The 57,671-nt window shown below is 65.3% G+C and carries 40 protein-coding genes and 1 tRNA gene; 19 read left to right on the forward strand and 22 right to left on the reverse strand.

The window, feature by feature from the left end:
• Nucleotides 1-1,390, reverse strand: a 1,390-nt coding sequence (locus tag NCG91_RS26915; protein ID WP_251351907.1) for a type VI secretion system Vgr family protein, incomplete at its 3' end; no start/stop codon positions are given.
• Nucleotides 1,387-2,181 (reverse strand): hypothetical protein, encoded by a 795-nt coding sequence (locus NCG91_RS26920; RefSeq protein WP_251351908.1) that lies wholly within the window; start codon nucleotides 2,179-2,181, stop codon nucleotides 1,387-1,389. The genes NCG91_RS26915 and NCG91_RS26920, both read right to left, overlap by 4 nt.
• A gap of 220 nt (nucleotides 2,182-2,401) precedes the next feature.
• Between NCG91_RS26920 and NCG91_RS26925 the strand changes: the two genes are divergently transcribed.
• The 7 genes from NCG91_RS26925 to tssA are packed head-to-tail and all read left to right on the forward strand — an operon-like array spanning nucleotide 2,402 to nucleotide 11,686.
• Nucleotides 2,402-3,244, forward strand: a complete 843-nt coding sequence (locus NCG91_RS26925) for a M15 family metallopeptidase (RefSeq protein WP_251351909.1) — start codon at nucleotides 2,402-2,404, stop codon at nucleotides 3,242-3,244.
• An 11-nt stretch (nucleotides 3,245-3,255) separates the two neighbouring features.
• Nucleotides 3,256-3,525: a PAAR domain-containing protein gene (locus tag NCG91_RS26930; protein ID WP_077402302.1), complete on the forward strand. Its 270-nt coding sequence runs from the start codon at nucleotides 3,256-3,258 to the stop codon at nucleotides 3,523-3,525.
• A 31-nt stretch (nucleotides 3,526-3,556) separates the two neighbouring features.
• Nucleotides 3,557-4,987: a hypothetical protein gene (locus tag NCG91_RS26935; protein ID WP_251351910.1), complete on the forward strand. Its 1,431-nt coding sequence runs from the start codon at nucleotides 3,557-3,559 to the stop codon at nucleotides 4,985-4,987.
• A 53-nt stretch (nucleotides 4,988-5,040) separates the two neighbouring features.
• Nucleotides 5,041-8,805, forward strand: coding sequence for a type VI secretion system membrane subunit TssM (gene tssM, locus NCG91_RS26940; protein ID WP_251351911.1), 3,765 nt, complete (start codon nucleotides 5,041-5,043; stop codon nucleotides 8,803-8,805).
• Nucleotides 8,802-9,785, forward strand: coding sequence for a type VI secretion system-associated protein TagF (gene tagF, locus NCG91_RS26945; protein ID WP_251351912.1), 984 nt, complete (start codon nucleotides 8,802-8,804; stop codon nucleotides 9,783-9,785). Before tssM ends, tagF begins: the two co-directional genes overlap by 4 nt.
• Nucleotides 9,786-9,787: 2 nt before the next feature.
• Nucleotides 9,788-10,600: an OmpA family protein gene (locus tag NCG91_RS26950; protein ID WP_251351913.1), complete on the forward strand. Its 813-nt coding sequence runs from the start codon at nucleotides 9,788-9,790 to the stop codon at nucleotides 10,598-10,600.
• Between the two features lie 48 nt (nucleotides 10,601-10,648).
• Nucleotides 10,649-11,686 (forward strand): type VI secretion system protein TssA, encoded by a 1,038-nt coding sequence (gene tssA, locus NCG91_RS26955; RefSeq protein WP_251351914.1) that lies wholly within the window; start codon nucleotides 10,649-10,651, stop codon nucleotides 11,684-11,686.
• Between the two features lie 13 nt (nucleotides 11,687-11,699).
• On the opposite strand, the gene tssH is transcribed toward tssA, so the two are convergent.
• From tssH to NCG91_RS26995, 8 genes are all read right to left on the reverse strand, one after another.
• Nucleotides 11,700-14,357, reverse strand: coding sequence for a type VI secretion system ATPase TssH (gene tssH, locus NCG91_RS26960; protein ID WP_251351915.1), 2,658 nt, complete (start codon nucleotides 14,355-14,357; stop codon nucleotides 11,700-11,702).
• Between the two features lie 53 nt (nucleotides 14,358-14,410).
• On the reverse strand, nucleotides 14,411-15,496 hold the full coding sequence (gene tssG, locus NCG91_RS26965) for a type VI secretion system baseplate subunit TssG (RefSeq protein ID WP_251351916.1): 1,086 nt from the start codon (nucleotides 15,494-15,496) through the stop codon (nucleotides 14,411-14,413).
• Nucleotides 15,460-17,304, reverse strand: coding sequence for a type VI secretion system baseplate subunit TssF (gene tssF, locus NCG91_RS26970; RefSeq protein ID WP_251351917.1), 1,845 nt, complete (start codon nucleotides 17,302-17,304; stop codon nucleotides 15,460-15,462). Before tssF ends, tssG begins: the two co-directional genes overlap by 37 nt.
• A 2-nt stretch (nucleotides 17,305-17,306) precedes the next feature.
• Nucleotides 17,307-17,798, reverse strand: coding sequence for a type VI secretion system baseplate subunit TssE (gene tssE, locus NCG91_RS26975; protein WP_035817453.1), 492 nt, complete (start codon nucleotides 17,796-17,798; stop codon nucleotides 17,307-17,309).
• A gap of 95 nt (nucleotides 17,799-17,893) precedes the next feature.
• The gene (locus NCG91_RS26980) at nucleotides 17,894-18,385 is read right to left on the reverse strand and encodes an Hcp family type VI secretion system effector (protein WP_035817450.1); all 492 of its coding nucleotides are present in this window, start codon (nucleotides 18,383-18,385) and stop codon (nucleotides 17,894-17,896) included.
• Between the two features lie 33 nt (nucleotides 18,386-18,418).
• Nucleotides 18,419-19,903 (reverse strand): type VI secretion system contractile sheath large subunit, encoded by a 1,485-nt coding sequence (gene tssC / locus NCG91_RS26985; protein WP_099664664.1) that lies wholly within the window; start codon nucleotides 19,901-19,903, stop codon nucleotides 18,419-18,421.
• Nucleotide 19,904: 1 nt separating this feature from the next.
• Nucleotides 19,905-20,414 carry a type VI secretion system contractile sheath small subunit gene (gene tssB, locus NCG91_RS26990; RefSeq protein WP_077402277.1) on the reverse strand — a complete coding sequence of 170 codons (510 nt, stop codon included), beginning with the start codon at nucleotides 20,412-20,414 and terminating at the stop codon, nucleotides 19,905-19,907.
• Nucleotides 20,415-20,487: 73 nt separating this feature from the next.
• The gene (locus NCG91_RS26995; RefSeq protein ID WP_251351918.1) at nucleotides 20,488-21,060 is read right to left on the reverse strand and encodes a hypothetical protein; all 573 of its coding nucleotides are present in this window, start codon (nucleotides 21,058-21,060) and stop codon (nucleotides 20,488-20,490) included.
• Between the two features lie 289 nt (nucleotides 21,061-21,349).
• Here NCG91_RS26995 and tssK point away from each other — a divergent pair, with 289 nt between their 5' ends.
• From tssK to NCG91_RS27015, 4 genes are read left to right on the forward strand one after another with little or no spacing between them, the layout of a single operon-like run.
• Nucleotides 21,350-22,696, forward strand: a complete 1,347-nt coding sequence (gene tssK, locus NCG91_RS27000; RefSeq protein ID WP_099664665.1) for a type VI secretion system baseplate subunit TssK — start codon at nucleotides 21,350-21,352, stop codon at nucleotides 22,694-22,696.
• A gap of 9 nt (nucleotides 22,697-22,705) precedes the next feature.
• Nucleotides 22,706-23,488, forward strand: a complete 783-nt coding sequence (gene icmH / locus NCG91_RS27005; RefSeq protein ID WP_099664666.1) for a type IVB secretion system protein IcmH/DotU — start codon at nucleotides 22,706-22,708, stop codon at nucleotides 23,486-23,488.
• The gene (locus NCG91_RS27010; RefSeq protein WP_251351919.1) at nucleotides 23,488-27,309 is read left to right on the forward strand and encodes a type VI secretion system Vgr family protein; all 3,822 of its coding nucleotides are present in this window, start codon (nucleotides 23,488-23,490) and stop codon (nucleotides 27,307-27,309) included. Before icmH ends, NCG91_RS27010 begins: the two co-directional genes overlap by 1 nt.
• Before the next feature lie 41 nt (nucleotides 27,310-27,350).
• On the forward strand, nucleotides 27,351-27,806 hold the full coding sequence (locus tag NCG91_RS27015; RefSeq protein ID WP_099664668.1) for a hypothetical protein: 456 nt from the start codon (nucleotides 27,351-27,353) through the stop codon (nucleotides 27,804-27,806).
• On the opposite strand, the gene NCG91_RS27020 is transcribed toward NCG91_RS27015, so the two are convergent.
• From NCG91_RS27020 to cysS, 11 genes are all read right to left on the reverse strand, one after another.
• Nucleotides 27,803-28,945 carry an FAD-dependent oxidoreductase gene (locus NCG91_RS27020; protein ID WP_251351920.1) on the reverse strand — a complete coding sequence of 381 codons (1,143 nt, stop codon included), beginning with the start codon at nucleotides 28,943-28,945 and terminating at the stop codon, nucleotides 27,803-27,805. The genes NCG91_RS27015 and NCG91_RS27020 overlap by 4 nt on opposite strands.
• A complete protein-coding gene (locus NCG91_RS27025; protein WP_251351921.1) occupies nucleotides 28,945-31,131 on the reverse strand; it encodes a LodA/GoxA family CTQ-dependent oxidase in 2,187 nt (728 codons plus the stop codon). Before NCG91_RS27025 ends, NCG91_RS27020 begins: the two co-directional genes overlap by 1 nt.
• 47 nt (nucleotides 31,132-31,178) lie before the next feature.
• Nucleotides 31,179-31,538 carry a hypothetical protein gene (locus NCG91_RS27030; RefSeq protein WP_251351922.1) on the reverse strand — a complete coding sequence of 120 codons (360 nt, stop codon included), beginning with the start codon at nucleotides 31,536-31,538 and terminating at the stop codon, nucleotides 31,179-31,181.
• Nucleotides 31,535-33,238, reverse strand: a complete 1,704-nt coding sequence (locus tag NCG91_RS27035) for a tyrosinase family protein (protein ID WP_251351923.1) — start codon at nucleotides 33,236-33,238, stop codon at nucleotides 31,535-31,537. The genes NCG91_RS27030 and NCG91_RS27035 overlap by 4 nt, the downstream gene beginning before the upstream one ends.
• A 67-nt stretch (nucleotides 33,239-33,305) precedes the next feature.
• Complete coding sequence (locus NCG91_RS27040; protein ID WP_251351924.1) at nucleotides 33,306-35,351, reverse strand: multicopper oxidase family protein; 2,046 nt, start codon at nucleotides 35,349-35,351, stop codon at nucleotides 33,306-33,308.
• 338 nt (nucleotides 35,352-35,689) lie between these two features.
• Nucleotides 35,690-35,782, reverse strand: a tRNA-Ser gene (locus NCG91_RS27045).
• A gap of 110 nt (nucleotides 35,783-35,892) precedes the next feature.
• On the reverse strand, nucleotides 35,893-37,140 hold the full coding sequence (locus NCG91_RS27050; RefSeq protein ID WP_099664679.1) for an aspartate kinase: 1,248 nt from the start codon (nucleotides 37,138-37,140) through the stop codon (nucleotides 35,893-35,895).
• A gap of 196 nt (nucleotides 37,141-37,336) precedes the next feature.
• Nucleotides 37,337-38,755, reverse strand: coding sequence for a tRNA lysidine(34) synthetase TilS (tilS, locus tag NCG91_RS27055; protein ID WP_251351925.1), 1,419 nt, complete (start codon nucleotides 38,753-38,755; stop codon nucleotides 37,337-37,339).
• Between the two features lie 100 nt (nucleotides 38,756-38,855).
• Nucleotides 38,856-39,830 (reverse strand): acetyl-CoA carboxylase carboxyltransferase subunit alpha, encoded by a 975-nt coding sequence (locus tag NCG91_RS27060; protein ID WP_034756951.1) that lies wholly within the window; start codon nucleotides 39,828-39,830, stop codon nucleotides 38,856-38,858.
• A 54-nt stretch (nucleotides 39,831-39,884) separates the two neighbouring features.
• A complete protein-coding gene (locus NCG91_RS27065; RefSeq protein ID WP_435526525.1) occupies nucleotides 39,885-40,598 on the reverse strand; it encodes a DNA-3-methyladenine glycosylase family protein in 714 nt (237 codons plus the stop codon).
• On the reverse strand, nucleotides 40,595-41,992 hold the full coding sequence (gene cysS, locus NCG91_RS27070) for a cysteine--tRNA ligase (RefSeq protein WP_251351926.1): 1,398 nt from the start codon (nucleotides 41,990-41,992) through the stop codon (nucleotides 40,595-40,597). Before cysS ends, NCG91_RS27065 begins: the two co-directional genes overlap by 4 nt.
• 279 nt (nucleotides 41,993-42,271) lie before the next feature.
• Between cysS and NCG91_RS27075 the strand changes: the two genes are divergently transcribed.
• The 4 genes from NCG91_RS27075 to NCG91_RS27090 all read left to right on the forward strand — a co-directional run bounded on the left by NCG91_RS27075 (nucleotide 42,272) and on the right by NCG91_RS27090 (nucleotide 45,121).
• Nucleotides 42,272-42,901 (forward strand): peptidylprolyl isomerase, encoded by a 630-nt coding sequence (locus NCG91_RS27075; RefSeq protein ID WP_099664682.1) that lies wholly within the window; start codon nucleotides 42,272-42,274, stop codon nucleotides 42,899-42,901.
• Nucleotides 42,902-42,974: 73 nt separating this feature from the next.
• Entirely contained in the window at nucleotides 42,975-43,466 is a 492-nt protein-coding gene (locus tag NCG91_RS27080) for a peptidylprolyl isomerase (protein ID WP_070221314.1), read from the forward strand.
• Nucleotides 43,467-43,552: 86 nt separating this feature from the next.
• Nucleotides 43,553-44,308, forward strand: a complete 756-nt coding sequence (locus NCG91_RS27085) for a UDP-2,3-diacylglucosamine diphosphatase (RefSeq protein WP_099664683.1) — start codon at nucleotides 43,553-43,555, stop codon at nucleotides 44,306-44,308.
• Nucleotides 44,309-44,377: 69 nt separating this feature from the next.
• The gene (locus NCG91_RS27090) at nucleotides 44,378-45,121 is read left to right on the forward strand and encodes a DUF72 domain-containing protein (RefSeq protein ID WP_251351927.1); all 744 of its coding nucleotides are present in this window, start codon (nucleotides 44,378-44,380) and stop codon (nucleotides 45,119-45,121) included.
• Here NCG91_RS27090 and NCG91_RS27095 read toward each other — a convergent pair.
• On the reverse strand, nucleotides 45,118-47,385 hold the full coding sequence (locus tag NCG91_RS27095) for an NHL repeat-containing protein (protein WP_251351928.1): 2,268 nt from the start codon (nucleotides 47,383-47,385) through the stop codon (nucleotides 45,118-45,120). The two genes, NCG91_RS27090 and NCG91_RS27095, sit on opposite strands and share 4 nt — an antisense overlap.
• A 214-nt stretch (nucleotides 47,386-47,599) precedes the next feature.
• On the opposite strand from NCG91_RS27095, the gene NCG91_RS27100 reads away from it, so the two are divergent.
• The 4 genes from NCG91_RS27100 to NCG91_RS27115 all read left to right on the forward strand — a co-directional run bounded on the left by NCG91_RS27100 (nucleotide 47,600) and on the right by NCG91_RS27115 (nucleotide 57,643).
• Nucleotides 47,600-47,980, forward strand: coding sequence for a GntR family transcriptional regulator (locus NCG91_RS27100; RefSeq protein WP_251351929.1), 381 nt, complete (start codon nucleotides 47,600-47,602; stop codon nucleotides 47,978-47,980).
• Nucleotides 47,977-48,849 carry an ABC transporter ATP-binding protein gene (locus tag NCG91_RS27105; RefSeq protein WP_251351930.1) on the forward strand — a complete coding sequence of 291 codons (873 nt, stop codon included), beginning with the start codon at nucleotides 47,977-47,979 and terminating at the stop codon, nucleotides 48,847-48,849. Before NCG91_RS27100 ends, NCG91_RS27105 begins: the two co-directional genes overlap by 4 nt.
• Nucleotides 48,846-49,847 (forward strand): hypothetical protein, encoded by a 1,002-nt coding sequence (locus tag NCG91_RS27110; RefSeq protein WP_251351931.1) that lies wholly within the window; start codon nucleotides 48,846-48,848, stop codon nucleotides 49,845-49,847. Before NCG91_RS27105 ends, NCG91_RS27110 begins: the two co-directional genes overlap by 4 nt.
• 761 nt (nucleotides 49,848-50,608) lie before the next feature.
• The gene (locus tag NCG91_RS27115; RefSeq protein ID WP_251351932.1) at nucleotides 50,609-57,643 is read left to right on the forward strand and encodes a hypothetical protein; all 7,035 of its coding nucleotides are present in this window, start codon (nucleotides 50,609-50,611) and stop codon (nucleotides 57,641-57,643) included.
• The last annotated feature ends 28 nt before the right edge of the window (nucleotides 57,644-57,671 follow it).

The following is a 57,671-nucleotide window of genomic DNA, read 5'->3' on the forward strand; positions in this document are numbered from 1 at the left end:
CGCTGGCGCTGGCGCTGGCGCCGCCGTCGGCACCGACGACGATGGCGCTCTGGCTGCCGCGGGCCGTCGGTGCCGGGTGGTGGCGCGCGTCGCCGCCCTCTGGTGCCGGGCGCCATGGCGTATCGGCCGCGATCGCCTCAATATGGTTGGCATAGCCACTCTCGACCGCCTGGGCGATCACTTGCTGGACATGCGCGATATCGCGCGGCGCCAGCGCCTGGCCAGCCAGGCCTTCCTGCAGCAATTCGGGTATGGGGCCGAACAGCTCAGCCAGGCCCTGCCTGGCCGGCGCCGGCAAGTTATTCACGCCCACGCTGTACACGCGCAGCACGACCAGCGCCGGCGCGTCGGCGCCGTCCTGCTGCAACGGTCCCTGCGTCAGGGTAAAGCGCGTACCGGCACGCAAGGTACGCACGGTCGAACGCGCCTGCCAGCGTTCGCCGCGCGCTTCGAGCGCCTGCATCCGCAGCAAGGCATAGCGTTCGGCCTGGGCCGCATTGGCATAGAAATACTGGCCTGGCGTGTCATAGCTTTCCAGCACGGGCGCGTTTTTCCCGCCCGGCGCCAGCCGCGTCGGCACGCTGGCGCTGACGGCCTTCTTGGCCTTGTAATCGTAGCTGAGCACGGTCGCCACCGCCGTGCGCAAGGCGTGTGCCCGGCTGAGCGCCTGGATGGCGTCGGCCTGCTCCATGGCCCGCGCGCCATGAAAACGGATGCCGCCGCCTTGCGCGCTGCTGGCGTCTTCCGGCACCGCGCTCAAGGCGCTGCTGTCAGCGAACAGTACCAGGCAATGGCCGCCCTCGTGTTCTTCGAAGCGCCAGGCCAGGCCTTCTTCGCCCAGCAGGCGCGTGACGAAGGCCAGGTCCGACTCGCGGTACTGGCAGCAATAGCTGCGCGGCAGCGCCTCGGCCATGAACGGCCCCGTGTCGCCGCTCCAGCGCCAGTCGGCTTGCGGCGCGTAAGCCTGAAACACGCTGTCGACGATTTCGATGACGCTCTTGTCTTGCCAGACGCGGCTGTTGCGTACCTGGCTCAACAGCCATAGCCACGGCGTCAGGCGCAGCCGGAAACGGGCCAGTCCGCCGTCGCTGCCCAGCATCGCCGCTGCGCTGACATAGCCGCTGAAGACAGCGCGGCTGCCGTCGGCCAGGCTGACGTGCAGCGCGGCCCGCTTGCCCAGCAGGGGCGCCAGCGCCACATTCGCCTGCGTGGACAGCACGATGACGTCGCGCACGCCCACGGCCTGCAACTGCTCGTCGGCGACAAACGCTTCCACCAGCCACTGCGCCGTCCCGTCGTCGCCGCCGTCCAGCGACAGCTCATACAACCGCGTCACGCTGCTGAAACCCGCGAGGGAAGCGTTGACCTGAGCGGCGCTGGCGGCGCTCATTTTTCGCCTTTCGCAGCAACTTTCTCCGCCTTGCATTGCGCATTCTCGGCATGGCCCTGGCAGGCGCGCGCGCGGCACGCGGCGGCGGCGTCGCGCTTGAGCGCCGCGCATTGCTGCAACTGGGTCCGCAGATCGGGAACGGTTTTCTTCGGCGTCGGCGCGGCCTGCGCGTGTGCCAGCAGGGCCGACAGCAGGGCGATATCGCTGTCTTCCGCGCGGCGGGCGGGCGTAGCCGCAGGCCCTTTCGCCGGCGGTTTTTTGGCTGCCGGACGGGGTGCCTTGGCCACCTGTTTCGTGACGGGTTGCGAGGCGGCGGCAGGGGGTGACGGCGTTTCCAGCGCCTTGCTCAGGACATCGCCGGGGTGCGCAGCACCCGCATTCCGGGCAGCGCCTGTGGCGGCTGTGGCGGCCGCGCCGGCATCGAGCATCTCGCTCAGGCTCTGCTGCGGTGCGGCGGCGCCGGGCGGCGCCTCGTCACGGATGCTGGCGACGACCGGCGGCGCTTCCACGGCGGCGGTGGCGACGGGCGGGGAAACCGGCGCCGCCGGCGCATCGTCGTCGCCAACCCGTTCTCCGCGCTGCCCCAGCCAGACGCCCGCTGCCAATAACAGCAGCAGCGCGCCCACGCCTCCGCGCAGGGCCAGGCTGCCGCGCCTGGCCTTCGCAGACGCGCCGGCGTGGCCACCCTCGAGCGTGCTCAGGATGCGGTTACGGTCGGCCTCCGCCTGCTGCGCCTGCGTCAACAGGCTGGGCCGGGCCGGGAGCCGGGGGCTATCGTCATGAGTTCGCAAAATGTGCGCTCCTGTAATATTTGCAAGACTTTACGCTATTCAACAAAATCATGACGCGTGCCATAAAATCAACAGTGCGCACCCTCCGCACAATTGAAAAAAGCCGCCCTTAATTATCAGTTTTGTAAGATATACTTCCAGGCAATATCCATCGCAGCCCTGTTTTTCCCGATGGACAGCACCGTTCCCCGCAGCCAAACATTTCTTGATTGAGGTTAGCGTGTTCCTACTCGCGGTAGCGCTGTATTTCATCCTGGCATGCCTGATCAGCTGGCTGATCCTGTTCCCGGCCGGGCGCGATTTCGTGCTGCATGCCGTCGATGGCGCGGAGCAGCGCCTCACCGCCTGCCTGCAGCGCGTGACGAGGCGCCGGCAGATGGGCATGGCCAGCCTGGGACAGCGCAGCAGCGCGCTGTGGGCCCGCACTGCCGACTTGCTGCGCCGTCATTACCTGCTGTGTCTCGCGGGCGTGGCCGCGCTCAGCCTGCCGACCCTGCTGGCCCTGATGGCCGACAGCAAATCCATGCTGGGCGCCTACGATGTATCGACGCGGGAAATGAATATGCAGGTCGCCAGCCTGCTGCAGGGCGAACAGCTGGTGCCGCCCGTCGACCTGCCGCCGCTCGTGTTTGCCACGGAAGAAGTGCGCCAGGAGCGCCCGCTGCTGGTATCGGCCAGCCGCAACTGGACCTTGCTGAATGTGGAATACGCCCAGCGCTTGCTGCTGGTCTTCAAGATCATGAAGGAAAAACATGGCTACGAGATGGCGCTGCTGGAAGGCTACCGCAGTCCCGAGCGGCAAGACATGTTGGCGGGCATGGGTCCCAACGTCAGCAACGCGGCCGCCTTTCAAAGCTGGCACCAGTACGGCCTGGCGGCCGACTGCGCCTTCCTGCGCAATGGCAAGCTGGTCATTTCCGAGAAGGACCCGTGGGCCATGCGCGGCTACCAGTTGTATGGCGAAGTGGCCGAATCGGTCGGCATGACCTGGGGCGGACGCTGGAAAATGATGGATTTCGGGCATACCGAACTGCGCCTGCCCGGCGTAATGAAAAAACACTGAGGGGAGCGCGTATGGCGGGTCCGGTAATCAGATTGGGCGACAAGACATCGCATGGCGGCACCGTGCTGGAAGCATCGGCGGTGAGCGACAGCGGCGGCATCGGCATGGCGCGGGTCGGCGACAAGGTCGCCTGTCCCCTGCCCGGCCATGGCGTCTGCCCCATCGTCAGCGGCGACTCCAGCTTCATCGTCGATGGCAAGCCCGTGGCGCGCCACGGCGACAAGACCAGCTGCGGGGCGCTGCTGATCGCCAGCCAGCAAGCCACCATCGACCAGGCATGACGGCCCTGCCCATACGCGGAGGAGCCCGCTGATGCGCCCCTGGTTGCGACGCGGCCTGCTGACCGTGTCCGTCTTTGCGCTGAGCTGGACGGGCGCCATCGCCTATTGGCGCGACAGCACGCGCATGCCGACGCCGGGCGAACTGGCCGGCGCCATGCTGGCGCTACCGCTGGCCCTGCTATTGATGCTGTGGCTGGGTAAAAAACTGCTGACCAGGCTGCTGGCCGGGCCAGCCCTGGCGGCGCCGGATCTGGCCGCGCCACTCGAGGCCGAGGCGGCGACACCTCCCGCGGCACCGCTGCCGCTGCATATCGTGGCGGCCACCCTGCGCATGCCGGGCGGCGCCACGCCGTCAGAATTGCTGGCCGCCATGCGCTCCCGCCAGGCGCGCCCTGCACTCGACAGCCAGCTGCTCGATGAAGACGGCTATCCCCTGCTGTGCGGCAGGGTGGACGGCATCGACGAAGAAGAGCAGCAGCAAGTGCTGGCCGCCTGGCTGCGCGAGCATCCGCAGGCCGGCCTGGCCAGCGAACCGTTTCCCTTCAATCCGGAAGACGTGCGCGCGCTGGCCCTGGGCGCCGAAGTGCTGGCCGAACTGGTGGACGAAGCCCTGCAGCATACGCTGTCCGCAGGCGCACGGGCCTCGCCGGCCAGCGCGCCGCCCATGCTGCGGCTGCATCTGCTGATGCCCGCCTCGTGGAGCGCCGCCCAGCGCCAGGCCGGCGACGCCTGGCTGCGCCACTTGGCGCGCGAGCAGGGCTGGCCAGCGCAGACATTGCCGCCGCCCGCCGAAGCCGCCAACCGGCCACCCGCGCCGTTTGCCCTGTTGAACCAGCTTGCCGGGCACGCCGCGCCACCGCAGCCGCCCGGCCTGTCCATCGTGCTGGCCTGCGATTCGCACCTGGGCGAGCTGCGCGTGCATGTCCTGGCGAGCCAGGGCCAGCTGTTCAGCGCCAGCCAGGCGAACGGACAGATTCCCGGCGAAGGCGCGGCCGGCCTGCTGCTGGCCATTCCTGGCGCGACGGCGTCACCGGACGAGCCGGCGCCCGTCCTGCTGCACCGCGCCGCCACGGGCGAACTGCCGCAAGGCGCCAGCCAGCGCGGCCCGGCCGACAAGAGCATGCTGGCGGAACTGAGCCGGCAGGCGCTGGCGGCAGCCGGCGAAGATGCGGCGGCCGGCATCGCGCTGGTCAGCGCCGATACCGACCAGCGCGCCAACCGCATGCTCGAACTGATGCAGTGCGCCGGCGCCATCTTGCCCCAGCTGGACCTGGGCGAGCAGGTGCTGGGCGTCGGCACCGCATGCGGCCAGTGCGGCGCCGTCACGACGCTGGCCGCCTTGGCCATGGCGCGGCAGGCGGCGGCCGACGACGGCGCGCACGTTTTATGTCTCAGCAACCTCGATCCACTGCAGCGCGGCGCCCTCGTCATTGGTCCGCCCGCGAAACACGGCACCACCTGATACAGCGACGTCCCATTCACGCACCTTAACGGTTTGCACACTATAAAACTATGATGCAACGATTCTGGCACTCCCTGACTTCACGCACCAGCCTGCTCATCCTCGGCATCGCGGCCGCCATCCTGCTGCTGTTCGCCTGCGCCGTCATTTTCGACTGGCCGGCCATCCGGCTGCTGCCCTTGCTGGCCGCGGCGGCGCTGCTGGGCGCCATCGTGTGGTGGCTGCGCCGCCGCCGGCGCCGGCGCGAGGGTGCCAGCTTCAACAGCATGCTGGAGCAGCAGGCGGCGGGCGCCGCGCCCAAGGCCGGTCCGGTGCAGCGCGAGGAAACCGAAGCCATCCGCAAGCGCATGCTGGAAGCGATCAATACCATCAAGACATCGCGGCTGGGCCAGCTGTCGGGCGATGCCGCGCTGTATGAATTGCCGTGGTACATGATCATCGGCAACCCCGCCGCCGGCAAGAGCACGGCGATCGCCAATTCCGGCCTGCAGTTTCCTTTTGTCGACAGCAAGATCGTGCAAGGCATGGGCGGTACCCGCAACTGCGACTGGTTTTTCACCACCGACGGCATCCTGCTCGACACGGCCGGGCGCTACGCCATCAACGATGAAGACCGCGCCGAATGGTTCGGCTTTCTCGGCCTGCTGAAAAAGCACCGCAAGCGCGCGCCGATCAACGGCATCATCATCGCCGTCAGCATTGCCGAGCTGACCGGCAGCAAGCCCGAATTCGCCATCGAACTGGCCAAGAACCTGCGCCAGCGCGTGCAGGAACTGACGGAGAAGCTGGAAGTCCATGCGCCCGTGTACGTGGTCTTCACCAAGGCCGACCTGATCACCGGCTTCAGCGAATTTTTCCAGGATGCCGAACGCGCCGAACGCGACAAGGTCTGGGGCGCCACCCTGCCCTACAGCGTCAACAGCTCGAAGCAGGATGTGCTGGAGCAGTTCGACCAGCGCTTCGATGAGCTGTACGATGGCTTGAAGGACCTCAGCCTGGCCAATATGTCGCTGCTGGGACGCGAGCGCATGCCGCCCGGCGTGTTCACCTTCCCGCTGGAATTCAGTTCCGTGAAGGGACCGCTGCGCGCCTTCATCGCCACCCTGTTCGAAGAAAATCCCTTCCAGTTCAAGCCCGTCTTCCGCGGTTTCTATTTCACCAGCGCGCTGCAGGAAGGCGCCTCCGTCTCCGCCTCGTCGGAACGGGTGGCGCAGCGCTTCGACCTCAAGCCGCAGCAGCAGGAACACAAGACGGTCCAGGCCCAGGACCAGCACGGCTATTTCCTGCTGAACCTGTTTCGCAAGGTGATCTTCGCCGACAGGGAACTGGTGGCGCAATACGCCAGCCCGCGCAAGACACGCTTGCGCTATGCCACGTTTTTCACCGCCATCGCGCTGGCCGGCCTGGCGCTGGGCGGCTGGAGCTGGTCCTACCTGGCCAACCGCCAGCTGGCGGCCAACGTGCAGGCCGACCTGGAGCAAGCCATCAAGGTGCAGGACCAGCGCCTGGACCTGCAGTCGCGCTTCCAGGCCCTGGAAATCATGCAGGACCGCATCGAGCAGCTGGAAGCGTACCGCAGCAAGCGGCCGCTGGCGCTCAGCCTGGGCCTGTACCAGGGGGATTTGCTGGAGCGCAAACTGCGCGAGGAGTATTTTTCCGGCCTCAAGGAAGTCATGCTCGCGCCGGTGGCGCAGTCGCTGGAATCGTTCCTCGCGGAAGTAAACGCGGGCGCCGACCGGCTGCAGCCGCTGACGCCGGCACCTGCCGGCACGACGGCCGCTGCCACAGTCGGCACGGCAGCCGTTATGGCGGTCGGTACGACAGGCCAGCCCTTCAAGGATGCCGCGCCGACGAATGTGGAGGATGCCTACAACGCCCTGAAAACCTACTTGATGCTGGGCGACAAGTCACGCGCCGAAGCCGGCCACCTGAACGACCAGCTGACCCGCTACTGGCGCGGCTGGCTCGACGCCAACCGGGGCAACATGCCGCGCGAACAGATGATCCGCAGCGCCGAGCGCCTGATCTCGTTCTACCTGACGCAGATCGACGACCCGTCCTGGCCGCAGATCGAGAACAAGCTGGCCCTGGCCGACCAGTCGCGCGACAGCCTGCGGCGCGTGGTGCGCGGCATGCCGGCGCGCGACCGCGTGTATGCGGACGTGAAGGCGCGCGCCGCCACGCGCTTCCCGTCGATGACGGTGGCGCGCATCGTTGGCGAGCAGGACAAGGAACTGGTGCTGGGCAGCTATGCCATCCCCGGCACCTTCACGCGCGACGCGTGGGAAAAATACATCCAGCAGGCCTTCCAGGAAGCGGCCAACCGCGAATTGCAAAGCGCCGACTGGGTATTGAAAACGGCGTCGAAGGACGACCTGACCCTGGAAGGCAGCCCGGAACAGATCCAGAAGGCGCTGGTGGAACTGTACAAGACCGATTACGCGCGGGAGTGGCAAAAATTCATCCAGGGCGTCAGCATCCGCGAATTGAACGGTTTCGACAATGCGGCGCAGGCGATGAACCGCCTCGGCGATCCGCAAGCCTCGCCCCTCAACAAGTTGATCGAGACGGTGTACCAGGAAACCTCGTGGGACAACCCTTCCCTGCTGGGCCAGGGCTTGCAGCGCGCCCAGCGCGGGGCGATGGACTGGTTCCGCGAAACGGTGCTGCGCCAGAAGCCTGCCGCCGCGGCGGCGGGCCAGGCCGGCGGCGCCATGCCGATGGGCCCCGTCGGCCGCGAATTTTCCGGCGTGGCGCGCCTGGTGGTGGCACGCGACAAGGATGCCTCGCCCATGCGCGGCTACCTGGCGGCCCTGTCGAAGCTGCGCGTGCGCTTCAACCAGATCAAGAACCAGGGCGACACGGGCCCCGGCGCCAAGCAGCTGATGCAGCAGACGCTCGATGGCAGCGGCTCTGAGCTGGCCGACGCGCTGAAATACGTGGACGAGCAGATGCTGACCGGCATGAGCGACCAGCAAAAGCAGGCCATCCGCCCGCTGCTGGTGCGCCCGCTGATGCAGACCTTCGCCGTCATCGTCAAGCCCACCGAGACGGAAATCAACAAGGTATGGCTGGCGCAGGTGCTCGAACCGTTCCAGAAAACCCTGGCGCCGAAATATCCGTTCGCGCCCGACTCGCGCATCGAGGCGAGCAATGCCGACATCGGCCAGGTATTCGGCCCGGAAGGCGCCATCGCCAAGTTCTTCAACACCACCATCGGCCCGCTGGTCGTGCGGCGCGGCGACGCCATCAGCGCCAGGACCTGGGCCGCGATGGGCATCACCCTGGCGCCGCCGGTGGTGGCCAGCCTGCCCGGCTGGGTCGCCCCGCTCAGCGCCAACGGCGTGGCCACGGCGGCCGGCGCCGCCGAAGCGCAGACGCGCTTCGACCTGCAGGCGCTGAGCGCGCCCGGCGCCACCGAATATACGATCGAGATCGATGGCCAGGCGCTGCGCTGGCGCGGCCAGCCGCAGCCCTGGGTGCACATGGTCTGGCCCAATCCGCAGGGCGTGCCCGGCTCGCGCATCAGCGCCATCACGCCGGAAGGGCGCACCGTGGTACTGCTGAACGAACCGGGTCATTTCGGCCTGAAGAAGATGATCGACTCGGCCAGGCGCACGCGCAAGGAGGGCGGCGTATTCGAACTGAGCTGGGAGAACGGCGGCGTCACCGTGATGGCCAACCTGAAGATCGTGGCCGCGACCGCGCCGGCCGCCACCTCCGCCGGCAACCAGGGTTTCCGCGGCCTGAAACTGCCGGAATCGGTCGTCATCGGGGCGCCGGAAACGGCCGCCGCCATCGCCGGGAACACGCCATGAGCCGCCCTACCGTTACCCAGATCGGCTATTTCGGCAAGATCCCCAGCCGCGGCGACTTCATCAAGCACGGCGACAACCCGGCCCTGCTGAAGATGCTCGATGAGTGGCTGGCCAACGCCATGGAACTGATGACGGCCGATGCGCGCTGGAAGCTGACCTACGACGCGCTGCCGCCGCTGCATTTCGCCTTCATCGGCCCGCGCCGCGGCCGCGCCATCGCCGGGCATATCGCCGCCAGCAGCGATGCCTCGTCGCGCCGCTTTCCCTTCCTGATGATGGGCGCCATGGAAGTGGCGCAGCCGGCCGGCTTCGTGCCGACCAGTCCGCTTGTGCTGTCGCGCCTGTGGAACCGCCTCGACGCCCTGAGCGCCGAAATGTGCGGCGCGGCGGCCGGCGCCGCGCTGCCGGCCGCCGCCGCAGGCGCCAGCATCGAACTGGACTTGCGCGGCAGCGCCTACGATGCGGCATTCGACGATTTCCTCGGCTTGCAGACGGTGGGCGCGCTCGACGCCCTGCTGGCGCCCACGGGTTTTGGCGGTTCCGTGCGCCAGGTGCTGCTGGCCCTGGGCATGCTGCTGCAGCCCGTCATGGCCAGCAGCTCCAGCCGGCTGGAAAAAAGCCTGGAACTGCCGCTGCCGGCCGACCCGCTGTACCGCAACCTGGTGGCGGCCTTCTGGATGCACCTGATCGCCCCGTTCCTGGCGCGCGCCGATTTCGAACTGGCGCTGTTCATCACCCGCATCCACGGCCGCCATGCGCTGGTGCTGGGCTTTTGCGGCGCCTCGGCGCAGACCCTGCACGCCATCATGGAACCGCAGGCGGCGCTGGAACACCACATCGGTTTCGACGACCTGGCCTGGGTCGAGGAACACGCCAACAGCGACTACGCCATCAAGAAAGCCTCGAGCTACCTCGCGCAGCCCAACCTGTCACTCAAATCGGCGCACGACACGTTTCGTGCCGCCTTCATCGGGACCTGATCATGCGCCACCTCCGCCTTGCCATCCTTCTCAGCCTGGTATTCGCCCCGGCCGGCGCCAGCGCGCAAAGCGCCGCCGTGCCGGCGGCCGCTGTCTCGGCGCCCGCCGCCGCCACGCCGCAACCGGGCCAGGTCTTGGCCAGCGGCACGGTGCCGGACGAAGCGGCCAAGGCGGCGGTGCTGGTGCGCCTGCGCGAATTGTATGGCGCCGACAAGGTGGTCGACCAGATCGCCGTCGGCCAGGTCGCGCAGCCGGCCAACTGGAACGCCTATGTGCAAAAGCTGCTGACGGCGGACCTCAAGCAGATCCGCCGCGGCCAGCTGAAGATCGAAGGCAGCGTGGTCAGCGTGCGCGGCGAAGTGGCCAACGAAGCGCAGCGGCAAAAGATCGCCAGCGACTTCGCCACCAGCCTCAATCCCACGTACACCGTCAACAACGGCTTGCGCGTGTCCGCCTCCGAGCAGAACATCCTCGACGGCACGCTGGCCAACCGCACCATCGAATTCGAGAGCGGCAAGACCACGCTGACGCCGTCTGGCCGCGCCATCCTCGACGAAATGAGCGCGGCGCTGCACAAGCTGGCGGGCCGCAAGGTGGACATCATCGGCCACACCGACAACCTGGGACTGCGCGCCAGCAACCAGAACCTGAGCCAGGCGCGCGCCGAGGCGGTCAAGACCTACCTGGCCGGCAAGGGCATCGACGGCGACCTGCTCAGCGCTTCCGGACAGGGCCCGGACCGTCCCATCGCCAGCAATGACAGCGCCGATGGCCGCGCGCGCAACCGCCGCATCGAATTTCGCATGGTCCAGTAAGACCGCCACGCTTCCCGCAAGCTATCCGCCCCACTGCCGAGAACACACATGATTTCAGCCGACCAGCTCCTGCTTCCCATCAGCGCCGAACAGCCATGCGGCGTCGACCTGTCCTTCTCCACCGACTTCGACGCCATCGGCCAGGCGCGCAAGTTCGACGACCCCACGCTCGACCAGGGCGAGTGGGTCACCGACCTGAAGGAAGCCGACTGGGCCTTCGTACTGCAACGCTGCGCCACCCTGCTGGGCGAAAAGAGCAAGGACTTGCGGCTCGCCGCCTGGCTGGCCGAAGCTTGCGCCAGGCAAGACCATTTGCGCGGCCTGGGCGAAGGCTATCGCCTGCTGGCGGGCCTGCTGCGCCAGTACTGGGACCTGGGCCTGTACCCGCAGCCCGATGGCGACGACCACGAGCAGCGCATCGGCAACCTGAGCTGGATCCTGGCGCGCACACCGTCCCTCGTGCGCGCGATGGCGCTGACGGACAAGCAGTCGGGCGGCTGGTCGACGGTCGACTTCGAGACGGCGCGCAAGCGGGCCGCCAGCAACCAGGACGGCGTCAACGGCACCAAGCTGGTGGACATGGAGGCGGCGCGGCGCGGCACGTCGGCGCAGTTCCGCGCCGCCTTTGCCGCCGACGCCCAGTTCTGCCTGGACGCGCTGGCCGAGCTGGAACAGGCGGCCGATACCCGCCTGGGCAGGGATAGCCCGGGCTTTTCCATGGCGCGCGAGGCCCTGCAGGCGATACAGCTTGCCCTGCCTGCCGCCGCCACGGCCACTCCTGCCTCCAGCGTCGCCGCCGCGCCGATGCCGGCTGGCGGCCAGGCGGCGGTGGCCGGCGTGCCGGCGTTGCTGCCGGCGGCGCCCGGCGAGCTGCAAAGCCGCGCCCAGGCGCTGGCGCAGCTGCGCCAGGTGGCGCAGTACTTCCGCCAGACGGAACCGCACAGCCCCGTCTCCTACTTCGCCGACAAGGCCGCCAACGCCGGCGAGCAGAACCTGCACGAATGGCTGCGCGGCGTGGTCAAGGACGGCGCCTCGCTGGCCCACATCGAGGAGCTGCTGGGCATTACGCCCGGCAGCGGCCACTGAGCCGGCTAGACGCCTATTTGATCGTGTACCGGAACTGCCCCTGCTTGCCGGCGCTGGCCTTGATGCGGCTGATGCCCTGCCCTTCCGCCATGCGCGCCAGCACGGCTTCGGCGATTTCCGGCAGCAGGCTGCCATTCAGGATATTGTCGACATTGCGCGCGCCCGAATCGACTTCGGTGCAGCGCGCCAGCACCGCCTCGACCAGCGCCTCGTCGTAGAGGAACTCGGCCTGGTGATTGGCGGCGATGCGGGCCGCGATGCGGCCCAGCTTCAGGCCGATGATACGGGCCAGCACATCGTCGCCGAGCGGATAATAGGGAATCACCTTCAGGCGCCCAAGGAACGCGGGCTTGAAAACCTTCAGCAGCTGCGGGCGGATGGCCAGCTCCAGCTGCTCCGGCGTCGGCAACTGCTCTTGCGGCAGGTTCAGGCACGCCTGCATCATGGCGGCCGACGCCACGTTCGAGGTCAGTATGATGATGGTGTTCTTGAAATCGATCTCGCGTCCCTCGGCATCGTCCATCACGCCCTTGTCGAAGACCTGGAAGAACAGCTCCATGACATCGGGATGCGCCTTTTCCACCTCGTCGAGCAGCAGCACGCTGTACGGATTGCGGCGCACCGCCTCGGTCAGCACGCCGCCTTCGCCATAGCCGACATAGCCGGGCGGCGAACCCTTCAGACCCGACACGCTGTGAGCTTCCTGGTATTCGCTCATGTTGATGGAAATAAGCTTGCGTTCGCCGCCGTACAGCACGTCGGCCAGCGCCAGCGCCGTTTCCGTCTTGCCGATACCGGACGGGCCGACGAACAGGAACACGCCCTTCGGCTTGTCCGGGTCGTCCAGGTTGGCGCGCGCCGTGCGCACGCGCTGCGCCACCGCCTCGATCGCGTGGGGCTGGCCCAGCACGCGCTCCTGCAGCAAATCCTTCAGCCGCAGCACCGTCTTGAGTTCATCCTTGACCATCTTGCCCAGCGGGATGCCGGTCCAGCCGGCGACGATTTCCGCCACCACGTGGCCGTCGACCTGCACCGGCACCAGCGGCGTCTCGCCCTGCAGCGACGCCAGTTCGGCCTGCAGCGCCAGCAGCTCGCGCCCCTGGCCCGCGTCGGCCGGCTTGCCCTCCTCGAGCTGCCGGCGAATCGCCCGGATCTGTTCCGACAGCGCCTTTTCGCCATCCCAGCGCGCGGCCAGCTGCGCGTGTTCCTGCGTGGCGGCGCCGCGTTCGGCGTCGAGTTGCTGCAGCCGCGCGCCATGGCGCGCGCCGCCGCTCTCCTCGCGCGCCAGGGCCGAGGCTTCCGCATCGATGCGCTCGCGCCGGCGCGCCACGCTGTCGAGCAGGGCCGGCGTGGCGCTCTGCCCCAGCGCCACCCTGGCGCAGGCCGTATCGAGCACGCTGATGGCCTTGTCCGGCAGCTGGCGGCCCGCGATGTAGCGGTGCGACAGGCGCACGGCTTCGGTGATCGCCTCGTCGAAGATGCGCACCTTGAAATGCTGTTCCATCAGCGGCGCCATGCCGCGCAACATGGCGCACGCCAGCTCTTCGCTCGGTTCCTCGATCTTGACGACCTGGAAGCGGCGCGCCAGCGCGGCATCCTTTTCAAAGTACTTTTTGTATTCGCCCCAGGTGGTGGCGGCGATGGTGCGCAGCTCGCCGCGCGCCAGTGCCGGTTTCAGCAGATTAGCCGCATCGTTCTGGCCAGCGCTGCCGCCGGCGCCGATCATCGTGTGCGCCTCGTCGATGAAGAGGATGATGGCGTGCGCGCTCTTGCCCACTTCGGCGATGACATTTTTCAGGCGGTTCTCGAATTCGCCCTTGACGCTGGCGCCGGCCTGCAGCAGGCCCATGTCCAGCGTGTGGATTTCCACGCCCTGCAGGATGTCGGGCACGTCGCCCTGCACGATGCGCAGCGCCAGGCCCTCCACCACGGCCGTCTTGCCGACCCCGGCCTCGCCCGTCAGGATGGGGTTGTTCTGGCGGCGCCGCATCAGGATATCGATCGCCTGGCGGATTTCCATGTCGCGCCCGATCACGGGATCGACCTTGCCGGCGCGCGCGCGCGCCGTCAGGTTGACGGTGAACTGGTCCAGCGCCGGCGTTTTCGACGCCGCCGCGCCGGCCAATTCCCCCACGGGATCGCCGCCGGCGTCGCCCGCCTCTTCCTGCCCTGCAGCCGCCTCGCCGGTTTCCTGCGAACCCTCGGTCAGCTTGTCGAGTCCGTGCTTGATCTCGTCGAGCTTGAATTCGTGGAACAGCGCCGAGCCCCGGTAGGCCAGTTGCGCCAGTTCCGGCTCGGTCAGCAGCGCCTGCAGCAGGTGACCGCTGCGGATGCTCACCTGCCGCCCGGCCCGCAAATCGAGCGAAGCGATCAGCCAGGCATGCTCGAACAGTTTCGGCAGGCGCACGGAAAACACGGGCGTGCGCGCGTTGCCCGTCTGCAGGCGCGCCACTTCGGCGCGCAAATCCGCTTCCAGCATGCTCACGCTGACGCCGCTCCTGCGGGCAATCAGCACGAAATCGCTGCGCGGCTGCTCCAGCAAGGCGAGAAAGACATGCTCCAGGTCGACTTCATACTGCCCCAGGCCGACGCACAGACTGGCCGCGCGCGTGGCGGCCGTGCGGCAGGTGTCGTTCAACTTGCTGATCAGGGTTTTCAGGTTGATGCTCATGGGGCGGCGGTCCTTGTCGGGTGATGGTTGGCGAAATCGGTGGAGTGGCGCGCTCAAGCCGGCGCATGCAGTTCATAGCGGACATCGGCGCGGTCGCACGCCTCGCCGCCGGTGATCAGGAAACTGTCCCAGCCCAGCCGCCCGCCGCTGCGCGGCACTGCCAGCGCCGTGCCCTGCACGTCGGCGGCGCGCAGCACCAGCTGCACTTCGTATTCCAGGCACAGGCCGGTGAACATGGCGAGCATTTTCTCGAGCGCGAGAGCGGCCGCGCCGCCGGGCAGGAAAGCGTCGAAGTGGCGGCGGGCCAGGGGGCCGATGGTCAGACGCAGGCGCAAGTCGCGCTGCCAGACGCGCGCACCGACCATGGCGGTGGCGCCCAGCACGGCGTTGCTGCCGCCCAGCGTACTTTGCTGCTCGCGCGGCACGTCGTACCAGCAGCCGACAAACTGGCTGACGGCGACGCGCTGCCCGAAATACTCGGACAGCACCTGGCCAATCATCACGGCCGACGGCGGCCGGTGGCGCATGGCGGCGGCAAAGTAGCCCACCGATTCGTCGAGCACGCCCGTGCCGTCCTCCGCCAGGCGCTGGCGCAGCGAGGCGTTGCCCAGCCCTGCCAGCGACAGCAGCAGCGGCAGGAACTGGTCCTTGCCGTCGAGCTGATACTTGAGCTCCAGCCGGTACTTGCGCCAGGCTTCATAGAACAGGGCCAGGGCGCGGTTCGAGAACGTGTCGAGGAAGGCGCGCGGCCCCTCGTCCTTTTCATACAGCTGGTGCGTGGCGATGCGTTCCGTATAGTGCAGCGGCAGCGCGCCAGCGACGCCGAGAAAACCCATGAAGGCCGGCGTGACGCGCACGTATTTCAGCTGGGCGCTGCGCAGCGCCGCGCCCAGGGCGTTGACGTCCGTGGCCAATTCGCGCGGTTCGGGCGCCAGCGCTTCGATCTGGCTGGGGGCGAAGTCGAGCGAGACGGAATTCTGGAAGCGCAGGAAACTGGCCACCGCATCGTCGTGCGGCAAGCCATTGCGCCTGAGCCAAAGCTCCAGCATGCGTACCGCCTGGAAGTACTGGAAGCGGCAAGGCTGGGCAAACAGGCGCTCGATTACACTAGGCTCGAATCGCCGCTGCGTGGTTTGCATCGCCACAGCTCCTCTCCTGATTTTTTTGCCAGCACCACCAGCTGCGTGAAGCTGTTCGCATGCACATACAAGCCCAGGAAGCACTCGATCACATGCGCAAAGGCGTGGATGCCGCTGCCGACGAAGGCCTCTTCATCTATCGTCAGCCGCACTTCGACGCCGCGCACCAGGCAAGCGAAGGGATTGCCTGGCAGCCAGGCATTGGCGGCCTGGTGGGCGATGGCCGTGATGCCGCGGATTTGCCGCTGCGACGTGGCCGAGCGCGGCAAGTCGTACAGGGCCAGCATTTCCTGGAACGCTTCCAGGCCGCTGCCGGCCAGCGACAGGTGATTCAGCGACAGATGCGAAATCAAACGCCAGTGGGCGCCCCTGCCCCGTTCGAAACGGTGCGACTCGCTGGGTTTGCGCAGCAGGCTGATGCTGCGCACGCTGGAGCCACCTTCGAGAAACAGGTCGCCGCCGTGCAAGCCGTAGGTCAGCTGCGCCGGCAAGTCGCGGTTGGTGCAGCTCAGCTCCAGGCTGAGCGTGTCCGTTTCCACCGCGGCCGGATCGAAATCGATGTCGACGATCGAGATCTGCATTTCGTAGCCGGGACTCTTGCTGGCGATAATCTCGTCGCGCCGCATGACCCAGTAGTGGCCATCCCTGGCCGGGGTCTCGCCATGGCGCAGCGAATAGAATGGGCGGAATTCCACCACGGATTCGCCCTGCGGCGTCTGCCGCACCAGCTTGACCGAGTCGATGGCCTGCACCTCGAACGCATACGCGCGGCGCGCATCGGCCAGCACGGGGTAGCTGGCGGCCGTGTGCGTGAGGCGGATGGGCTCACCGCGCTGGCGGAACAGGTTGACTACCGGCGTGCAGCCCAGCAGCAGGTTGTGCGTGTTCATCGTCCCCAGCAGGCGCGCCGTGTTCGAATCGGTGCGCAAGCCGCTCAGCGCCAGGTGCAAGGTGATACGGCGGCTGCCGGACGGCAGCGCGGCGCACAGCGCGCCCAGGTCGATGTCGAAGAAATTGAATTTTTCGGGAAAGCAGAAATACTCGGTCAGCAGCCGGTAGGCCGGATGCGAGCGGGCGGAAAACGGGATCAGTGCATCGTCCTCGGCAAAGCCGGCGCTGCGCACGGGAATGCCGTCGAGCGCGACCCAGCTGCCGCTGCCGTCCGCCTCGGCATAGGCCTTCACGGTGCGCATGAACAGGGCGTCGCGCAGCGCCGCGCAAAACGAGGGCTGGCCATCGATGAACACGCGCAGCGACGCCAGTCCCAGCTGGCCCAGCGACAGCTGCGCGGCGCTCGACTCGATGGTGATGCGCACGCCCGAGGTGGCATTCGCCGGCAGCAGCACCTGTTCCGGCGCCTCGATGATGGCGGAAAAAGCCGCATGCGTGAGCGCCAGCGGCGCCACCGTCACGGGATAGGCGGTACGGAAGGTGCAGGCGACGCCTTTCACGGGGCGCGTCGTCAGCTCCGTGCCGCGGGCGATTTCCGCAGGCGCCGTCAGCTGCGCCGCTGCGGCGCCGTAATCCATGCGCGCGATCGAGCACGAGGGGAATGGCCGCAGGTAATGCGGATACAGCACTTCGAACAGCGCTTCGGTAAATTCGGGATAATCGTCGTCGATGCGCTTCGAGATGCGCGAATTGAGCAGCGCGAACGACTGGATCATGCGCTCGATGTGCGGGTCTTCGCACACCTCGCCGCCCATCAGCAGGCGGCCGGCGATCTTCGGGTAGCGCTCGGAAAACTCGCGCGAATAGCGGCGCAGGAAACCCAGTTCGCGCTCGTAATAGGGCAGCAATTCATCCAAGGTCAGGCTCCCGTGGACGCGGCGCGGCGCCCCTTGCTGATCGTGTAATGCAGGCTGGAAGGCTGCAGGATGGCGTCGAAGCTGACCGGTTCGTGCGCCGCATGCACCACCAGCAGCGCGCTGATGGCGAAATTGAGGCGGTTGATGGAGCCTTCCTCGATTTCCAGCGATGCGCGCACCTGGCGCAAGCGCGGCTCGTGGCGGGCGATGGCCTTTTCCAGGCACTGGCAGATATAGGCGCGGTCGTCCGTGCTCGACAGGCTAAGCCCGGCGAAATCGTTCAAGCCGTACGTGATGATCGACTTGCCGCACTCGGGAAAGGGTTTGAGCAGCGCCTCGGGCAGCACGGCGCGCGTGTTGAGCAGCGCTTCGAGGTCGCGCGCCACGGTGTCTTTCAAATCCTCGAGCGAAAGGCGCGAGACGGTGCCGCTGGAGGCGCCGTGCACGGGCGTATCCATCAGGCGGTCGAACAGGCCCGGCGTAAAACCTTTCATGGGCTTCCCGTTTCATGGGTGGCGTGGACGCCGCTGCCGGCGGCCAGGAAAGCCAGCGGCGGCAGCGCGCCGCTGGCGTACGCGGTCAGATGCGGTCAGGCTGTCTTGTTCGCCGACAGGTCCCAGCCGCCGGAGGTGTTGCCGCCCGAACCGCCACCCACTTTTTGCTGCGTATACTTCCACTTGACCTTCGAATACTTGAGTGCCAGGTCTTCGCCGAGAATGTCGCCCGCGGCCACCGATGGCGCCACGCTGCTGATCATCACATTCTCCAGTTCGATCTCGAAGTACTTGATGCGCTCGCCCTGGCCATCGGCGCGCAGGAACTCGAGCTTGGCTTTCGGGATGGTCTTGCCAGAGGAGCAAGTCTGCAGCAGCAGGGGGCTGGCGAGATCGGCCATCTTGGCGATGACGATATCCTTGTGCTCGGTACGTTCGGCGGTATGGCCACCGCCCGTCGAGGCGGTCGCCGATTTGGGTTGCAACACCTGCCACTGGACCGACTTGCATTCGATCCAATCTTTGTGGCTGTTATCCGTGGATTCGCCTTTGATGCCATCAATTTGCAAGTATACGTCGATTGCCATGTTATTCCTTTCAAGGGTGTGAAGAAAAATACATTACGATTTGGTCGACTGCGGAAGCTCCGCGACCAAACGGAGTGAAACGGACAATTCGTCGAGCTGGAAATGCGGACGCAGGAAGGACACGGCGCGGTACACGCCTGGCCGGCCCGGCACTTCCGCCACCTGCACCGAGGCTTCGCGCAGCGGAAACTGGGCCTTCTGTTCCTGGCTGGCGTTATCGTCGAGCAACACGTACTGCGTCAGCCAGCGGTTGAGGAAATCTTCCACGTTGGAAGCGGCGGCAAAGCTGCCGATCTTGTCGCGCATCATGGCCTTCATGTAGTGGGCGATGCGCGACACGGCAAAGATGTATTGCAGCTGCGCCGACAGCACGGCGTTCGCGTTGGCGGCGTCCGTATTGTATTTTTTCGCCTTCTGCGCCGACTGGGCGCCGAAAAACGCGGCATAGTCCGTGTTCTTGCAGTGCACGAGGGAGATGAAGCCCAGGTCGCTCAATTCCTTTTCGCGTCGGTCCGTGATGGCGATCTCGGTCGGGCATTTCAGCGCCACCTCGCCCTCGTCCGTCTTGAAGGTATGCGTCGGCAAGTCTTCCACCAGGCCGCCCCCCTCCACGCCGCGGATCGCCGCGCACCAGCCGTAATCCTCGAAGGCGGCCGTCAGCTTGGTGCCGAACGCGTAGGCGGCGTTGCACCACAGGTATTTCTGGTGGTCGGTGCCGTCGACGTCCTCGACGAAATTGAAGCCGTCGACCGTGGCGCCATCGAGCGGATTGAACGGCAGCCGGCCCAGGAAGCGGGGCAAGGTCAGGCCCACGTAGCGCGAATCTTCCGATTCGCGCAAGGATTTCCACTTCGCGTACTCGACCGTGTCGAAGACCTTGGCCAGGTCGCGCGGCTTGCCCAGATCGCTGTAGCTTTCCAGGCCAAACAGTTCCGGCGAGGCGGACGAGATGAACGGCGCGTGCGCGGCGGCGGCCACGTGCGACATCTGCTCGATGAAATACATGTCTTCCGGCTGGCGGCTGAATTCGAAGTCGCCCAGCAAGGTGCCGAACGGCGCGCCGCCAAAGGTGCCGAATTCCTCTTCGTAGACCTTCTTGAACATGGTCGACTGGTCGAACTCCAGCGCGCTCTGGAAATCCTTGACCAGTTCGCGCTTGGTCGCGTTCATCATCTTGATTTTCAGATTCGTGCCGGTAGCCGTGTTCTTCACCAGGTAGTGCAGGCCCGTCCAGCTGCTTTCCAGCTTCTGGAATTCGGGCGCGTGCATGATGGCGCTGAGCTGCGCGGAAATAAGCTGGTCCAGTTCGGCCACGCGGGCATCGATGGTGGCGGCCAGGTTGTTCGATACCACCACCGTGCCATCCATGACCTGGCTGACCAGTTCGGAAATCAGATCCTTGGCGCGGGCGTGTTCGACGCTGGACTTGGCCACCTTGCTCTGCTCGACGATCTGGTCGAGCAAGTCGATTTCGGCGGCGCCGGCAGCGCTCAATGCGGGGGTCAGTTGTGCGGACATATCAATCTTTCCTGACGTGGGAATGTTGTTCCAGCTGGGCCAGTTTTTCCGTGCTGTTGAGCACGTCATTCAGGATGTCTTCCAGTTTGTCGTTGCCGGCCAGCTTGTTGCGCAGGTCGGCCAGCTTGGTGCGCGCCTCAAGCAGCTTGCGCAGCGGCTCGACCTGCTCGACCACCGCTTCCGGGCGGAAATCGGCGATCGCGCGAAATTTCAGCTCGACGCCGAACTGGCCGCCAGCGGCGCCCAGTTCATTCGGCACGCGGAAGGTGGCGCGCGGCTCGATGCCCTTCATCACTTCATCGAAATTGTCGCGGTCGATATCGACGAACTTGCGGTCCTTCAGGCGCTTCTGCTCGAGTTCGGAATTGCCGCCGAAATCGCCCACCACGCCCACCACGAAGGGCAGCTCCTTGTTTTCGATGGCGTCGCCGATCTCGACGTCATAGGTCATCTGCACGCGTGGCGGGCGTACCTTTTGCAAGCGCTTCTGCACACTATCTTTTTTCGACATGACATCCCCTTCCCAAATATTGGCGGCATCGGCGATGCGCCTGTTGAACTGCGGCGTACCTGTGCCTGGCTGGCTACTTCAGGGCATTGAATGGATTGGCGCTGCCCTCATCGGCAGTGCGCTTGCTTGGCTGCTTGCGCGACGCGCGCACGGGCGGCTTGTCCGGCGGCGGCACCAGCACGGTTTCACCCAGGCTCTCGCGCAGCAGCTTGGCCAGGTCCTGCGATTCCGCGCGCAGCGGACCGGACAGGTTGTTCTGGCGGCTCAGGTCGGCCAGCGCCCGCGTCGACAGGCGCAGTCCGCTGATGGCGATCACGCTGTTGGCCAGCTTGTCGGCAGGATCGCGCACCAGCACTTCCTGGGCATTGAGGATGGCTTCACCATACTGGCCCGCATCGTAGCGGCTTTGCGCCATGCGCACCCAGGGCTGCTTGTCGGCGGGCGCCGCGGCGGCCGCCTCCTGCCACAGCGCCAGCGCCGCCGCCTTGTTGCCCGTGTCCACCGCCTGCGTGGCCTTGGCCATCAGCTCTTCCAGCGTCGGCGCCACGACGGGCGGCGGCTTGGCCACCGGCGCCGTACTGCAGGCGCTGAGGGTAAAAGCACAGGCGATAACTGCAAGCGTGCGTAGCGAAACCAGGCGTGTCATGTTGAGCTTTCCTTCAAAAAAGAAGACGGTTTTGGCGATTGAAAAGTTGCTTTTTATAGTTGCTAATTATTTATTTTTCGGAGCGTAGCATGATTTCAAAATTCACTGCGTTCGATAGAAAATACGCGAAAACTCACACTACTTACGCTAAAAACGTACCGTACGCACCATTCTTCAAGATAATGTTAAGGTTCTTGCAGTTGCGAAAAAAGCACCAAGTTGCGCGATGCGAAGCATGATTTTCAGTCGCTGCCGCGCGCCTCACTGTGTCTGGCATAGAGGGCAATTCATGAGCATGGCAAACAAATTGTTATGGGGCGAAGGGCTGTTCCTGCGGCCCCAGCATTTCCAGCAGCAAGACCAGTACCACGAACAGCGCCTGCACGAGAGCGTCAAGGCGCTGCACCCGTACGCGTGGGGCGTGAACCAGTTGCAGATCGACCGCGATGCGCTGGCGAACAACAGCTTGCGCCTGCTGGAACTGTCGCTGGTCTTCCAGGACGGCGAAATCTACAACGCCGCCGGAAGCGATGACCTGCCCGACGCGCTCGACCTGGGCAACTTGCCGTCGTCGCTGCAATCTGTGACCTTCCACGCCGCCTTGCCGGCTTTCAAGCCATTCGGCGGCAACTTCGCCGCCAGCGGCCAGCCCAACAACGCGGCGCGCTACGCCCAGGCCAATCTCAGCACGCCGGACCTGTACACCCAGGCCGCGCAGGCCGAACTGACCTACCTGAAAAAAACCCTGCGCCTGGTCGCCGATGCCGAACCGCGCGATTCCTACGTCAGCTTCCCCTTGCTGCGCCTGCGGCGCCTGTCGACGGGCGGCTTCGAGCAGGATCCCGCCTTCGTGCCCCCCAGCCTGTCCATCCGCAGCGCGCCCCTGCTGTTCCTGCAGCTGCGCCGCCTGATCGACGCGCTGCAGGCCAAGGTCAACGCGCTGTATGGCCATCACCGCGAGCCGAGCAAGAGTGTGATCGAATTTCGATCCGGCGACATGTCCTCGTTCTGGCTGCTGCATACGGCCAGCGCGGCCTACGCCTCGCTCAGCCATTACTTCCATCATCCGGCGCTGCATCCGGAGCGCCTGTACGAACAGCTGCTGGCCCTGGCCGGCGGCTTGATGACCTTTTCACGCAGCCATGCGCTGGCCGACCTGCCGCCGTACCGGCATGCCGATCCCGGACCCTCGTTCGCCCAGCTGCACGCCATGATCCGCGAATTGCTCGACACCGTGATCTCGTCGAAATACTTCGCCATCGCGCTGACGGAAACCAAGCCGTCCTACCATCACGGCAAGCTGGACTCGGAAAAGATCGATGCCAAGACGGCGTTCTACCTGGGCGTGTCCGCCGACATGGCCGGCGTGGAACTGGTCGACGTGGTGCCGCTGCGCTTCAAGGTGGGCGCGCCGGACGACGTGGAAAAATTCGTCCTGTCCGCCCTGCCCGGGGTGCGCCTGCAGCATGCCCCGCAGGTGCCGGCCGCCGTGCCGGTACGTCCCGACATGTTTTACTTCACCATCGAGGCCAAGGGCCAGATGTACGAACGCATGCTGCAGGCGCAGTCGCTGCTGGTGTATGTCCCTTCCGGCATGCGTGAACTGAAACTCGAACTTGTCGCCGTCACTTCCTGAGGTCCAACGATGCACTCCAGCGCTCCCCCTTCCCTGATGTCCGGCAGCCAGGCCGCCTATGCCGCCAGCATGGCTGCCGGTCCCGGCACCGAACACACCTTGATGGACTTGATGTACGACGGTTTTTACGCCCTGTTCATGCTGAAGAACGGCAGCGGACCGCAAGACAATGCCGATTTCATCAGCAAGATGACGCACTTCCTCGATGAGTTCAGCCGCGGCGCGAAAAAACAGGGTGCGTCGGCGGACGACATCGACGCCGCCAAATATGCGTTCTGCGCGGCCGTCGATGAAATCATCCTGCGTTCGCCCTACAGCATCCGCGACGAATGGGCGCGGCGGCCGTTGCAGCTGGTGCTGTTCGGCGACCAGCTGGCCGGCGAAAACTTCTTCATCCGTCTCGAAGCGCTGCGCGCGCGCGGCAGCGCGCACCTGCAGGCGCTCGAGGTCTTCCACATGTGCCTGCTGCTGGGTTTCCAGGGCCGCTACATCCTCGAAGGCCCGGAAAAACTCAATTACCTGACGGCGCGCCTGGGCGACGAAATCGCCCAGATGAAGGGCAAGAAAACCGGCTTCGCCCCGCATGCGGAGCGGCCCGACCAGATCATCCACAAACTGCGCAACAACGTGCCGCCATGGGTACTGTGCTCGGTGTTCGCCCTGATCTGCGCACTGGGCTACCTGGGACTGCGCACCATGCTGGCCAAACAGACGCAAGCGCAGATCAATGCCTACAACGACATCGTCAAGCTGGCGCCGCGCGTGGCTAACCTGAGCATTACCCTGCCGTGATGGGCGACGCACAACAAACCCCCGCGGCAACGGGCCAGTTCGGCACGGGCCTGAGCCAGCATGCACGGCTCATCAGCCTGGCCACGGCCCAGCAGTCCGGGCAGCCGGAATCGCTAATGGCGGAACAGTTCGAGGGCCGCGAGGCCGTCAATGAACTGTTCCGCTTCGAGGTCGACGCCCTGAGCACCGCGGCCAGCCTGGACCTGGCCTCCTTCATCGGCGAGGAAATGACGCTGTGCCTGCTGCAGCCCGACGGCAGCCAGCGCGCCTGGCACGGCATCTGCACCGATTGCGCCTGGCTGGGCGCCGACGGCGGCGTGGCGCGCTACCGGCTGCGCCTCGAGCCGGCCCTGGCCCTGCTGCAGCTGCGCCGCGACAGTTACATTTTCCAGGACAAGAATGCGCGCGACATCGTCACCGAGCTGCTGGCCGACTACCCGCAGCTGCGCTTCGCATTCGATGTCAGCCAGGCGCTGGCCACGCGCGCCATCTGCACCCAGTACCGCGAAAGCGACTTCGATTTCTTCGCGCGCCTGCTCGCTGCCGAAGGCCTGAGCTGGCGCTTCGAGCACGACCTGCCCGGCGGCGCGCAGGACAGCGGCGATGGCCAGGCGCAGGCCAGGCACAAACTGGTGATCTTCGACAGCAAGGCCACCGCGCCGCAGACGCCTGGCGGCGCCGACATGCGCTTTCACGGCGTGCGCGCCACCGATACCGACGACGCCATCGACCGCTTCGGCGCGCGCCGCCAGGTGCAATCGAACGCCGTCAGCATCAGCAGCTGGGACCCGGCGCAGGTGACGGCGCCCGCCGCCGAGCAGGTCTCCAGCCTGGAGGCCGGGCAATTGCCGCAGCTGGCCGTGTATGACGGCGCCGGCGAGCGCCTGCACGCCGACCGCGCAGCGGCCGGGCCGCACAGCGAGCGCATGCTGCAAGCCCTGGAACTGGACAACAAACAGTTCGACGGCGCCGGCGCCGTGCGCCGCCTGGCCGCCGGCCACGCCATGCGCCTGCTGCAGCACGAGCAGCATGCCGATGGCGCCAACGCCTTCACCGTGCTGTGGGCCGAGCACCAGGCGCGCAACAATACGGGACCGGCCGGCGCCAGCCTGGACGGCATGCTGTCGAAGCTGGCCAGGACGGCCGGCCTGGGCGGCGTGGCCGACTGGATCGCCGGCCAGATCGAGCCGGGCACCTACCGCAACCGCTTCGGCTGCGTACGCACCAGCGTGGCCATCGTGCCGCGCGCCACCGCCGCGCGTGCACCGGCCGTGGCACTGGGTCCGCAGACGGCACTGGTGGTGGGCCTGGCCGACAGCGTGGCCACCACGGGCCGCGACCACCAGGTGCGCATCCAGTTTGCCTGGCAGCGCGGCAGCGCCGCCAATCCCGGCGGCCTGGCGCACAACACCGACCTGCAGGGCAACGCGCCCGGCAACGAGGCGTCCGGCGCCTGGGTGCGCGTGGCCGAAGCGCTGGCCGGCCCGAACTGGGGCTCGCAATTCACGCCACGCCTTGGCACCGAAGTGCTGGTCGACTTCATCGAAGGCGACATGGACCGCCCGCTGGTCGTCGCCCAGCTCTACACGGGCAGCGACACGCCGCCGTATGCGGCCGGCGAGGATTCTGGCGTCAACCACGCGGGCGTCCTGTCGGGCATGCACAGCCACAATTTCGATGGCGCCAGCTACAACCAGTGGGTGCTGGACGATACCCGGGGCCAGCTGCGCACGCGGCTTGCGTCGAGCAGCGCCGCCACCGAGCTCAATCTGGGTTACCTGGTGCAGCAAGGCGCCAGTTCGGCGCAACGGGGCAGCTACCGCGGCAGCGGCTTTGAGTTGCGCACCGATGCCTGGGCCATGCTGCGCGCCGGCGAAGGCGTGCTGCTCTCGACCACGGCGCGTGCGCGCCAGGGCTCCGGCGTGGCGTCGAGCCAGCTCGACACCAAGGAGGCGCTGGCCCTGCTGCGCGGCGCCTGTGAACTGAGCAAGGCGGTGGCGACATCGGCAAGCCAGCAAAAAGCCCTCGTCAGCAAGGATGCGAACCAGGCGCAGCTGGACATGGCGAAGCAGATCGACCCGCAGCAGGATGGCAAGTACCAGGCCAGCGTCGGCGGCCAGGAAGCCAGCAAGGCGGGCAGCGGCACGCGCGCGCCCGATACGGCGCAGCCCGTGGAACGCTACGCCCAGCCGCTCGTGCTGATGGAGTCGCCCAGCAGCATCAACTGGGCCACGCCCGCGTCGACCGTGCTGTTCGCGGGCCAGCAGCTGCACTGGACCGCGCAGGCCGACCTGCACATGACGGCCGGCCAGACGGTCGCCTCGGTGGCGGCCAACGCGGCCACGCTGTTCAGCCAGGAAGGCGGCATCAAGGCCGTCGCGGGCAACGGCCCCGTCTCGCTCGAAGCGCATACCGACCAGCTGGAAATCCTCGCCGATCAAGCCGTCACGGTGATCTCCGTGAGCGACAGCATCGACATCAAGGCCAACCAGAAAATCGTCTTGCAGGCGGGACAATCCTCGATCACGCTCGAAGGCGGCGACATCACCTTCCGCTGCCCCGGCCATTTTACGGTCAAGGGCGGGCAGCATCTCTTCAATGGCGGCGCCAGCGCCGCGGCCGGCCTGCCGCCGTTGCCGGACAGCCGCTTGAAACTGTTCGACGAAGGCTTCGTGCTGAAAGACCGCGACACGGGCGAACTGATGGCGCGCCAGCCGTATCGCGTCAAGCGCGCCGACGGCAGCATCGAAACGGGCATGACGGACGCCAGGGGCCTGACCCACATCGTGGCCGCTGCCGCCGTCGAGGCGCTGGTGATCGAACTGCTCAAGTCGCCGGGCCAGTTGCCCGAGACGGAGAACGGCCCTGACCAGGCTCCTGCGCCCAGCTCGGACACGCGCGCCAAGGCGCCCGCTCCCGGCACGACGGCCAAGGCGCCGCCCAACCCCGAACCGAAATTCAAGGCAACGGGTACGTCCAGCACCAGCCCCGTCGACAACAAGCAGCGCAAGGAAGTGCTGATCAAGCGCCCCGCCTGCTGGATCGCCGACTATGAAAAGGAGATTAGCGTCTCCAGCGTGCCGCGCTACAACAACACCTTCGGCGCCACTGGCGCGCCGCATAACTATTTCGACACCGTGCGCTACAAAATCTACGTGCCCGTCAAGTCGAATACCGGCATCATCGCCGAATTGCGCGTCAAGGTGATCACGGTGCTCGAGCCGGCCGACCAGGCGCTGGAAGACCGCGAGAAGGGCACCCCGCAGGCCGCCACGCGGGCCAAGCAGCGCGCCGCCGTCATCAAGTACGTCAAGGGCATCGCCACCACGGGGCTGGAAAGCCACTGGAACAATAAATTCCAGATGAAAATCAGCGATCCGGAATGCGGCACGCGCACCCTGCCCATCATCTACCGCGTCGTTTATGTGGAGAGCAACGAGCACTACGTCATGCAGATCCACAAACGCTACGACCGCGAAAGCGTGACGGGTACCATCATCGACGTGTCCGCCTCGACCGATGGTCAGACACACGCCCATGAATTCGGTCACTGCTATGGCTTGCCGGATGAATACTCGTATGTGGAAGGAGACGACGAGACCGTCAAATACAAGAAACCGGACGGCAGCTGGGATGCGCCCGTGCCTTCGCTCTCGGACGATGAGGAACCGGAACCGGCCGCTGCCAACATCATGAACTCGGCCGGCTCCATCGTCATCCGTGACCGGCATGCCTGGCAGATCGCCATCGAAGTGCAGGACTTGCTACGGACGAAAATAGGACGGCAGATCAAATGCGATATCATCCTGAACGGCTCCTAATCGCACTGCTCGCAGTGTCCCTACAACTCCCAGGAAACGCCATGCCGAACGACATCCTCTCCATCAGCGCCCACTGCATCGATAATCCGGCCTGCATTTTCACGGGCAGCGACATGCGCATCGAGGTGGTCATCAAGAATATCGGCAATGGGGAAGTCGGCTATCCGCTCCAATACATGCAAGCGCGGGGGCCCAATATGCGCCTGATCGACAACGCGAGCGAACAAAGCCAGGTATTGAAGACGGGCCTGGCCAATCACGCGCTCAAGCGCGCCTTCACCCCCATCGCGCCGGGCCAGTCGATTGCGCTGCAAAGCGTCATCAAGCACACCGAGCTGCGCATGTTCCGTACGGAATTCGTCGACGTGACGGCCGAAATCGGCGTCTCGGCCGGCATCCAGACGGCGGGCAGCGAGGAAGCGCTGCCGTTCAAGGGCGGCGCCAGCCTGAAGATCATCGGCAGGGATACGCTCGAACGCGAGGCGCAGCGCCGTTAATCCGCTAGCGCACCCGCATGCAGCTGGCGCCAGAACGGCGCGGCGGGCCAGCGCTGCTCCCAACCGTAGTACTGCTGGCGCTGCGCCAGGTAATCGGCGTAGCGCTGCGCCACCGTCTGCGCCACCGCGTCCAGGGCGGCGTGGCCGGCGATGGCGCCAGCGGCCGCCATGCCATTGGCCAGCGCCTTGACGATGCCTTGCGAGGTGACGGGATCGTAGGCCGAGGCGGCGTCGCCGATGGCCAGCCAGCCGTCGCCATACAGTTGCTCGAGGCAGTAGGACGGCGCGGGAAAACTCTGCACGCCGCCTGCCAGCGGCACGGCGCCGCAGGCCAGCGCAGCCGTATTGGACGCGGCCGCCAGCCCTTCCAGCCAGTGCGCGGCATGCTGCAGGCGCCGCGCCTTGACGGTGGCCGCGTCGCTGTAGAACGCCAGCAGCAAGGTGGCGTCGGGCAGATGGGCGCCATACCACCAGCCATGTTCGACCGCTTCCAGGTGCGTCAGGCCGGAACGGGGGGCGTCGGGCGCGGCGAAGCGCATGGCCAGGCAGACCAGCGGCAGCGTTTCGACCTTGCGGCTGCCGCGCTGGCGCGCGAAGACGGCGCGCGTGCCGCTGGCGTCGACCACCACATCGGCATGGATGCTGGCCGGTCGCGGGTGCGCGAGATCGCCCAGCATCAATTCCAGGGTAAAACCGCCGCCTTGCGCCGGGGCCGACGCGACCAGGCTGGCGCGCAGCAGCACTTCCGCCCCGCGCAAGCGCGCCTGCTGCGCCAGGAAGCCATTGAAACGGGATCGCTCCAGATGCCAACCGTGGCCCAGCGGATGCAGCAGCGCGTCGTTGTAGCCGCGCTTGTCGCTGCCCCACCAGGAACAGCTGCCATGGCAAGGCGCATGCGCCTCGGCGAAAAAATCCTGCGCAATGCCCAGCGCGTGGAATAGCCGGTTGGCTTCGGGCGGAATGCTTTCGCCGATGCGAAATTGAGCGTAGTCGCCCGCCTCGATCACGAGCACGTCGTGCACGCCATGCTGCGCCAGCGCCAGCGCGCAGGCGCAGCCCGCCGGGCCGCCGCCGATGATGGCGACCCGGTAGCGCTGCCGCGATGGCCCTGCCGCACCGGGACTGTCTGCGGCCGCCATCAGGGCTTCGGTTTCGGCTGCGGCTTCGGCCGGTACACCTTGTCGATGGCCGTGTTGCGCCAATACTCGACCAGGTTGCTTTCATCGCTGTCGAACAGGCTTTCGACTTCCAGGTAGTAATCCTTGCAGATGGCCTTTTCGCCCGCCTTGCGCGCAATCGCCGTGCTTTGCACGACCACGCCGATGCGGTGCCAGTTCAGCAGGAACTGCGCGCGGTCCTGGTAGCGGCCCACATGCATGGCGGGCCGGTCGATTTCCGCATTTTCCGGGGTGGTCGACGGCACCCCATCGGCCCGCGTGCCCTTGCCGCGCACGGAATAGCGCGGCGTCGCCAATTCGCCGCCATTGGCGACGACGTCGTCATACGTGTACACGGCCACGGGCCGCTGCGCCGGCCAGGAGGAATACAGCAAGGTATTGTAGCCATTGCCATTGAGCGCCGTGGCCGCATCGATCGCCTGCTGGTTATTCAGTACCGTGCCGCCGGGATTCGGATCGGGCAAATGCGTGGCGCACGAGTTGTAATCGGTATGCCACGGCAAGGCCATGAACTTCGACACGTCGCCGGGCTGCAGCTCGCCGCCGCGCAGCGGCATGTAGCCGGCGCCGAGGAAAGGCTGGTCCCTGACGGCGGCCGCGTAATCGAGATGCTGGGCATTGAGGCGGAACGGGCCGCCAGCATCATGGCGCCGCCACGCCTGCCGGTACAGGCCGGGGTCGCGCACGATAAAACCCATCTCGATGCCGGGGCTGTAGCGGCCGCCCAGGCAGTTGAACAGGACTGTACGGTCGAGCGCTTCGCCCGCGCCCAGCAGGAAATCGCCGCTGTCGGCCACATAATGGCCATGCGCCCACTGGTCCATGAAAAAATACTGGGCCCGGGTCAGGGTCAGCAGGCTGCTGCCCGCATCGCCCAGCGACAGCGGCATTTGCGGCTTCAGCGACGGCGCACCCGTCTGGTCGGGATGGCGGATGAAATTCATGATCGGGTAGGTCAGGCCTTCCGCCTTCATCTTGCCCAGCAAGTCGTGCTCCTTGATCGCCCTGGCCGGCAAGCTGGTCGTCCAGCGCTGCAGCGACGCCGCGTGCAGGATGGGCTGGACATCGGTGCTGAAATTGCTCCGGTAGCCCGCCTGGTAGCGGCCGTCCGCATGGACGGCGGGCCGCAGCGCCATCTTTTCCAGCCAGGTGCAATACAGGTCGTCCCACAGCGATACGACGTTCGCCGTTTGCGGCGCGTACGACGGGTCGCTCGAGATCACCCAGGCGCCGCCCTCGACGCTGCGCGCCGTGCCGTCGGCAAAAAGCAGCATGGCCGTGACGGGACCATCGGCCACGTCATCGAACCAGTTGTCGTTGTTGACATTGTCGTGCAGGACGGCGGCGGCCGAATAATTGCCTTGCGCGTCGAAGCCGCAGGCCTTGCCATAGCCGCCCAGCACCAGCAATCGTCCATTCTTTTCCGTCGTGATGGCGCCCAGCGAGGCGATGATGGCGCCAGGGCCCTGCGCCGGCGCGCCAGGCTGCCCGCCGCGCGGGAACGACACGGGATAGTCGGGCAGGCTGCGCACGGCGCCGCTGGCCGCATCCGCGCACGACGGCGGCGTCGATGTGTCGAACTGCTGCACGCCCTGGCGCGAAGCCTGCACGGTGCGCGGTCCGGGATCGATGACCAGCAGCTTCAGGCGCAGCGGGTCGGCCGGCGTGCCGAAGTGCGGCGAGCCTGGCGTGCCGAAGGCCGGATTGCGCAGGGCTGGCGCGCGCTGGTTTTCAAACGGCGCCACGCCGTCCCCACCCTCCCAGCTATTGGCTTTCTTGTTGGCCAGGTGCACGGTCCAGACGATGTCCTTGACGATCTTGCCATCGACCATGCTGCCGATGGCCACTTCGGCCGCCCCGCCCCGCCGGCCCAGCGGGTAGCTTTCCACGCCGTCCGCCGCGTCGAACGCATATTGGTAAATCCGGAAGCGGGCCGCCTGCCGCTTGAGCTTTCCGCCGGCGTCGCGCAACTCGGTGCTGGCGATGGTCGTGTCTTCCGTGCCGGGCCGGATCGGCAAGCCTCCCGTGCCATCCTGGCCATCGAGCGGCATGCCGGCCAGGCTTTCCGGGCCCAGATAGTATTCTTCGCTGTTGCCGACGCGGGCGATGCCGATGGCCGGGTGAATTCTCAAACCTGTGTATGCCATGCTGAACTCCTGATCATCAAGGGTGTCTGTGCCGGTTGGCCTGAGAGTCACGGCTGCATGCCGTCCCTGACCCACTGGTCGAAGATATCGATGCCTTCCTGCGGCATCGGCCCGTCGGGCGGCATCGGATGCGGCGCGGACATGACATACTCGCCTTCCCGCCCTCCCGGCGCGCGCAGGCGGTGCCCGGCGTCCACCCGCCATTTTGCGTTGCGGCTGTCATAGTCGTAACCGTGGATGGCCACCTGGATTTGCCAGGCAAACGCCTTCACGCTCGCATAGTCATTCAGGTACAGCCGCTGCACGCCCGTCGACTCGGGGTTCGACAGCTTGATCTTGTTCATGTCGGCCACGTAGCGGGAAAACAGGCCCTGCACATCGCGCTTGAAGCTGGTCCGTTCGTTCATGGCTTGCTCTCCTCATACGTGGGTTCGGCAGGTTTGCGGCGGTCGACGACCTGGATCACGGGCGTGGAAAAATCGCCTTGCCGTATCAGGCCGCGGCCCTTGTCATTCGTGGTGATGGCCGCCGTGATGCGCCAGGCCTGCCTGCGCTTCTTGGGAACCAGGCTGTCGACGATGCCGGTGATATCCGTTTCGATGACATATTTATCATGCTGGTGGGCGCCGGACAGGGCCCAGTGGCTGGTGCTGGTGACCAGGTAGCGGTCGCGGAACGCCTTGTCGCCGATGCGCGCAGTCACCTTGGCGGGATACAGGTAGATATCGGCCTGAAAACTGTAGTCCTCGTCCGCATGCGCGCGGTCCAGCACCATGTTCGCCCGCTTGTCGCTGGCCACCCGCCGCGCCGGGATCGTGTAGGCGCTGGTGACGGTGAGGTCGGGCCTGGCGACCGCGCCATCGGCCGCATCGTCGCTGAGCAGGGCGGCGAACAGGCTTTTCTGGTTGTCGCCGAATACAAACCCCGCCTGCTGGTGCCGGTCGATCAAGGCCTGGATATCCTTCTTGCGGGCAAATTCGCCGCCATAGCGCGGCTGGAAGCCATAGCCTTGCCGGAGGGTGTCGAAGTACAGCACCGCCTGGCCCATGTTGGCCGTGTAGTCGCCCGAATCGCTGCGCTGGGCATCGCCGCTGCCGGCGCTCCAGCCGACGGGCCGTGTCAAGCTGGCGTCCTGCTCGCTGCGCATGAACGCCGTGCGCCCGCTGCCGCGTATGCCGGCGTCGCCATGCTCGTCCAGCCACTTCTCGAAACTGTAATCGAGGAAATTATGGAAGGCATAGAACAGCGGATCGAGGCCGGCCGTGACGTTGTCGCCCATATTGCCGCCCATGTAGGTGGCGTGCATGTGATTGTGGATCTTCGTCTCCAGATTGCCGCCGCCCAGGCTGCCGTATTCGTCGCCGCCAAAATCGGCCCAATCCATGTAGTAGATCTGGTAGGCCAGCAAGTTGGGGGAAGCCGTGGCCAGCGAGCTGTCGAGCCCCTCCCTCTTGCGCGTGGCATCGTACAGCGGCGAATCGACATCCTCGAAGGCTTTCGGATAGCGCACGCCGGAAGGCTTGCGGGTGAAGTTCCAGTACGGCAGCGCGACGTTGCGCGTGCTGGGGCCCCGTTCGCCGTTCGGGTCGGCCGCCTGCAGGGCTTGCTCATAAAAGTACAGCTGCGCCCGGTGCCATTGCAAAAAGGTGTTCTTCTGGTGCTCGCACTCGCCCGGGAATTCCTCGTGGGCATTGTCCTCGGTCGCCACCTTGTCGATGAAATAAGCAATGTCGCAGCTGTTGCGCGTCGGGTCGCCCAGCAACTGCTTCAGCCTGTCGCCGGGCAAGGCCGCCTGGCGGTCATTGAAGACGTCGACGGAGGTACAGTTATGCACCCAGGCTTGCCACAGGAAGCCGCGCCGGTCATACACGTTTTCCTGGCTCTTGCGTTTCATCTCGCTCACCGCATGCTTGAAGGCGTCAAGCTCGGCCGGGGTCAGCTCATCGATATTCTTGCGGTAGCGCACGACGCGCGCACCGCCCGGCTCCGCCTGGGCCTGCAATTCCGGGCGGCAAGATACGCCAGCCTGCGCCTGTACCGCGGTGCAGACACCCGCGCACAGCAAGCCGGCCAGGAGGGGAAGGATGGAAGTTTTCATGCGTAACATGGGCAGTTGCTCCAAAGACAGGTTGGGAAAGGCGGAAGCGCGCCGGACGCGCTGCCGCCAGGAACGGTCAGTGTCCGTGTCCGCCCGCGTCGCCGCCGCCCTTGCCATCCGGCAGTACCACCTTGACGTTTTGCATCATGCCCTGGTCTTCATGTTCGAGGATGTGGCAATGCAGCACGTATTCGCCGATGTAGCGCTGGTAACGCGTGGCGATCTCGATCTTGTGCTTTTCGATCACCAGCAAGGTGTCTTTCCACGTGCCGATCAGGTCCTTGTATTGCGCATCGACCGCGCCGCCGTCGGTGCGGCTAATGCCGATGATCTGGAAGGGGTTGACGTGGATATGGAAGGGGTGGCTGCCATTCTTCGAAGCGAGCTCCCAGATCTGCTCGGTGCCCAGCACCAGCGTGTGGTCGACGCGGTGCGGGTCATAGACATACTTCAGCTCGGGTATCGGCGAGTCTTCCGGCTTGCCTTCCACCATGAAGCGGGCCTTGCCGCCCAACTTGGCGATATTGAAGGTCACATACTCCTTCTTCTTGCCGCGCATCGCGTCCTTTGCCGCCGCGCTGAAGCCCGCATGCGGGACGAACTTGCCGAGCTTGAGACCATTCTCCAGGTCGCCAAGGATCGTGCTCTTGACGCTATCGGGCAACTGGGCGCCGGGCAGGCTCTGGACGGCATTGCGCAACTCGGCCAGCAGGAAATCGCGCGGCGATTCGCCCGACCTGACGCGTGCGGATGCCTTGGCGTTGGTCCTGGCGGCGATCACGCCGATCAGGCGCGTGTTGTTGACGTCATGCATCGTCGTCATGTTGTTGACGTTGGTTTCCGCATATACGCAATAGGCGCCGGCTTTCGGCAGCGAGAACAGGATATCGCTGCGGTAGCCCGGCTGCAGGTAGTTCAAGGTCTTGGGGATGATCCTGTCGTGCGTCAAGCCGTCGCTGGCCACCTCGAACTGCGTGACGTCCTCGCCATCGCATAGCTCCATCACGTCCTTGTCCTGGTTGGCCACGCCCAGCGCCTTGAACAGCTTTTGCGGATCGTTCGCGCGGCGGATGCGCAGCACCACGGTTGCCTGAAAACCCGTGTCGATCATGCGCCAGCGGTACAGGCGCTGCGTCTTCATCTTCAGCACCGGCTGCACCTTGCCGTTGACGGAGGTATAGCGGCCCGACTTCAGCCAGGCATTCGGATCGTTGACCTGACCGAAATCCTCCAGCACGCCTACCCCGTCCGTGGCGCACGGCGTCGTCGGCGTCAGGCTGTTGCTGGGGCAGTCATAGGGAATTTGCTGCAGCAGCATCACCTCGCCGGCGCTGCCGCTGCCGTCGTCGGGCTGGAATGGCTTCAGTATCACATCGAGGTCGCCATTCGCCGTGGCACTCGGATAACGGTCGCCTTCGACCACCAGCGCGCCAGCCATGCCGCTGGCGACCTGCATCGCCGTCGCGCCATGCTGGTGCGGGTGATACCAGAACGTGCCGGCCGGATGGTCGATGGGAATATTGTATTCGTACTCGAAATCCACGCCAGGCTTGATCGATATCAACACGTTGTCGCTATTGCCCGAGGGCGAGACCCACAGACCATGCGAGTGCAGATTGGTATCGTTGAAGCAGCCAAGCGGACGCGCTGCATTGATATCGCTCGTCGCGCACTGCTCGTCCGGCAGCGCCGGCAACTGGTTATGCAGCTTGAAGCGCACGGTTTGCCCCGGCGCCATCACCACGGTGGGCGCCATGAAGGTGGCCGCATTCTCGTCGCGTCCATCGAGCGCCAGGCCGTCCGTCTGCTGGTAGGAACGCAGGCGCACCTTGTCATGCTTGGCCGTGGTCGGGTTATAGATGCTGCCGTTGGCATAGCGGATGTACAGGTCGTACGCTTTCTCGTACTCGTCGCGCTTGCTCGCCGCGCGGTTGGCGGGCCTGGCGCGCGCCTTCAGCTTCGGCGGCTCCTGCAGCAGGCGCAGCTCGAGTTTGGGCACGGACTGCAGGTTCAGGTCGACATTCAGATTGACCGTGCTTTCCGCGGCGAAGGCGGCACTGCAAGCGAACGGCATGGCGGCCAGGCACAGCGACACATACCTGCGGGGAAGGCGGTGGGACATGACAACTCCTCGATTGGACTGGACAATGGAAGCATGGCGGGGCATGCGTATTTTTATTAATAACATTGCCATTATCCATAATGACAAAGAGTCAATACTCACACTAAGTCACTTGTTGTATTTATTGCTGAGGTAACTGGGGCCGACGGGCGAGCTGGCTGCTGGAGCCTGAGATGGGGGGACGGCGTTGGCCGCTGCGCGGCCAACGGCCCGCGCGGAGCGCGGTGGTTGGGCGATTCGGAGAGGGCTGGGCCGGCACGGCCCAGCCCTTCGAATTCCACCGTTCCGTCCAGACAAATAAAAAAGCCTCCCGCAGGGGAGGCTTTTTTATTTGATTCTGGCGGAGACGGTGGGATTCGAACCCACGATACAGGTATAAGCCGTATGCATCCTTAGCAGGGATGTGCCTTCGGCCACTCGGCCACGTCTCCTAGCTGATTACTCAACTATGTCTCTGTAGCTAACTGCGCTGCAGCGACGAACGTCATAATATCGATTGCCCCCCCTTTGGTCAAGGGCGTGGGGCAATATTTTTGGATATTTAAGCTTTTTCCAGCTCGAACGCTTTATGCAGCGCGCGCACGGCCAGTTCCATGTACTTTTCATCGATCAGCACGGAGATCTTGATCTCGGAAGTGGAGATCATCATGATGTTGATGCCCTCTTCCGACAAGGTGCGGAACATTTGCGATGCGACGCCGACATGACTGCGCATGCCCACGCCGACGACGGACAGTTTCGACACTTTCGCGTCGCCCGTGATGCTGGCCGCGCCCAGCGATTCGCGGTTCGCTTCCAGCACGGCCAACGCGCGCGTGTATTCACCGCGCGAGACGGTGAAGGTGAAGTCCGTTTTACCGTCTACCGACTGATTCTGTATGATCATGTCGACTTCGATGTTCGCGTCCGCTACCGGTCCCAGGATGTGGTACGCCACGCCTGGGCGGTCGGGCACGCCGAGCACGGTGATTTTGGCTTCATCGCGGTTGAAGGCGATGCCGGAGATGACTGCTTGTTCCATGTTTGTATCTTCCTCAAACGAAATCAGGGTGCCTGAATTGGCTTCTATTTCCAGCGGCAACATCGGGTCGGTCAGCGACGACAGCACGCGCGTGGGAACACGGTAGTTGCCGGCAAATTCCACCGAGCGCGTCTGCAGCACTTTGGAACCCAGCGAAGCCAGTTCCAGCATTTCTTCAAAGGTGATGGTCTTCAGGCGGCGCGCCTCGGAGACCACGCGCGGGTCGGTCGTGTAGACGCCGTCGACGTCCGTGAAGATCAGGCATTCGGCCGCCTGCATGGCGGCGGCGATCGCCACGGCCGAGGTGTCCGAACCGCCGCGGCCCAGGGTCGCGATGTTGTCGTGTTCGTCGACGCCCTGGAAACCGGTAATGATGACAATCTTGCCTGCATCGAGGTCGCGTTTGACTTTTTCGTCATCGATCGACTGGATGCGTGCCTTGGTAAAGGCGGAATCGGTCTTGATCGCGACCTGCCAGCCAGCATAGGATACGGCTTGTTTGCCGATCGCCAGCAGTGCCATCGACAATAGGCCGACGGACACTTGTTCGCCTGTCGAGGCGATCATGTCAAGTTCACGGGGATCGGGTTGATCCATGATTTCCTTGGCCAGTCCAATCAGGCGGTTGGTTTCGCCCGACATGGCGGATGGCACCACCACGATTTGATGCCCGGCGTCGTGCCACTTGGCAACGCGCTTGGCGACATTCTTGATACGGTCAGTCGAGCCCATCGACGTACCGCCATATTTGTGGACGATTAAAGCCATAAGAGTGAAGTTTCCGCTCAAGAAGAATAAAAAAGGAGGGCTTTACTCTACATGCCGCAATGCAAAATAACAAGCTAAAAAGCGCATTAGCTCATACCGATTGCGTATATGGAAATAACCAATCCATGCAGTCCAGCTGGCTTGAGCAGCCGCTTGGCAGCCACCCCGGGAGTGGCCGTGGCGGCTGCCCTTACGCTCAGCAGGAGACCCAGCGCAAGGCGACGCGGGGACGATCCAGCAGGCTCAGGCAATGGCAATCGAGGCCAATACCAGCCGCGAACAGCAATTGTTGCGCCGCACAGACAAGGGGCAGGCGTTCGCGCTCCCAGGCGGGCACGTCAAACGCCTGGTAATGGTATTTCAAGCTCTTGGTGGGACGGTTCAAGGCCAGCTTCAGGCGCTCGCCACCCTGGCGGAAATCGATCGTCAAGGTTTGAGATTGCAACCAGGCAATATCGATGCCCTGCCCGCCCTCGTCCACCGCATCGAAATGCAGCACGCCGCCATATGCGGGAAACGCCAGGCTGGCCTCGCCTTTCCATGCAAACTCCTGGCTGGCTTTTTCCAGGCCGGGAATGCCCGCATCGTCACGCTCGCGCATGCCGGCCAGGTCGTCGAGTTTCGGCGTCAGGTACAGACGGTCGCGGTGGCGCCGCACGTGGCATTCGGGATGCGTGACCAGCAATTGCGCATCGGGCCGCGCCTCCAGCAGCTGCGCCAGCATTTCCGCCAGCCACGCCGTCGACGGCATGCGCAAGCCGCGCGTGCCGAACCAGTGGCGCAGCAGGTTGTAGCAGCGGTCCGCGCTCAGCGCGCGCAATTTCGCCAGCTCGATGCAGTCGCCGTCGAGACAGGCGGCCAGGTCCTGCGTCGCCAGTTCCGTCAACAGGCGCTGCGCCGATTGCGCGTGCTGGGCGCTGCGGGCGAAGCGCTCCTGGAAACCGGGAAACGCCTGCGCCAGCACGGGCATCACCTGGTGCCGCAAGGCATTGCGGGCGAAGCGCGGATCGTCGTTCGACTCGTCGTGGATGTGCGCAATCGCGTGTTTCGCCACGTACGCCTCCAGTTGCCTGCGCGACACGGGCAGCAGCGGACGCGCCATCACCAGGTCAGGATTGCCCAGCAGCTCGGGCGCGCTGTTGGCGCCATCCATGCCGGACAAGCCCGCCGTGCCGGAGCCGCGCAGCAACTGCAGCAACACCGTTTCAGCCTGGTCATCCTGGTGGTGCGCCGTCAGCAGCAGGCGCACGCCGTGCGCGGCGCACAGTTCGCCCAGGGCCGCGTAACGGCGCTTGCGGGCCGCCTCTTCCGTGCCCGTCTTCGCATTCTTTTCCAGCGTGACCTTGCGTGCCTCGAAAGCGATGCCCATGCCGGCGCACAACTGCCCGCAGTGGGCCAGCCACGCATCCGCGTTCGGGCTCAGGCCATGGTGCACGTGGAACGCGTGCAGGGCCACGCCGTGCTCTTGCGCCCAGGCATGCGCCAGGTGCAGCAGGGCCGAGGAATCGAGGCCGCCGCTGAGGGCGATGCCGACCGCTTCGCCGGCTTGCGGTCCGCAAGTTGCCAGCGCGCTGGCGAAGATGTCGGCGACGGTGGCGTTTTGTTGCTTTTTCATAAGACTCCTGGAATGCAAAGAGGGACAGGTGGCCAAACGAGTAATGTCGCTTGACTGCCTGTCCCTGGTGTTCTTGCTGCCGGCCTGCGCCGGCGATGGTTTACTCGCTCGGCGTGGTTTCCTTGAACTTGCCGTAGCTCAGCAGTTTTTCATGGCGCGCGGCCAGCAAGTCCTTGGTTTTCATGCCGTGGAACTGGCGCAGGGTGTCGGCCAGTGCGCGTTTCAGCAAGGTCGCCATCTGTTTCGGATCGCGGTGGGCGCCGCCCAGCGGTTCGTTGATGATCTTGTCGATCAGGCCCATGGCTTTCAGGCGGTGCGCCGTCAGGCCCAGCGCTTCGGCCGCGTCGGAGGCGCGCTCGGCGCTCTTCCACAGGATCGAGGCGCAGCCTTCCGGCGAGATCACGGCATACGTCGAGTATTGCAGCATCAGCACGGCGTCGCCCACGGCGATGGCCAGCGCGCCGCCGGAACCGCCTTCACCGATGATGGTGGCGATCAGCGGCACCTTGAGTTCCGCCATCACGTACAGGTTGTGGCCGATGGCTTCCGACTGGCCGCGCTCTTCCGCGTCGATGCCGGGGAAGGCGCCTGGCGTGTCGACGAAGGTAAAGATAGGCAAGTTGAACTTTTCAGCCACTTTCATCAGGCGCATGGCCTTGCGGTAGCCTTCCGGCTTCGGCATGCCGAAATTGCGCATGGCGCGCTCTTTCGTGTCGCGGCCCTTTTGATGGCCGATGACCATGCACGGCTGGCCGTTGAAGCGGGCCAGGCCGCCGACGACGGACAGGTCGTCCGCGTAGCTGCGGTCGCCATGCAATTCGTGGAAATCGGTAAAGATTTCATTCACGTAATCCATGGTGTAGGGGCGCTGCGGGTGGCGCGCGATCTGCGCCACTTGCCAAGGGGTCAGCTTGGCGTAGATATCCTTGGTCAGTTGCTGGCTCTTCTTGGCCAGGCGGTCGATCTCTTCCGAGATGTCGACGGCCGAATCGTCTTGCACGAAGCGCAACTCTTCGATCTTGGAATCGAGTTCCGCGATCGGCTGTTCAAAATTGAGGAAAGTCGTTTTAGTCATTGTACCTCCAGGTTTTACCGGCCACGGCGCCAGGGCGCGCGGCGTCATCTATGTTTATTTTACCGTACCGGCTGGTGCGCCGGGGGCTGTATCGGATGCGGCAGGGGTGGCTGCAGGGTCGAGACTGCGCCACAAATACCACGTCGCCACGGTGCGCCACGGTTCCCAATTGGCGGAAACTTCGCGCGCATCGCTGCGGGAAACTGGTTCGCCGGAGAAATAATTAACGCTGATGCCCTGGATCAAACCGGGGTCGTCGAGCGGCAAGACATTCGGCCGGAGCAGATTAAATATCAGAAACATCTCGGCTGTCCAGCGGCCGATGCCGCGGATTTGCACCAGTTCGGCGATGACGGCTTCGTCATCCATCTGGTCCCACTGGCTCGCGTGCACGCGCTTGGCCTTGAAATGGTCGGCCAGGTCGAGGATGTATTCGGTCTTGCGTTTGGACAAACCGCAGGCGGACAGTTGCTCGGCGCCTGCCTTCAATACTTGCGAAGGCGTGCATTTCGGGCAAGCCAGCAGCAGCTTTTTCCAGGCAGCATCCGCCGCCTTGGGCGTGATCTGCTGCCCCACCAGCGAACGGGCCAGGGTGGTAAACGGGTCGCTATGGCCGACCAGGTGCAGGTCGCCAAATTGCGGGATGAGCTTTTTCATGATGCGGTCGCGCTTCATCAGCTCGATCTTCGCCTCTTCCCAGTAATGCGGCACCTGGATCACCTGCGCCGCCACCGGGGCTTCCCCGTTTTCCCTGGACGTTGGCATCATGCGCGGCGCCAGTTGGTCGAGCCGTCAGGCTTGTCTTCAAGAATGATGCCCGCAGCCAACAATTCGGCGCGGATCTTGTCGGACTGGGCAAAGTCGCGCGCCTTTTTCGCCGCGCTGCGCGCCGCGATGGCCGCTTCGATGCCGGCCGCCTCATCCTGGCCACCGTCAGCGGCGCCGACGGTTGCTTGCAGGAATTGTTGCGGCGTGCGCTCGAGCAAGCCGAACACGCCCGCCAGGCCCTTCAATTGACGCGCCAGGGCCGGCGACTTGCTCTTGTTGACTTCCGTTGCCAGGTCGAACAGGGCGGCCACGGCCAGCGGCGTGTTGAAATCGTCATCCATCGCTTCGCGCACGCGCACGGCATGGGCTTCGTTCCAGTCGATGGCGCCCTCTTCCACCGCCACGTCGGCCAGCGCCGTGTACAAACGGGTCAGGGACAGGCGCGCGTCATCGAGGTGCACGTCCGAATAATTCAGGGGGCTGCGGTAGTGCGCGCGCAGGATGAAGAAGCGGATCACTTCGGCATCGAATTTTTGCAGCACTTCGCGGATGGTGAAGAAGTTGCCCAGCGACTTGGACATTTTTTCATTGTCCAGGCGCACGAAACCGTTATGTATCCAGTAATTGACGCTGGTATGGCCGAACGCGCCTTCGGATTGGGCGATCTCGTTTTCGTGGTGCGGGAATTGCAAGTCCGCGCCGCCGCCGTGGATGTCGAATTGTTCACCGAGCAAGGCGCATGACATGGCCGAGCACTCGATATGCCAGCCCGGGCGGCCCTTGCCCCACTTCGAATCCCATTTGACTTCTTCCGGCTCCGACTCTTTCGACGACTTCCACAGCACGAAGTCGAGCGGATCGCGCTTGCCCGTGTTGACGTCGACACGCTCGCCCGCGCGCAGGTCGTCGAGCGACTTGCCCGACAGCTTGCCATAGTGGGGGAAATTGCGCACGGCATAGTTCACATCGCCATCCGCACCCTGGTAAGCCAAATCTTTGGCTTCCAGCTGTTCGATCAGGCGCAGCATCTGCGGCACGTATTCCGTGGCGCGCGGCGTGTGGTCGGGCGTCAAAATGCCCAGCGCGGCCGTGTCTTCATCCATGTACTGGGTGAAACGCGTCGTCAGCTGGGAAATCGTCTCGCCGTTTTCCACGGCGCGGCGGATGATCTTGTCGTCGATGTCCGTAATGTTGCGCACATAGGTGACGTCGAAGCCGGACGCCTTCAGCCAGCGGTAAATGACGTCGAACGCCATCATCATGCGCGCATGGCCGATATGGCAATAATCGTAGATGGTCATGCCGCACACGTACATGCGAACCTTGCCCGCTTCCATCGGGACGAATACCTGCTTCTCGCGAGCCAGGGTGTTGTAAATCTTTAGATTGCTCATCGTGCTTTGCAAGTGGAGCGGTCGCCAGCCTGGCAAAACGACAGACAGGCGCGGACACCGGGGGTGCCGCGCCACAGAACTGCCGTGTGCGCCGAAGACTGTACGACCCGCTATATTGTTGTTCTTGTTTGTTAGAATTAGGGCGTTAGCGGTCAAGTATAACATTGATAAAAACCATACTGGCCCGATATGAATCAGGTTTTTACGATGTTCAACCGAATTTTCACTTCTTTACAATTAAAGCAAGTTTAAAGAAAAATAACGATCAAGGACGCCTTCATGCAAGAAATCAAATCGAAACGCCTGTCTTTCCTGGCCCGCTTTTGCACCCTGTTTGCCGGCCTGACCCTGGGCAGTGCCGTCGTGGCAGCCGCTCCGGCGACCGCCGTCGACCCAACGCCGCACGTGGCCCTGAAAACCAGCATGGGCGAGATCGTGCTGGAACTGGACCAGGAAAAAGCACCGAAAAGCGTGGCCAATTTCCTGCAGTACGTCAACAGCGGTTACTACAAGGGCACCGTATTTCACCGCGTCATCGATGGCTTCATGATACAGGGCGGCGGCTTCGACAAGAACATGAAGCAGAAACCGACGAAAGCGCCGATCAAGAACGAAGCGCAAAACGGCTTGCAGAACGTGACCTACAGCATCGCCATGGCGCGCACGGGCGACCCGCATTCGGCCACCGCGCAATTCTTTATCAACGTCAACGACAACGGCCCGCTCGACTACCCTGGCCGCGACGGTTTCGGCTACACGGTGTTCGGCAAAGTCGTCAGCGGCATGGACGTGGTCGACAAGATCAAGGCCGTACCCGTGGCGGACAAGGGCCCGCACCAGAACGTGCCCGTCACCCCCGTGGTGATCGAATCGGCGACTTTACTCAAGACAGCGCCCGCAAAACTGTAAAATAGCGTTTTTGCGGTGCCCGCCTGCCTGGCGCCGCTGAATCAATTATTCATCCAATTTATTAAGGATCATCATGACCTCCGTCATCATCACCACCAATCTGGGCAAGATCACCGCTGAACTGGACGCCGAGAAAGCGCCGAAAACGGTTGCCAACTTCCTGGCCTACATGCAAGCCGGCCACTACGACAACACGATTTTCCACCGCGTCATCGACGGCTTCATGATCCAGGGCGGCGGTTTCGAGCCAGGCATGAAACAGAAGCCAGCCGACACCACCGTGGAAAACGAAGCCAAGAACGGCCTGAAAAACGATACGTACACGCTGGCCATGGCCCGCACGTCGGATCCGCACTCGGCATCGGCCCAGTTCTTCATCAACATCAAGAACAACAGCTTCCTCGACTACCCAGGCCAGGACGGCTGGGGCTACGCCGTGTTCGGTAAAGTCACCGACGGCAAGGAAGTCGTCGACGCCATCCGCGCCGTGAAAACCTCGCGCGCCGGCATGTTCGCCGATGTGCCAGTCACCGATGTCATCATCGAAAAAGTCGAAGCAGTTTAATTCGGCCACTGCACCATGACTAACAGGCATTGCAGCGTTTGCGCCTCTCCATGTACATCACTTTTTGGGAGCGTTGAACGATGACAATGCCTGCCGCACTCTTTATTTCCGACCTGCATCTGCAGAGCTCGCACCCGCGCACCAGCGCGGCGTTTCTTTCTTTCCTGGAACACCATGCGCAATATGCGCAAGCGCTGTATCTATTAGGCGACCTGTTCGAATACTGGGCTGGCGACGATGACCTGGAAGACCCGTTCAATGCGCGCATGACGGCCGCCATCCGCGCCGTCAGCGATGCGGGCGTGCACGTCTACTGGATCGCCGGCAACCGCGACTTTCTTGTCGGCTCCGGCTTTGCCGCCGCCGCCGGCGCCACCCTGCTCAGCGAACCGCACGTGGCCACGCTTGCCGGCCGGCGCATCGTCTTGCTGCATGGCGACGCCGAATGCACGAAAGACGTCCAATACATGGAGTTTCGCGCCATGGTGCGCCAGCCTGCCTGGCAAAAACAGTTCCTGTCCATGCCGCTGGCGCAGCGCAAGGCAATCATCGACGGCTTGCGCAAAAGCAGCCGCGAGCACAATGGCGAAAAAACCATGGACATCATGGATGTCACGCCCGATGCCGTAGCGCAAGTATTTGCCGAACACGCGAGCACCGTCATGATCCACGGCCATACGCACCGCCCCGCCCTGCATAAAGTTGACGAAACCTTGCGCTATGTCTTGCCCGACTGGGAATGCGACGTGACGCCGCCACAACAGCCGCGCGGCGGCTGGATCGCCATCGATGCGCGCGGCAACATCACGCGCCATGACTTGAACGGCGACATCATCGACTAGGCGGTCGCCTACCGCCGCACGGGCGTTTTTCCGATAGCCGAACCCGCCTGGCCTTGCTGTAATCGCAGCATGCATACTCATTACGTCGGCACGGCCGGCTGGAGCCTGTCCAGCGCCGCCGCCAGCCACTTCCCCCTCGATGGCAGCCACCTGCAGCGCTATGCCCAGGTCTTGCCCTGCGCGGAAATCAACAGCTCTTTCTACCGCTCGCACCAGAGCGCCACTTACGCGCGTTGGGCCGCCAGCACACCCGAGCACTTCCGCTTCAGCGTGAAATTGCCGCGCAGCATCACGCACGAACGGCGCTTGCGCAACTGTGCGGCCGAACTGGATCGCTTTGCGGGAGAAGTCACGCAACTGGGAAATAAATTGGGCTGCGTGCTGGTGCAATTGCCGCCCAGCCTGCGTTTCGAGGCGGACGTGGCCGCGCAGTTTTTTCAGGCGCTGCGCCAGCGCTTCGGCGGCATGCTCGCTTGCGAGGCGCGCCACCCAAGCTGGTTCGCGGCGGAATCCACCGAACTGTTGGCCACGCAGCGCATCACGCGCGTGCGCGCCGATCCACCCGCCGGCCAGCCGGGGCCGCACGTGCCGACGACGGAAGTGGCCTACCTGCGCCTGCACGGCAGCCCGAAAATATACTATTCCGACTACCCGGCCGACTACCTGGCGGCGCTGGCCGCTGAATTGCACGCACAAACACAGGCGGACAACTGGTGCATCTTCGACAACACGGCGGCCGGAGCCGCCCTGTTCAATGCGCTGGAATTGCAGGCGCGGCTGATGGATGCAGCAGCCGCGCAATTGCTTCCCTAGGGCAAGGGTGCCTGGATCACAGCCTGCGCGGTAAAACCATACAGCACGCCATTGCCAATGGCGAAAGTGCTCAGTACAGGAGAACCCCAGCCTAGTTGCGGCGTAGAAATTACACCGGCGGTGTCAATTCTGCGTAGCGCGTCCTGGCTCCCCGTGTACAGACTGTCGTTGGCATCTATTGCCAATGGAAAATAGTCACTAGCCATCAGACTTCCGGTTCCCGGCGGACCATCCTTTCCATCGCTCCGCAAGGAAGTGCCGGCAAAATGGCTGACATCCCCATTCTGGGCCACCTTGAAGATCACATGATGCTGGACATCTTCAAAGTAGAGCGCTCCGCGGCGGTCGACGGCCAGACTGGCGGCTGAAATATAGTCGCGCGTGCCGGTCTTTCCATTCAGTGCCTTCATGGCATTCTCGTACGGCATAAACAGCGCAAACTCGCCGCCCGGAGGGCGCCGGTAGATACCATTGCCAGCATTGTGCACCCAATAAATATTGTTTTGCTGGTCGATCGCCAGCGCGAAGCGCGTGCCATGCGAAATTGGCAAATAATCAATACTGGATACCTCGCCCTGCTTGTTAATCTTGCGCAACACGAGCCGAGGCTGCCCATGGAACTGGTCAGCAAAATACAGGTTGCCTTCCTTGTCGAACGCCATGGCCACCGGCCCCTCCAGGGTCGCGGTGCCACGCCCGCCATCGACCCCGCCGTCTTTTCCCGCAATACCCGCAAAGGTACTGACCAGACCATCGGCCGTCACGCGACGGATGACCTTGTTGACATCATCGGCCAGGTAGACATTCCCCGCGCTATCGGCCACGACGGCTCTCGCGTAGCCCAACGTCAAGCGGGTGGCAGCACCACTACCATCGACGAGGCCGATATGTCCCGGCAAGGCCGGCAGGGTCGACAGCTTTCCATCCTGATCCAGCCTGCGCAGCATATGCCGGCCCAGGTCATATACGACCATGGCACCGGAAGGCTCCAGCACCATTTCAGTGAGCTGTTTGAAGCCTGGTGCCTGACCGTTCGCATCAGGCATGGCAGCACCGAGCAAGGTCGTCACCTTGCCGTCTGCCTGCACTTTCCGGATGCTGCCGCCGTCGGCCAGCAATAACTCGTCATCGCGGTTGAACTGCATGCCGCGAATGCGGAAAAAGCTGGCAGCGCCACCGATACCGTCGACAGAAGAATTCTGCGAGCGGTTCCCCGCCACCTTGACCGCCATGCCATTCTGGATGCGGAATAGATAAGAACCCGTGGCATCCGCAAAATAAACGCTGCCAGCGGAATCAAGCGCAAGTCGGCCCACTCGTTGAAAGTCGCTGCTGACTTCAGGCATGGGAGCAAATGTCCACGCCAGGGTGCTGACCACGCCGTTCGCAGCGACGCGACGTATGGCATTTTTATGCATATCGACCAGCAGCACATCGCCATTCACATCGATGGCCAGACTGCCAGGCAAGCCAAAGCGGGCTTGCTCTTTCTGCCCATCTACATACGCAGACGCCGGCTCAAGATCATCAACCTCACAACTGCTGCGCCGCTGGCCAGCAACCGTACTAACCACGCCGGCCGGCGTGATCTTGCGCAGCACGGCGTGACAGTAGTCACTCACATAGAGATTCGCCTGGCGATCAATTGCCAGACGGGAACCCTCGATGAAGGAAAACGTGGCGCTCGACACCGGGCCGTCATCCACGCCGCGCTTGCCCATCACGCCCGCATACACGCTCAAGCTGCCGTCAATTCCCATTTTATGGATGACCTGATTGCCCGCATCGGCGATATAGTAGTTACCAGCGGCATCGCGGACCATCCCTGCCATTTTTTGGATTTTCTCCTGCACCCCTGCCAGCACGACCGGCAGGCAACGCACGGCCAGGGTATTGACATCCGCGTTGCCCATGGTCGCCGCGCCTTGCGCGATGCTGCAGCCCAGCCCCTCGGAGGCGCTGTCGACCTTGCCTTCATAACTGGCGCCCGCCGCCAGCTTGCCGGCAAAACTGAACGCACCGTTGGCCGTAACGGTTACTTTATCCGCGCCGTTTGCCAGCACGACGCTGGCGCCTGGCAGCAAGCCGCTGACCGTGCCTCCCAGCAGGTATCGTGGCGTTTCGACAGGTGCTACGGGCATGGCCGTGCCACCGCTGGAACCGCCGCCGCAAGCGCTCAGTCCGGCCAGCAGGGCGATGCCACAGCTGGCGCGTCTGAACAGGTTTTGCAACTCGTCATATCGATTGATCATTGCTGCTTTCATGGTAAGTGGCGACGATATTCGCCAGAAGCTATCAAATAATTTTTTCAAACACGCAACATTATAGTTTCCACATGGTTAGAAATCATCGAACTGTTGACATTTGCATTTTCACTGTTATAGTTCACTACAACACCAACCCAATACATCACGGAGCTTCGATGCCTACAGCACTTTTTACGCGCCGCGCCGCCCCGCCCTTGTCGGAGCGCATCCCATGAGCGCGGAATGGAACGACAATAGCCCCATCTACCGCCAGCTCAAGGCCAGGGTGGTGGGCATGATGCTCGATGGCGTGCTGCAGTCCGGTGACGCCTTGCCGTCGGTGCGCCAGGTGGCGGCCGATTACCAATTGAATCCCATCACGGTCTCGCGCGCCTACCAGGAACTGGTCGACGATGCCCTGGTGGAAAAACGCAGAGGACTCGGTATGTATGTCTTGGAAGGCGCCCGCGACAAATTGCTGGCCAGCGAACGCGAACGCTTCCTGCGCGAAGAATGGCCAGCCTTGCTGGAACACATCACCCGCCTGGGCCTTGATCTCGATCAACTGCTGCGAGCGAGCCGCGACGGCGGCGCACACGGAGAGAACGCATGAATGCATTGAACAAGGACAGCGTCATCAGCGCGCGCGGCCTGCGCAAGCAGTATGGCAAGCAGGTGGCCATCGACAACATCAGCTTCGATATCGCGCCGGGGCGCATCGTCGGCTTGATCGGGCCTAACGGTTCCGGCAAGACCACCACCCTGAAAGCCATCCTGGGCCTGACGGGCTTCGATGGCGACTTGTCCGTGCTGGGGCGCGATCCCCGCGTGCAGCGCGACGCGCTGATGGACGACGTGTGCTTCATCGCCGACGTGGCCATCCTGCCGGGCTGGCTGCGCGTGGCCGACGCCATCGATTTCGTTGCCGGCGTGCATCCACGTTTCGACCGCAGCAAGGCCGAACGCTACCTGGCCCACACCAAGCTGGCGCCGAAGATGAAGGTCAAGGCCATGTCGAAGGGCATGGTGGTGCAGCTGCACCTGGCGCTGGTGATGGCCATCGACGCCAAACTGCTGGTGCTCGACGAGCCGACCCTGGGCCTGGATATCCTGTACCGCAAGCAGTTCTACCAAAACTTGCTGGAAGACTATTTCGATGAAAACAAGACCATCGTCATCACCACGCACCAGATCGAGGAAGTGGAACACATCCTCAGCGACCTGATGTTCATTCGCGACGGCAAGATCGTGCTGGCCTCGAGCATGGAAGAGGTGGGCGAGCGCTATATCGAGGTGATGGTGGGCCCGCAGCACGTCAATCCGGCACGCGCCCTGCAGCCGATCAGCGAACGCAGCGTGTTCGGCAAGTCCGTGATGCTGTTCGATGGCGTCGCCCGCACCCAGCTGGCTGCCCTCGGCGAAGTACGCACGCCCAGCCTGGCTGACCTGTTTGTCGCGACCATGAAAGGATCGTACCAATGAGTATTTCCCCTGTAAACAAGATGCAATGGCTGCTCCGGCGCGAGTTGTGGGAACACAAGGGCATGCTGGTGTGGACGCCTGCCCTGATCGGCGTCGTCATGACGGTGCTGGGCGCCCTGATGGCGGCCGCGACCGTCGCAAAGACCAAAATGCACACGGCGCTCATCGTCAATGGCGAGGAAATTTCCTGGAGCACCGTCTTCAATACGCGCACCTTTGGCCCGCGCCGCACGGAAATCATCGACGCCGTCGCCAACAACTATACGTACGCGGCCGCACCGCTGTTCCTGGCGCTGGGCTTCCTCGTATTTTTCTATTGCCTCAGCGCCCTGCATGACGATCGCCGCGACCGCAGCGTGCTGTTCTGGAAATCGCTGCCCATCTCGGATGCGCAGACGGTGCTGTCGAAAGCGGCCATCGCCCTGCTGGTCGCGCCGCTGATCGTGGCCGCTGCCGCCAGCCTGACGTCGCTGGCCCTGATCCTGATCCTCAGCGGCGTGCTGGCGGCCAACGGCATCCACGTGTTTGCCGAACTGCTGGGCTCTTCCGGCCTGTACCTGGGACCGCTGCGCGTGTTTGGCTTGCTGCCCGTGTATTGCCTGTGGGCCTTGCCGACTGTCGGCTGGCTGCTGATGGTATCGAGCTGGGCCAAGTCGAAAGTCTTCCTGTGGGCCGTCGGCGTGCCGTTGCTGCTGCTCATCCTGACAGTCTGGGCCGGCAAGCTGACGCAGACGGAAAGCGATGTCAGCTGGATACAGATGAATGTCATCGGACGTGCCCTGCTGGGCACCCTCCCCGGCAGCTGGTATCTGTTCGAACCGGAACTGCTGCCGCGCATGCACGCCCTGGCAGAGGGGGGATCGCACATGACACGCATCGATGTGTTCAGCAATTCCTGGTCCAGCCTCGCCTTGCCGGCCGTCTGGCTCGGCGCGGCGGCAGGCGCGGCGCTGATTTACGCCGCCATCCGCCTGCGCAGCTGGCGCGAGGAAGGCTGACAGCGCACTAGCTCTTCCCCCTCAAAAACGCCCCGCCCGTCGGGGCGTTTTCTATTTCTGCGCTGGCGAAACATCTGAAAATAATAACTACCTTTCTGATAGTGATTATTAAAAAATTCCCTCCCTGAATAACGACTATTCATTCGATAGCATCAGTTCGATATAAAAATTACAAATAATTATTTCTATCGTATTTTATTACCAATCAAATTTGATAATCACCATACAAAAAAGCAACAACTAGCAATTCGATAGCGATAGGGTTTTTTCGATGAAAGGCGCAGAAACACTGCAACCGGGTAGCGGATTCAGCCTGAAAGTCCCATTCCGTGACAATCCGTGATTATTCACTTGCGCAAAGCTTGACAGAATAGAGTCATGAAAAATGATAAAAATTGAATTGAAAGTTTCAAAATTGAAACTACCATCAGAGTGAGAGCTGGTGCGGCCTGCATGCAAATACCGCTATCTTTCTAGGTGTATCGGCTGGCAAGCCAGTTATCGGAAAAACAGGATGCAAGAAAATAACGCCATGCAAAACAAATGCAAAAATGGCATTTTAAATATTTCAGGGCCGACGTTCCATTACGCCAGCGTTTTTTTGCCAGTTATGTTTTACTTTCACCATCTGCATCGGCAATACCCAATTTCAACCACGGCCCAAGCCACGCCGGAGTAAGCAAGGAAACGAAACACATTATTGATTTTTTAATATCTTAAAAAATTAAACGAACATATAACCTTCTTCCGGAGAATTTCAAATGGCCACCACCCAAAATCCAGCACAAGTTCCCGTCAATGCCGAAGGCGCTGGCGTCAAGGTCGCTACGCCCGCTAAAAAAGCGGTCAATCCGAAAAACGGCGACCGCAAGCAATATGACGAAGACGAGCTGATAAAAGGGGCCGATGCCAGCTCGACCATGCCGCCTGAAAATGTCGTGGAAGTCACGGGAAGCGCCGATAGCGGCAATGCCGCTGCCCTGGGCACGGCCGCAGCGGTGGCTGCAGCCGCCTTGGCAGCCGGTGGCGGCGGTGCGGCCGCAGGCCAGGCCGGCAATGGCAGTGCCGATCCCGGCACGTCGCAAAGCGACAACAACGGCGGCGCCGCGGGCGCGGCAGGCACCGGCGCGGGCGCGGGCGCCGCCGGCATCCCCAGCGGCAGCGTCGTGGATGTCGCAGGAGCATCAGCTGGAGCGGGTGCAGGCGCCGGCGCCGGCGCTGCAGGCGGCCTGGGCGGACTTGGCGTGCTGGGCGCGCTCGGCGGCCTTGGCCTGGTAGCCGCCGCGGCTGGCGGTGGCGGCGGAGGCGGTGCCGCGGCCGGCGGTGCCGGCACCGGTGGCACGGGCACTGGCGGCACGGGCACGGGAGGAACCGGTGGCACGGGCGGAACGGGAGGAACTGGCGGCACGGGCGGCTCGACCGGCGGTAGCACGGGAAATCAATCCACGACGACGACCATTACCGACGCGGCCGTGCTGGCTGCAGCAGCAGCGGTCGCGGCGGCCAGCAATGCCCTGGCCGATGATGCCGCCGCCGCGGCAGCCGCCGCCACGGCAGCAGCTGCGCTGGCAGCGGCGAATGCGGCCACGCTCGCCGACCAGCAGGCTGCCGCCGCTGCAGCTGCAGCGGCAGCAGCCTTGCTCGCAGCCAATAACGCCACCAGCGACGATGTGCTGGCCGCCAGCACGGCAGCCGCCGTGCCCGGTGCACAAGCCGCTGCCACGGCTGCCACGACCGACGACAACGCGGCCGCGGCTGCTGCCGCGACCGCCGCCATTTCGCTGGCTGCCACCACGTCGGCACAAAATGCCGATGCGGCTGCCGTCACGGCCGCCGCCAACGCCGCCGCCGCGCACGCCGCTGCCGATGCGGCACAGACGCAAGCGGACCAGACCAACGCCCCCGCGCTGCAATTGATCGCCGATGCGGCCGATGTCGTCTCCACCGCCGCCAATACCCAGGCAGCGCTGACCGATGCGGCGGCGCTGGGCGTCATCTCGGCCAATGATGCCGCCGCCGCCGCTGCCGCCACGGCGCTGGCCAATGCCACGGACGCCGCAGCGCTGGACCTGGCGGCCACGGCCGCCGCCAATGCCGCCGTCACGGCCGGCATACAGGCCAGCCTGACGGACGCCGCCGCTCTGACAGTCATCTCCGATGCCGATGCGGCCACCGCCGCCGCGGCCGCCAGCGTGGCCGCCGCCACCGATGCCGTCGCCCTGACCGCCGCCTCGAATGCGGCCGCTACCGCGGCAGCGAATGCGGCAATCAACGCCAATGCCAGCGACGCCGCGGCACTGGGCATCGCTGCCACGGCGGCAGCGAATGCCGCTACGTCGGCCAGCACGCAAGCAGGACTCACCGACGCCGTGACGCTGACCATGGTAGCGGACGCCGCCGCCGGCGTCGCCGCCTGGGATGCCTCGATCGCCAACGCCACCGATGCCGTGGCCCTGCAGGCCGCCGCCGATGCGGCCGCCACGAACGCCGCAAATGCGCAGACACAAGCGAACATGACGGACGCGCCCACCCTGGGGCTGATCGCCGATGCCGCGACCCTGGCGTCAGATGCGGCGCAGGCGCAGGCCGACCTGACCGACGCGGCAGCGCTGGCCCTGATTTCCAGCGCCGATGCCGCCGCAGCGGCGACAGCGGCCACCCTGGCCGGCAACACGGATGCCGCCGCGCTCGACATCGCTGCCGCCGCTGCCGCCACTGCCGCCGCCAACGCCGTGGTGACAGCCAACCTGAGCGACGCAGCCGCCCTGCAGATCACGGCCGATGCCGCCGCCAACACCTCGACCGCCGCCGCCGCGCAAGCGGCGCTGACCGATGCGGCCGCGCTGCAAATCGTCTCCGATAATGACGCCGCTGCCGCGCTGGCAGCGCAAACCACCGCCGACCAGACGGATGCCGCCGCCCTGGCCGCTGCCGACGCGGCGGCGGCCAGCGATGCCGCGAATGCCCAGGCAGTGGCCGGTCAGACCGATGTAGTTGCTCTGCAGCAAGCTGCCGACCAGGCGGACGCGGATGCGGCGGCCGCCCATTCGCAAGCGAGCCTGCTGGACGTCAACGTCGCCCTGAATGCCTTCAACCTGGCCAACCTCGCCGCCCTGGCCGCCAACGTCACGGCCGGGCAGACCAGCGTCGTCGACCTGACGGCGACCGTCAACGCCTTGCAGCTCGACGCCGATGGCGCCGATGCCGATGCCAGCCTGACGGACGCCCTCTTCCTCGCCGGCATCTCCGCCGCCGATGCGCTGGCGGCGGCCGGCCTGCAGGCCACCGCCGAACTGACGAATGCCGATGCGCTCATCACCGCCGCTGCCGCTGCCGTCTCGGCGGCGGAAACAGCCGCCCTGCTGGGCGGGATCGACATCTCGGCCGTCAGCGCCGCGGCGGCGGCCCAAGCTGCCGCCACGGCAGCAGCGGCCACCGCCGCGCTGACCGATGCCGGCGCACTGGGCCTTGTCTCCACCGCCGATGCCGCCGCCGAACTTGCCGCCCAGGCCGCCGTCAGCACACTGACGGCCGCCAATACGCTGGCGCAAAACGCCCTGACCGCGGCACAGCTCGTGGCCGGCCAGACCGATGCCGCGGCCCTGGCCGTGGCGTCGTCGACCGCCGATGCGGCCGCCGCCGCAGCCGTCACGACGGCGGGCCAGACGGACGCCATCGCGCTGAGCCTCATTTCCAACGCCGATGGCCTGGCTGCCTCCTCGGCCGCCAGCCTGGCGGCGCTGACGGATGCCACGGCGCTGGGCATAATCTCGACCACCGATGCCACCTTGGCCGCCACCCTGCTGACAACGGCCAACTTGACGGACGCTGCCGCCCTGAGCCTGGCCGCCGCCGCGGCGGCCGCCGCCGCCAATACGGCGACGAATGTTGCCAACCTGACCGATGCGGTGGCACTGGGCACGCTCTCGGCCGCCGCCACCACGGCCGCCAATACGGCCGCCGCCACCGCCTCGTTGACGGACGCCACGGCCCTGGGCCTCGTCGCCACGGCCGACGCGGCACTCGCCGCCACGGCGCAGACGACAGCCAACCTCACCGATGCCGTGGCGCTGGGCCTCGTCTCGACGGCCGCCAACACGGCCGCCAGCCTGGCTGCCACGGCGGCCAACCTGACGGACGCCGTTGCCCTGGGCACCGTCTCGACGGCCGCCACGGCAGCCGCCAGCACGGCCGCCGCCACCGCCGCGCTGACCGATGCCGTCGCCCTGGGGCTGACGGCCACCGTCGATGCGGCCGCCGCCACCGCCGCGCAAACGACGGCCAGCCTGACGGACGCCGTGGCCCTGGGCCTGGTGGCGACCGTGAATGCCACGGCCGCCGCGACCGCCGCCACCGTCGCCGGCCTGACCGACGCCGTCGTGCTGGGCACCCAGCATACGCTCGACGTCACGGCCGCCACCGTGGCCGCCACCAAGGCGGCGCTGACGGACGCGGCCGCGCTGACCACCATCGCCAACAACGATGCCGCGAGCGCCGCTGCGGCTGCCGCCTATTCGGCCGCCCATCCACTCGATCTAGTGGCCGCGCTGGCCGCCACCGTGGCCGCCACCACGGCCGGCCTGTCGCACACGGCGGCGCTGGCGGCGCAAGCCGACGATGCGGCTGCCGCCTCGACGGCCGCCACGGCTGCCGCCTCGCTGGTCACGCTGAACAATGCGATTGCCGCCGACAATGCCGCCACCGCCGCCGCCACGCTGGCCCTGACCTCGCAGGCTGCCGCCACGGCGGCGCAGCTGGACGACACTCTCGCGGCGACCGCCGCTGGCGTGGCCGCCACCTCGCTGGCAGCGGCGCAGGCAGCGCAAGCGGCCGATGCCGCCGCCGCCGCGACGGCAGCGACGGCAGCCAATGCCCTCGCCGCCCTGAATGCGGCCCTGGCCGCCGACGCGAATGCGGCAGCTACCGCCGCGGCTGCCGTCACGGCCAATGCAGCCACGGCCGCCGCCGTCGCCGACGATCTGGCCGCCGCCACGGCCGCCACCGTCGCCAATGCCTCGCAAGCGGCCGCGCAAGCGGCACAGCTGGCCGACAATGCGGCCGCCAGCGCCGCCACCATCGCCGCCAATGCATTGACCGCGCTGAACCAGGCACTGGCTGACGATGCGGCCGCCGCAGCCGCCGTCCTCAACTCCACCAACGCCACGGCCGCCGCTGCGGCCGCTACCGCCGCCGATACGGCCGCCGCCGCTGCCGCCGCCGTCGCCGCCATCTCGGCCGCCGCCACGCAGCATGCGCAGGCGGACGATGCCGCAGCAGCAGCCGCCGCCCTCACGGCGGCCATCTCGCTGGCCGCCACACAGGCCGCGCAGGCGGCCGACCTGGCCGTCGGCACGACGGCGGCGGCGGCAGCAGCCGCACTGGCCGCCCTGAACCAGGCCCTGAACGACGACAGCGTCGCCGCAGCAGCGGCCACGGCGGCCAACAATGCGCAAGCGGCCCTGAATGCGGCCACGACGGCGCTCAACGCGGCAATCCTGACGGCCAGCAACTCGCTTGCCGCCACCAATGCCGCCGTGGGCGCCGACGCCACGGCGGCAAGCACGGCAGCCGCCGCCGCGGCCGCGCAGATCATTGCCGACGCCGCGCTGCAAGCCGACGCCGGCCTGGCCGCCCTCGCCACGGCGGCCAACAATGCACTGGCCGCAGCCAGCGCCGCGCTGGCCGCCGACGATGCGGCCGCCAGTGCCGCGCACACGGCGGCCCTGTCGGCCGCCGCCACGCTGGCGGCGCAACTGGCCGACACGGCCGCCCTCAACGCCCATGCGGCGCTCAACGCGGCCATCGCCAACCTGAACGCGGCGGTAACGGCCGATACCAACGCTCTGGACGCCGACAATGACAAGACGCTCAAGCTGAACCTGCTCATCTCCGCGCAAAATGCGTCCGATGCGGCAGCCCAGGCCGACGCGAATGCGGCAGCCGCCCATGCGGCGCTGGCGTCGGCCCAGGCCGACGATGCAGCGGCCGTCACGGCTGCCAACAATGCGGCAGCCGCGCATGCGGCGGCCGTCGCGGCGCAAAATGCCGATGCCGTCGCGGCAGCGGCGGCGGCACAGGCAGCCATCTCGCTGGCCGCCACGCTCAATGCTCAGGCGGATGACGCCACGGCGGCAGCGGCCGCCACGGCCGCCGCGAATGCGCAGCTGGCGCTGAACGCGGCCCTCGCCGCCGACGCCAATGTCGCCGCCACCGCAGCTGCAGCCGCCGCCGCCCAGCTGGCGGCGCAAAACGCGCACGATGCCGATGCCGCCGCCGCGGCAGCGGCCGTCGCGGCCGCCATTACCCTGGCAGCCACGCAGGCAGCCCAGGCCGACGATGCGGCAGCCGCCCTGGCCGCGGCCAACGCCGCCAACGCCCAGGCAGCGCACAACGCCGCCGTCGCCGACGACCAGGCCGCAGCGGACGCAGCAGCAGCCGCCTCCCTCGCACAAGCAGCAGCGACTGCCGCAGCAGCCGCCGATACTGCCGCCACCGCCAGCGCCGCGGCGGCAGCAGCGGCACTGCTCGCCGCCCAGGCAGCACAAGCCGACGACACGGCCGCCAACCAGGCTGCGGCAAATGCCGCCGCCGCCACCGCCGCGCACACGGCAGCGATCGCCGCCGATGCCCTCGCCATCAGCACGGCGGCAACGGCAGCCACCGCCCTGGCCGCCGCCACCGCGGCGCAGAACGACGATGACGCCGCGGCAGCCGCAGCAGCCCAGGCCGCCATTTCGCTGGCCATCACGCAGCAGGCACAGGCCGACGATGCGGCAGCGGCAGCGGCTACCCTCAACGCCAACAATGCGGCCGCAGCCGCGCTGGCCGCCCATGCCGCTGATGCGGCCGCGCCGCTGGCCCAGGCACAGGCCGCCGCCTCGCTGCTGGCCTTCCAGGCCGCGCAAGCCGACGATGCCGCCGCCGCCAACGCGGCGGCAGCAGCGGCCCAGGCACATGCCAATGCCAATGCGGCCTACGCGGACGATGCGGCAGCGGCCCAGGCCAACGCCGACGCGCAGGCAGCCGATGCGGCCCTGGTGCAAGCGAACGCCCTGGCCGCGCAAACGGACGCCAGCGCCCTGGCCGTGGTGTCGGCGGCGGACGCCGCCCACGCCGCCGCCGTGCAAGCGCTGGCCGACCAGACCGATGCCGTGGCGCTCACCCAGGCCGCCGATGCGGCTGCGGCAGCCGCCCTGGCCGCGGCGCAGACTGCCAACCTGACGGACGCCACCGCCCTGCACCTGGCAGCCGATGCGGCCGCCGCCGCCGCCCTGCAGGCGCAGGCGCAGGCGGACCTGACGGATGCAAACTCGCTGACGGTGTCGGCCAATGCCGCAGCCGCAGCGGCGGCGGCAGCCCAGGCCCACGCCGACCTGACGGATGCGAGCCAGCTGTTCGTGCTCAGCCAGAACGCGCTGCACAACCCGCTGACGGTGAGCGACTTCAGCACCGGCCTGCCAGCCGCCGGCGGCGACGTGATCGACATGTCGGCCATCGCCCACCTGACGGCAGCGGTGGCGGTGGGCGTCAACCTGAGCACAGACTTTGGCAACGACAACCTGTTCATCTTCGATGGCACGTCCGTGTCGATCGGCGCGGCAGCCAGCGCCATCGCGGCCGACAACAGCGTCCTGTCGGGCCAGGGCTACATCGTCATCGCCGATGCGCAGAACAGCGGCGCCGTGACGGTGTATCACTCGAGTGACCTGAGCAACGCCAACGCCATCGACACGGCGCTGGTGCTGCTGAGCGGGGTGAACATCACGCAGCTGACGGCGGCCAACTTCATCGTCTGAAGCAGGGCACCCACGGCAGCGGGAGCGC

It is taken from the genome of Janthinobacterium kumbetense, assembly GCF_023703445.1.
GTDB lineage: Bacteria > Pseudomonadota > Gammaproteobacteria > Burkholderiales > Burkholderiaceae_D > Janthinobacterium > Janthinobacterium kumbetense.

Excerpts from the sequence above, each read along its gene's own strand:
- NCG91_RS27065 (WP_435526525.1), bottom strand. The coding sequence starts at position 40,598 with ATGATGCCAACGTCCAGGGAAAACGGGGAAGCCCCGGTGGCGGCGCAG.
- icmH (WP_099664666.1), top strand. The coding sequence starts at position 22,706 with ATGCACTCCAGCGCTCCCCCTTCCCTGATGTCCGGCAGCCAGGCCGCC.
- NCG91_RS27040 (WP_251351924.1), bottom strand. The coding sequence starts at position 35,351 with ATGTCCCACCGCCTTCCCCGCAGGTATGTGTCGCTGTGCCTGGCCGCC.
- tssG (WP_251351916.1), bottom strand. The coding sequence starts at position 15,496 with ATGCAAACCACGCAGCGGCGATTCGAGCCTAGTGTAATCGAGCGCCTG.
- NCG91_RS26930 (WP_077402302.1), top strand. The coding sequence starts at position 3,256 with ATGGCGGGTCCGGTAATCAGATTGGGCGACAAGACATCGCATGGCGGC.
- NCG91_RS27110 (WP_251351931.1), top strand. The coding sequence starts at position 48,846 with ATGAGTATTTCCCCTGTAAACAAGATGCAATGGCTGCTCCGGCGCGAG.
- NCG91_RS27100 (WP_251351929.1), top strand. The coding sequence starts at position 47,600 with ATGAGCGCGGAATGGAACGACAATAGCCCCATCTACCGCCAGCTCAAG.
- NCG91_RS27090 (WP_251351927.1), top strand. The coding sequence starts at position 44,378 with ATGCATACTCATTACGTCGGCACGGCCGGCTGGAGCCTGTCCAGCGCC.
- NCG91_RS27035 (WP_251351923.1), bottom strand. The coding sequence starts at position 33,238 with ATGTTACGCATGAAAACTTCCATCCTTCCCCTCCTGGCCGGCTTGCTG.
- NCG91_RS26980 (WP_035817450.1), bottom strand. The coding sequence starts at position 18,385 with ATGGCAATCGACGTATACTTGCAAATTGATGGCATCAAAGGCGAATCC.
- tssH (WP_251351915.1), bottom strand. The coding sequence starts at position 14,357 with ATGAGCATCAACCTGAAAACCCTGATCAGCAAGTTGAACGACACCTGC.
- tssK (WP_099664665.1), top strand. The coding sequence starts at position 21,350 with ATGAGCATGGCAAACAAATTGTTATGGGGCGAAGGGCTGTTCCTGCGG.
- tagF (WP_251351912.1), top strand. The coding sequence starts at position 8,802 with ATGAGCCGCCCTACCGTTACCCAGATCGGCTATTTCGGCAAGATCCCC.
- NCG91_RS26950 (WP_251351913.1), top strand. The coding sequence starts at position 9,788 with ATGCGCCACCTCCGCCTTGCCATCCTTCTCAGCCTGGTATTCGCCCCG.
- NCG91_RS27025 (WP_251351921.1), bottom strand. The coding sequence starts at position 31,131 with ATGGCATACACAGGTTTGAGAATTCACCCGGCCATCGGCATCGCCCGC.
- NCG91_RS27085 (WP_099664683.1), top strand. The coding sequence starts at position 43,553 with ATGCCTGCCGCACTCTTTATTTCCGACCTGCATCTGCAGAGCTCGCAC.
- NCG91_RS27075 (WP_099664682.1), top strand. The coding sequence starts at position 42,272 with ATGCAAGAAATCAAATCGAAACGCCTGTCTTTCCTGGCCCGCTTTTGC.
- tilS (WP_251351925.1), bottom strand. The coding sequence starts at position 38,755 with ATGAAAAAGCAACAAAACGCCACCGTCGCCGACATCTTCGCCAGCGCG.
- cysS (WP_251351926.1), bottom strand. The coding sequence starts at position 41,992 with ATGAGCAATCTAAAGATTTACAACACCCTGGCTCGCGAGAAGCAGGTA.
- NCG91_RS27015 (WP_099664668.1), top strand. The coding sequence starts at position 27,351 with ATGCCGAACGACATCCTCTCCATCAGCGCCCACTGCATCGATAATCCG.
- NCG91_RS26935 (WP_251351910.1), top strand. The coding sequence starts at position 3,557 with ATGCGCCCCTGGTTGCGACGCGGCCTGCTGACCGTGTCCGTCTTTGCG.
- tssA (WP_251351914.1), top strand. The coding sequence starts at position 10,649 with ATGATTTCAGCCGACCAGCTCCTGCTTCCCATCAGCGCCGAACAGCCA.
- NCG91_RS27030 (WP_251351922.1), bottom strand. The coding sequence starts at position 31,538 with ATGAACGAACGGACCAGCTTCAAGCGCGATGTGCAGGGCCTGTTTTCC.
- NCG91_RS26995 (WP_251351918.1), bottom strand. The coding sequence starts at position 21,060 with ATGACACGCCTGGTTTCGCTACGCACGCTTGCAGTTATCGCCTGTGCT.
- NCG91_RS27095 (WP_251351928.1), bottom strand. The coding sequence starts at position 47,385 with ATGAAAGCAGCAATGATCAATCGATATGACGAGTTGCAAAACCTGTTC.
- NCG91_RS27060 (WP_034756951.1), bottom strand. The coding sequence starts at position 39,830 with ATGACTAAAACGACTTTCCTCAATTTTGAACAGCCGATCGCGGAACTC.
- NCG91_RS27080 (WP_070221314.1), top strand. The coding sequence starts at position 42,975 with ATGACCTCCGTCATCATCACCACCAATCTGGGCAAGATCACCGCTGAA.
- NCG91_RS27115 (WP_251351932.1), top strand. The coding sequence starts at position 50,609 with ATGGCCACCACCCAAAATCCAGCACAAGTTCCCGTCAATGCCGAAGGC.
- NCG91_RS27050 (WP_099664679.1), bottom strand. The coding sequence starts at position 37,140 with ATGGCTTTAATCGTCCACAAATATGGCGGTACGTCGATGGGCTCGACT.
- NCG91_RS27105 (WP_251351930.1), top strand. The coding sequence starts at position 47,977 with ATGAATGCATTGAACAAGGACAGCGTCATCAGCGCGCGCGGCCTGCGC.
- NCG91_RS27010 (WP_251351919.1), top strand. The coding sequence starts at position 23,488 with ATGGGCGACGCACAACAAACCCCCGCGGCAACGGGCCAGTTCGGCACG.
- NCG91_RS27020 (WP_251351920.1), bottom strand. The coding sequence starts at position 28,945 with ATGGCGGCCGCAGACAGTCCCGGTGCGGCAGGGCCATCGCGGCAGCGC.
- tssB (WP_077402277.1), bottom strand. The coding sequence starts at position 20,414 with ATGTCGAAAAAAGATAGTGTGCAGAAGCGCTTGCAAAAGGTACGCCCG.
- tssC (WP_099664664.1), bottom strand. The coding sequence starts at position 19,903 with ATGTCCGCACAACTGACCCCCGCATTGAGCGCTGCCGGCGCCGCCGAA.
- tssE (WP_035817453.1), bottom strand. The coding sequence starts at position 17,798 with ATGAAAGGTTTTACGCCGGGCCTGTTCGACCGCCTGATGGATACGCCC.
- tssM (WP_251351911.1), top strand. The coding sequence starts at position 5,041 with ATGCAACGATTCTGGCACTCCCTGACTTCACGCACCAGCCTGCTCATC.